This is a genomic window from Desulfobulbus rhabdoformis, from assembly GCF_016919065.1.
Taxonomy (GTDB): Bacteria; Desulfobacterota; Desulfobulbia; order Desulfobulbales; family Desulfobulbaceae; genus Desulfobulbus; species Desulfobulbus rhabdoformis.
In genome coordinates, this window is record NZ_JAFFQA010000010.1 from 1 (window position 1) to 57,671 (window position 57,671).

The 57,671-nt window shown below is 50.5% G+C and carries 49 protein-coding genes, 1 other RNA gene, 1 pseudogene and 1 riboswitch (1 of these 52 running past the window's edge); of the genes and pseudogenes, 23 read left to right on the plus strand and 28 right to left on the minus strand.

All coding sequences use genetic code 11. The annotated features are described in order from the left end of the window. From dnaX to JWJ90_RS07065, 7 genes are all read right to left on the minus strand, one after another. Positions 1-1,277: DNA polymerase III subunit gamma/tau (dnaX, locus tag JWJ90_RS07035; protein ID WP_205226498.1), on the minus strand; the 1,277-nt coding region annotated here is incomplete at its 3' end. 83 nt (positions 1,278-1,360) lie between these two features. Then, positions 1,361-1,458: signal recognition particle sRNA small type (gene ffs, locus JWJ90_RS07040), an RNA gene on the minus strand. A 279-nt stretch (positions 1,459-1,737) separates the two neighbouring features. Then, positions 1,738-2,730, minus strand: coding sequence for a methylmalonyl Co-A mutase-associated GTPase MeaB (gene meaB / locus JWJ90_RS07045; protein WP_205226499.1), 993 nt, complete (start codon positions 2,728-2,730; stop codon positions 1,738-1,740). 101 nt (positions 2,731-2,831) lie between these two features. Beyond that, the gene (gene scpA, locus JWJ90_RS07050; protein WP_205226500.1) at positions 2,832-4,979 is read right to left on the minus strand and encodes a methylmalonyl-CoA mutase; all 2,148 of its coding nucleotides are present in this window, start codon (positions 4,977-4,979) and stop codon (positions 2,832-2,834) included. Between the two features lie 160 nt (positions 4,980-5,139). Then, entirely contained in the window at positions 5,140-5,541 is a 402-nt protein-coding gene (gene mce / locus JWJ90_RS07055) for a methylmalonyl-CoA epimerase (protein WP_205226501.1), read from the minus strand. Between the two features lie 263 nt (positions 5,542-5,804). Further along, on the minus strand, positions 5,805-6,605 hold the full coding sequence (locus tag JWJ90_RS07060) for a CoA-transferase subunit beta (protein ID WP_205226502.1): 801 nt from the start codon (positions 6,603-6,605) through the stop codon (positions 5,805-5,807). Positions 6,606-6,659: 54 nt separating this feature from the next. Next, entirely contained in the window at positions 6,660-7,676 is a 1,017-nt protein-coding gene (locus tag JWJ90_RS07065) for a CoA transferase subunit A (RefSeq protein ID WP_205226503.1), read from the minus strand. A gap of 858 nt (positions 7,677-8,534) precedes the next feature. Here JWJ90_RS07065 and JWJ90_RS07070 point away from each other — a divergent pair. Beyond that, positions 8,535-9,161 carry a cob(I)yrinic acid a,c-diamide adenosyltransferase gene (locus JWJ90_RS07070; RefSeq protein ID WP_205226504.1) on the plus strand — a complete coding sequence of 209 codons (627 nt, stop codon included), beginning with the start codon at positions 8,535-8,537 and terminating at the stop codon, positions 9,159-9,161. Positions 9,162-9,166: 5 nt separating this feature from the next. Further along, positions 9,167-9,829: a ferredoxin--NADP reductase gene (locus tag JWJ90_RS07075; protein WP_205226505.1), complete on the plus strand. Its 663-nt coding sequence runs from the start codon at positions 9,167-9,169 to the stop codon at positions 9,827-9,829. 124 nt (positions 9,830-9,953) lie between these two features. On the opposite strand, the gene JWJ90_RS07080 is transcribed toward JWJ90_RS07075, so the two are convergent. Then, on the minus strand, positions 9,954-11,330 hold the full coding sequence (locus tag JWJ90_RS07080) for an NAD(P)-dependent oxidoreductase (protein WP_205226506.1): 1,377 nt from the start codon (positions 11,328-11,330) through the stop codon (positions 9,954-9,956). A gap of 435 nt (positions 11,331-11,765) precedes the next feature. Here JWJ90_RS07080 and JWJ90_RS07085 point away from each other — a divergent pair, with 435 nt between their 5' ends. From JWJ90_RS07085 to ppsR, 3 genes are read left to right on the plus strand one after another with little or no spacing between them, the layout of a single operon-like run. After that, entirely contained in the window at positions 11,766-12,809 is a 1,044-nt protein-coding gene (locus tag JWJ90_RS07085; RefSeq protein ID WP_275889080.1) for an NAD(P)/FAD-dependent oxidoreductase, read from the plus strand. A gap of 41 nt (positions 12,810-12,850) precedes the next feature. Beyond that, positions 12,851-13,111 carry a hypothetical protein gene (locus JWJ90_RS07090; protein WP_205226508.1) on the plus strand — a complete coding sequence of 87 codons (261 nt, stop codon included), beginning with the start codon at positions 12,851-12,853 and terminating at the stop codon, positions 13,109-13,111. Between the two features lie 12 nt (positions 13,112-13,123). Next, the gene (ppsR, locus tag JWJ90_RS07095) at positions 13,124-13,987 is read left to right on the plus strand and encodes a pyruvate, phosphate dikinase/phosphoenolpyruvate synthase regulator (RefSeq protein WP_205226509.1); all 864 of its coding nucleotides are present in this window, start codon (positions 13,124-13,126) and stop codon (positions 13,985-13,987) included. A 65-nt stretch (positions 13,988-14,052) separates the two neighbouring features. Here the strand turns inward: ppsR and JWJ90_RS07100 are convergent, their stop codons facing one another. From JWJ90_RS07100 to JWJ90_RS07110, 3 genes are all read right to left on the minus strand, one after another. After that, a complete protein-coding gene (locus JWJ90_RS07100) occupies positions 14,053-14,748 on the minus strand; it encodes a polysaccharide deacetylase family protein (RefSeq protein ID WP_205226510.1) in 696 nt (231 codons plus the stop codon). Between the two features lie 151 nt (positions 14,749-14,899). Continuing rightward, positions 14,900-15,067 (minus strand): hypothetical protein, encoded by a 168-nt coding sequence (locus JWJ90_RS07105; RefSeq protein ID WP_205226511.1) that lies wholly within the window; start codon positions 15,065-15,067, stop codon positions 14,900-14,902. A 164-nt stretch (positions 15,068-15,231) separates the two neighbouring features. Continuing rightward, positions 15,232-15,699 (minus strand): CYTH domain-containing protein, encoded by a 468-nt coding sequence (locus JWJ90_RS07110; RefSeq protein WP_205226512.1) that lies wholly within the window; start codon positions 15,697-15,699, stop codon positions 15,232-15,234. Between the two features lie 587 nt (positions 15,700-16,286). On the opposite strand from JWJ90_RS07110, the gene JWJ90_RS07115 reads away from it, so the two are divergent. The 6 genes from JWJ90_RS07115 to JWJ90_RS07140 all read left to right on the plus strand — a co-directional run bounded on the left by JWJ90_RS07115 (position 16,287) and on the right by JWJ90_RS07140 (position 21,592). After that, positions 16,287-16,886 (plus strand): hypothetical protein, encoded by a 600-nt coding sequence (locus JWJ90_RS07115; RefSeq protein ID WP_205226513.1) that lies wholly within the window; start codon positions 16,287-16,289, stop codon positions 16,884-16,886. A gap of 223 nt (positions 16,887-17,109) precedes the next feature. Next, positions 17,110-17,292 carry a hypothetical protein gene (locus tag JWJ90_RS07120; protein ID WP_205226607.1) on the plus strand — a complete coding sequence of 61 codons (183 nt, stop codon included), beginning with the start codon at positions 17,110-17,112 and terminating at the stop codon, positions 17,290-17,292. Continuing rightward, entirely contained in the window at positions 17,289-18,743 is a 1,455-nt protein-coding gene (gene mpl, locus JWJ90_RS07125; RefSeq protein WP_240194806.1) for a UDP-N-acetylmuramate:L-alanyl-gamma-D-glutamyl-meso-diaminopimelate ligase, read from the plus strand. Before JWJ90_RS07120 ends, mpl begins: the two co-directional genes overlap by 4 nt. A 27-nt stretch (positions 18,744-18,770) precedes the next feature. Then, on the plus strand, positions 18,771-19,907 hold the full coding sequence (locus JWJ90_RS07130) for a Re/Si-specific NAD(P)(+) transhydrogenase subunit alpha (protein ID WP_205226514.1): 1,137 nt from the start codon (positions 18,771-18,773) through the stop codon (positions 19,905-19,907). Between the two features lie 9 nt (positions 19,908-19,916). Beyond that, a complete protein-coding gene (locus JWJ90_RS07135) occupies positions 19,917-20,210 on the plus strand; it encodes an NAD(P) transhydrogenase subunit alpha part 2 (protein ID WP_205226515.1) in 294 nt (97 codons plus the stop codon). Then, positions 20,207-21,592 (plus strand): NAD(P)(+) transhydrogenase (Re/Si-specific) subunit beta, encoded by a 1,386-nt coding sequence (locus JWJ90_RS07140; protein ID WP_205226516.1) that lies wholly within the window; start codon positions 20,207-20,209, stop codon positions 21,590-21,592. The genes JWJ90_RS07135 and JWJ90_RS07140 overlap by 4 nt, the downstream gene beginning before the upstream one ends. 311 nt (positions 21,593-21,903) lie before the next feature. Here the strand turns inward: JWJ90_RS07140 and ribB are convergent, their stop codons facing one another. Beyond that, positions 21,904-22,566, minus strand: coding sequence for a 3,4-dihydroxy-2-butanone-4-phosphate synthase (gene ribB / locus JWJ90_RS07145; protein WP_205226517.1), 663 nt, complete (start codon positions 22,564-22,566; stop codon positions 21,904-21,906). Between the two features lie 169 nt (positions 22,567-22,735). Continuing rightward, positions 22,736-22,908: riboswitch (FMN riboswitch) on the minus strand. 684 nt (positions 22,909-23,592) lie between these two features. Here ribB and JWJ90_RS07150 point away from each other — a divergent pair. Next, positions 23,593-24,723 carry a D-alanyl-D-alanine carboxypeptidase family protein gene (locus JWJ90_RS07150; RefSeq protein WP_205226518.1) on the plus strand — a complete coding sequence of 377 codons (1,131 nt, stop codon included), beginning with the start codon at positions 23,593-23,595 and terminating at the stop codon, positions 24,721-24,723. 598 nt (positions 24,724-25,321) lie between these two features. Continuing rightward, the gene (locus JWJ90_RS07155; protein WP_205226519.1) at positions 25,322-25,567 is read left to right on the plus strand and encodes a hypothetical protein; all 246 of its coding nucleotides are present in this window, start codon (positions 25,322-25,324) and stop codon (positions 25,565-25,567) included. A gap of 123 nt (positions 25,568-25,690) precedes the next feature. On the opposite strand, the gene JWJ90_RS07160 is transcribed toward JWJ90_RS07155, so the two are convergent. From JWJ90_RS07160 to JWJ90_RS07190, 7 genes are all read right to left on the minus strand, one after another. After that, positions 25,691-26,260 (minus strand): flavodoxin family protein, encoded by a 570-nt coding sequence (locus JWJ90_RS07160; protein ID WP_205226520.1) that lies wholly within the window; start codon positions 26,258-26,260, stop codon positions 25,691-25,693. Between the two features lie 125 nt (positions 26,261-26,385). Then, a complete protein-coding gene (locus JWJ90_RS07165) occupies positions 26,386-27,135 on the minus strand; it encodes a hypothetical protein (RefSeq protein ID WP_205226521.1) in 750 nt (249 codons plus the stop codon). Between the two features lies 1 nt (position 27,136). After that, entirely contained in the window at positions 27,137-27,796 is a 660-nt protein-coding gene (locus JWJ90_RS07170; protein WP_205226522.1) for a potassium channel family protein, read from the minus strand. Positions 27,797-27,805: 9 nt separating this feature from the next. Beyond that, positions 27,806-29,803 carry a potassium transporter TrkG gene (locus JWJ90_RS07175; RefSeq protein ID WP_205226523.1) on the minus strand — a complete coding sequence of 666 codons (1,998 nt, stop codon included), beginning with the start codon at positions 29,801-29,803 and terminating at the stop codon, positions 27,806-27,808. Positions 29,804-30,147: 344 nt separating this feature from the next. Continuing rightward, on the minus strand, positions 30,148-30,621 hold the full coding sequence (locus JWJ90_RS07180) for a hypothetical protein (protein WP_205226524.1): 474 nt from the start codon (positions 30,619-30,621) through the stop codon (positions 30,148-30,150). Positions 30,622-30,970: 349 nt separating this feature from the next. After that, positions 30,971-32,125, minus strand: coding sequence for a YibE/F family protein (locus JWJ90_RS07185; protein WP_205226525.1), 1,155 nt, complete (start codon positions 32,123-32,125; stop codon positions 30,971-30,973). Positions 32,126-32,263: 138 nt separating this feature from the next. Continuing rightward, the gene (locus tag JWJ90_RS07190) at positions 32,264-33,838 is read right to left on the minus strand and encodes an alkaline phosphatase (protein WP_205226526.1); all 1,575 of its coding nucleotides are present in this window, start codon (positions 33,836-33,838) and stop codon (positions 32,264-32,266) included. A 228-nt stretch (positions 33,839-34,066) separates the two neighbouring features. On the opposite strand from JWJ90_RS07190, the gene JWJ90_RS07195 reads away from it, so the two are divergent. From JWJ90_RS07195 to JWJ90_RS07205, 3 genes are read left to right on the plus strand one after another with little or no spacing between them, the layout of a single operon-like run. Continuing rightward, complete coding sequence (locus JWJ90_RS07195; RefSeq protein ID WP_205226527.1) at positions 34,067-34,432, plus strand: ArsR/SmtB family transcription factor; 366 nt, start codon at positions 34,067-34,069, stop codon at positions 34,430-34,432. A gap of 26 nt (positions 34,433-34,458) precedes the next feature. Continuing rightward, entirely contained in the window at positions 34,459-35,535 is a 1,077-nt protein-coding gene (locus JWJ90_RS07200) for an SO_0444 family Cu/Zn efflux transporter (RefSeq protein WP_205226528.1), read from the plus strand. Between the two features lie 48 nt (positions 35,536-35,583). Then, complete coding sequence (locus JWJ90_RS07205; protein WP_205226529.1) at positions 35,584-36,246, plus strand: Crp/Fnr family transcriptional regulator; 663 nt, start codon at positions 35,584-35,586, stop codon at positions 36,244-36,246. A gap of 27 nt (positions 36,247-36,273) precedes the next feature. Here the strand turns inward: JWJ90_RS07205 and pbpC are convergent, their stop codons facing one another. From pbpC to queD, 5 genes are all read right to left on the minus strand, one after another. Then, positions 36,274-38,619: a penicillin-binding protein 1C gene (gene pbpC, locus JWJ90_RS07210; protein WP_205226530.1), complete on the minus strand. Its 2,346-nt coding sequence runs from the start codon at positions 38,617-38,619 to the stop codon at positions 36,274-36,276. Between the two features lie 7 nt (positions 38,620-38,626). Further along, positions 38,627-44,317 (minus strand): alpha-2-macroglobulin family protein, encoded by a 5,691-nt coding sequence (locus JWJ90_RS07215; protein WP_205226531.1) that lies wholly within the window; start codon positions 44,315-44,317, stop codon positions 38,627-38,629. A gap of 276 nt (positions 44,318-44,593) precedes the next feature. Next, entirely contained in the window at positions 44,594-45,871 is a 1,278-nt protein-coding gene (gene tviB / locus JWJ90_RS07220) for a Vi polysaccharide biosynthesis UDP-N-acetylglucosamine C-6 dehydrogenase TviB (RefSeq protein ID WP_205226532.1), read from the minus strand. Between the two features lie 181 nt (positions 45,872-46,052). Then, positions 46,053-46,724: a radical SAM protein gene (locus tag JWJ90_RS07225; RefSeq protein WP_205226533.1), complete on the minus strand. Its 672-nt coding sequence runs from the start codon at positions 46,722-46,724 to the stop codon at positions 46,053-46,055. Beyond that, entirely contained in the window at positions 46,714-47,082 is a 369-nt protein-coding gene (gene queD, locus JWJ90_RS07230; RefSeq protein ID WP_205226534.1) for a 6-carboxytetrahydropterin synthase QueD, read from the minus strand. Before queD ends, JWJ90_RS07225 begins: the two co-directional genes overlap by 11 nt. A gap of 225 nt (positions 47,083-47,307) precedes the next feature. Here queD and JWJ90_RS07235 point away from each other — a divergent pair, with 225 nt between their 5' ends. The 6 genes from JWJ90_RS07235 to modC all read left to right on the plus strand — a co-directional run bounded on the left by JWJ90_RS07235 (position 47,308) and on the right by modC (position 53,342). Then, on the plus strand, positions 47,308-48,075 hold the full coding sequence (locus tag JWJ90_RS07235; protein ID WP_205226535.1) for a tRNA1(Val) (adenine(37)-N6)-methyltransferase: 768 nt from the start codon (positions 47,308-47,310) through the stop codon (positions 48,073-48,075). Further along, entirely contained in the window at positions 48,060-49,589 is a 1,530-nt protein-coding gene (locus JWJ90_RS07240; RefSeq protein ID WP_205226536.1) for a YifB family Mg chelatase-like AAA ATPase, read from the plus strand. Before JWJ90_RS07235 ends, JWJ90_RS07240 begins: the two co-directional genes overlap by 16 nt. A gap of 307 nt (positions 49,590-49,896) precedes the next feature. Further along, positions 49,897-50,706: a TOBE domain-containing protein gene (locus JWJ90_RS07245; protein WP_205226537.1), complete on the plus strand. Its 810-nt coding sequence runs from the start codon at positions 49,897-49,899 to the stop codon at positions 50,704-50,706. Positions 50,707-50,790: 84 nt separating this feature from the next. Continuing rightward, positions 50,791-51,549, plus strand: a complete 759-nt coding sequence (gene modA, locus JWJ90_RS07250) for a molybdate ABC transporter substrate-binding protein (protein WP_205226538.1) — start codon at positions 50,791-50,793, stop codon at positions 51,547-51,549. A gap of 54 nt (positions 51,550-51,603) precedes the next feature. Continuing rightward, the gene (gene modB / locus JWJ90_RS07255; protein ID WP_205226539.1) at positions 51,604-52,284 is read left to right on the plus strand and encodes a molybdate ABC transporter permease subunit; all 681 of its coding nucleotides are present in this window, start codon (positions 51,604-51,606) and stop codon (positions 52,282-52,284) included. 2 nt (positions 52,285-52,286) lie between these two features. Next, positions 52,287-53,342: a molybdenum ABC transporter ATP-binding protein gene (gene modC / locus JWJ90_RS07260; protein ID WP_205226540.1), complete on the plus strand. Its 1,056-nt coding sequence runs from the start codon at positions 52,287-52,289 to the stop codon at positions 53,340-53,342. 79 nt (positions 53,343-53,421) lie between these two features. Here modC and JWJ90_RS07265 read toward each other — a convergent pair. Continuing rightward, positions 53,422-53,642: pseudogene (locus JWJ90_RS07265) on the minus strand (transposase); the annotation flags it as partial. On the opposite strand from JWJ90_RS07265, the gene JWJ90_RS07270 reads away from it, so the two are divergent. Further along, complete coding sequence (locus JWJ90_RS07270) at positions 53,614-53,874, plus strand: hypothetical protein (protein ID WP_205226541.1); 261 nt, start codon at positions 53,614-53,616, stop codon at positions 53,872-53,874. The pseudogene JWJ90_RS07265 and the gene JWJ90_RS07270 overlap by 29 nt on opposite strands. 810 nt (positions 53,875-54,684) lie before the next feature. On the opposite strand, the gene JWJ90_RS07275 is transcribed toward JWJ90_RS07270, so the two are convergent. The 3 genes from JWJ90_RS07275 to JWJ90_RS07285 form a co-directional block, all read right to left on the minus strand. After that, positions 54,685-55,071 (minus strand): hypothetical protein, encoded by a 387-nt coding sequence (locus JWJ90_RS07275; RefSeq protein WP_205226542.1) that lies wholly within the window; start codon positions 55,069-55,071, stop codon positions 54,685-54,687. A 4-nt stretch (positions 55,072-55,075) separates the two neighbouring features. Further along, positions 55,076-56,419 carry an RHS repeat-associated core domain-containing protein gene (locus JWJ90_RS23715; protein WP_338032299.1) on the minus strand — a complete coding sequence of 448 codons (1,344 nt, stop codon included), beginning with the start codon at positions 56,417-56,419 and terminating at the stop codon, positions 55,076-55,078. A 201-nt stretch (positions 56,420-56,620) separates the two neighbouring features. Further along, positions 56,621-57,671: the 3' portion of a tetratricopeptide repeat protein gene (locus tag JWJ90_RS07285; RefSeq protein WP_205226544.1), read on the minus strand. The gene runs 1,787 nt beyond the window's last position; the window shows 1,051 of its 2,838 coding nt (coding positions 1,788-2,838); the start codon falls outside the window, past its right edge; its stop codon occupies positions 56,621-56,623.

Below are 57,671 nucleotides of genomic sequence, written 5' to 3' on the forward strand. Positions count from 1 at the left end.
GGGTGGGGGGGGCGCTCCCTGTGTGAAGAGGAAGGCACCCTTTGAACCTCTGTTTCTGTAAGTTCCGCGATACGATCTTGGTTTGCCTCTGCCGTTGTTGTCGTTTGTTGCAGAAGGACAAGATCTTCAAGTGGCTGACCGTCTAAAAGCTGATCAAAGCGGCTGATAAGATTGGAAACAGGCACCACATTGGTGAACTGAACCGCGCGAATAAAGCTTAATTCAAGAGCCAAGCGAGGCTGCTGAGAATACCCTACTTTTTCAACACCTTCCAGAAGAAGGTTGAACATGGCAGAGATACTTTCCAAAGAAAAATCATCGGCAGTTGCACGGAGATGAGAGAGATCCTCTTCAGGCAGCTCAATCATGGAGCCGGGGTCAGGGGCTATCTTGCAGACAACTAGATTACGAAACCATTGCAAGAGATCGTTACAGAATCTTTTGATATCCGTACCATGGAGATACATCTCTTCGAGCAGTCGATAGATTGTCGCCAGGTCCCCCTGTAAGAGGGCTGTACCCAGATGAGCAACCAGTTGATGGTTGACAAGGCCCAGGACTTCAACAACCTCATCAGCTTTTACCTCGTTGCCGCAATAGGAAAAAATTTGATCGAGCAGGCTTAATCCATCACGAACGCTGCCGCTGGCCTCTCGTACGATCATGTCGACAGCGGCCTGCTCCATGCTCACACCCTCAAGCTCAGCCAGATGCTGAAAATGGTCGGCCAACTCCTGGTGGCTGAGGCGTTTGAGTTCATAGCGCTGGCAGCGGGAGAGAATAGTTACCGGAACCTTGTGGAGTTCGGTGGTGGCGAACATGAAGTAGACATGATCCGGCGGTTCCTCCAGGGTCTTTAACAGGGCGTTAAAGGCCTCGGTGGTGAGCATGTGGACCTCATCAATGATGATAATCTTGTAGCGGGAGTTGGTGGGCATGAAGCGAATTTTTTCCTTCAGCTCACGGATTTCCTGAATACCACGGTTGGAGGCGCCATCCACTTCCTGCAGGTCAATGCTGGAGCCATCGGCGATTTCAAGGCAGGAACGGCACTGATTGCATGGTTCCACAGCCGGTCCCTGTTCGCAGTTGAGCGCCTTGGCCATGATGCGGGCCAGCGTTGTTTTACCGGTGCCGCGGATTCCGCTAAAAATAAGGGCGTGGGCAACCCGGCCCTGAGCCAAAGCGTTTTGCAGGGTGCGAACCACGGGCTTTTGGCCAACAACGTCGGCAAAAGTTTGTGGACGAGATTTTCTGGCGAGAACAAGATAAGACACAGCAGCTCTAGGCAGTCGGTTCTCAGGTTGGGGTTGAAGCGAGGTAGAATAGGCTTATGCCACTTGAGGTACCCTTAAAAAAGGATAGCCGGGCAACCCCATGCACATAAAGAGTGTCACTACCGCTGCTTCCTCCCGGACCTGACGGGGTTCGTGATTCTTTATTGCACAGGACCCGGCTATCACACTGGAGATCATGTGGCTGTTCTATTGAGCTCTGGGGCGCCCGAGGCGCCAAGGATTGTTGTGTTGAGCCCAAGTTGGTCCGGCGTTTATACTCTTGTTTTGTGCAGGCGTCAAGGATTTTGATGCAATCTTTTGCCTGGAATGCAGCCAGGGGGGCCTTACGCAGAAACCAATAAAAATCCCCTTATCCTCACAAAGAGCGCTTGAGGAGAAAGGGGACAGAGGTCGTATAAGCAAAAAAAATGTATGGATTTGGCAGTGGGTGGAGAAACCTCTAAAAAAGGAGATCTTTTTTACCCAGAACCGCAACCAGGTCATCGGCGGCGCGAGTGGGGGCGATTTTCCCTTGCTCGACACCCGCTTTAATCCCCGGCAGCAACTTTTGTGTCTCTTCGTGATTGTAAAACCAGCGCTCAAGCCCTTCATTGACCAGAAACCACATCCAGCTCATGGCCTGATCCTGACGTTTTTTCTGCAGCTCGCCTGAGTTGGTCATGATGTCTTTATGTTTCATGATGGTTTCCCAGACCTCCTCAAGACCGCGGTGCTCTAATGCGCTGCAGGTCATGACCGGCGGCATCCAGTTGGGCGAGGAGGGGGTAACCAGGTGCAGTGCTGTTTCATACTGTTTTTTGGCAAGTCTAGCCCGGGTGACATTATCGCCGTCTGCCTTGTTGACCACAATGGCATCTGCTACTTCAAGAACACCTTTTTTGATGCCCTGCAGTTCATCGCCAGCGCCTGAAATCTGGAGTACCAGAAAGAAGTCGCACATGGAGGCAACGGTGGTCTCTGATTGACCAACACCTACGGTTTCGATGATGATAACATCAAAACCAGCCGCCTCACAGACAAGCATGGTTTCCCTGGTTTTTCGGGCAACACCACCCAGAGACCCACCGGAAGGTGAAGGGCGAATAAAGGCCATGTCGTTAACGGCAAGTTGCTCCATGCGGGTTTTGTCACCAAGAATGGACCCGCCACTTCTGGTGCTCGAAGGATCGATTGCGAGAACAGCAACCCGAAACCCCAGTTTTGTCAACATGGTACCAAAGCTCTCGATGAAGGTACTTTTGCCAGCACCCGGAACACCGGTAATACCAAGACGAACGGCCTTGCCAGTGCGGGGAAGAAGCTCATTGATCACCCGTCTGGCGATGTCCTGATGGGTGGCCAGGGTGGATTCAATGAGGGTGATTGTGCGTGAGAGCATAAGGCGATTGTTGTCCAGAACGCCTTGAATGTAATAACTGGGATCTTTTTGCATATTCGGCCTTTCGTAGAGGTTTTGGAGGGTGAAAACAGCAAACGGACGGATTTTAGCCCGTCCGTTTGCATGTTTACCAATATGCTTTTAGCAGTCGTTACTTACTTGCAGTATTTTTCCTCAAGCATATCCAGGACTTTGCCTGCAGACTCGGTGATCGGGGTACCAGGTCCGTAAATACCCTTGCAACCAGCGTCATAAAGGTAGTCATAGTCGCTTGGCGGAATAACACCACCGGCAACAACCATGATCTCACCGGCACCCTGAGCTTTGAGTTTTTCGATCAACTCAGGAACAAGGGCTTTATGACCAGCGGCCAGAGAGGAGGCGCCAACGATGTGAACGTCATTCTCGATAGCCATCTTGGCGGCTTCGTCCGGAGTCTGGAACATCGGGCTGATGTCGACATCAAAACCGAGATCCGCGTAGGAAGAAGCAACAACCTTGATACCACGGTCATGACCGTCCTGACCCATTTTGGTAACCAGGATACGCGGACGACGACCGGTTTTTGCCAGGAAGTCGTCGGTGCGTTTGCGCAGTGCATCGATAACCTGAGCGCTGTCAGCACTGGCTTCTGAATACTCAGAAGAGTAGGCACCGGATACGCACTGGGTTGTGGCGACGAAACGTCCAAATACTTTTTCCATAGCGTCAGAAATCTCTCCAACAGTTGCTCTGGCTTTGGCTGCATCGATAGCGGCGGCAAGGAGGTTTTCTTTACCACCGGCAGCCTTGGTGATGGCTTCGAGGCAGGCCTGACATTTGGCCTCGTCACGGTTGGCTTTGGTCTCTTTGATACGTTCGATCTGCTCAAGGCGAACAGAATCCGGTACCTCGAGTACCTCGAAGTCAAGTTTCTCATCTTTGAGGCGATACTTATTCACACCAACGATAACGTCTTTACCCTGGTCGATACGGGCCTGACGACGAGCAGCAGACTCTTCGATGCGCAGTTTTGGCATACCGGAAGCGATAGCCTTGGCCATACCGCCAAGATCCTCGATCTCGTCCATGATCTTCTCGGCACCTTTCACGATCTCGTTGGTGAGCCATTCGATGTAGTAAGAGCCACCCAACGGATCGGCAACCTTACAGACCTGAGACTCTTCCTGGATGATGATCTGGGTGTTACGGGCGATACGTGCGGAGAATTCAGTCGGCAGACAAACAGCCTCGTCAAAGGAGTTGGTATGCAGGGACTGGGTTCCACCAAGAACGGCGGACATGGCCTCGATGGTGGTCCGGATAACGTTATTGTACGGATCCTGCTCAGTCAGTGACCAACCTGAGGTCTGACAATGGGTACGCAGCATGGTGGATTTCGGATTCTTCGGATTGAACTGCTGCATCTGTTTGTACCAGAGGTAACGTGCAGCACGCAGCATAGCGATATCCATGAAGAAGTTCATGCCGATACCGAAGAAGAAGGACAGGCGCGGAGCAAAGGTGTCCACATCCATACCAGAGGCGATAGCAGCGCGAACATACTCAATACCATCTGCCAGGGTGAATGCTGTCTGGAGCACAGAATCGGCACCGGCTTCCATGATGTGGTAACCGGAGATAGAGATGGTGTTGTATTTGGGCATGTTCTGCGAAGAGAACGCCATAATGTCGGAGATAATCCGCATGGAAGGCTCAGGCGGATAGATATAGGTGTTACGAGTCAGGTACTCTTTGAGGATGTCATTCTGGATGGTACCGTTAAGCTGCTCCTGTTTTACACCAGACTCTTCGGCAGCGGCTATCCACATGGCCAGAATCGGGATAACAGCACCGTTCATGGTCATGGAAACGGACATTTTGTCCAAAGGAATACCGTCAAAGAGGATTTTCATATCCTCGATGGAGTCGATGGCAACACCAGCTTTACCGATATCACCGGAAACACGGGGGTTGTCAGAGTCGTAACCGCGATGGGTGGAGAGGGAGAAGGCAACGGAGAGACCTTTCTGGCCAGCTGCCAGGTTTTTGCGATAGAATTCGTTGGAAGCTTTCGCAGTGGAGAAACCAGCATACTGGCGGATGGTCCAGGGGCGTCCGGCATACATGGTGGCCATCGGACCACGGGTATACGGGGCCATACCGGGAAATGCACTCAGGGACTCGAGGCCTTTCAGGTCTTCTTCGGTGTACAGCGGTTTTACAGCAATGCCTTCGGGAGATTGCCAGGTGATGTCGTCCGGGCTTTTTCCCTTCATCTGCTTGGTGGCGACTTCAACCCATTGATCATATCCAGTTGCCATGTCACTTACTCCTTGTGGTTAGCTTGGGGTTCATCCCCAGTTTAAATAAAACAAACTGGTCCGACAATCACTCCGCTCAAGGAGTACATTGTCGGCACCAGTGTTTTTCTCCCATTGAGTACTTCGTTGCCGCGAATTGCTCAATGCGTTGGAACTTTATTTAGCGCTCTGAGATCTCGACGAGAACGCCGCCAGTGGCTTTGGGATGCAAGAAGGCAATTTTTGCTCCACCAGCACCCATGCGCGGGGTTTTGTCGATCAGAGCAACACCTTTTTCCTGCAGCTCGGCCAGCGCTTCTTCGATGTTTTCTACGCGAAAAGCAACATGCTGGAAGCCAGGACCTTTTTTCTCGATGAATTTAGCGATAGGCCCATCAGGTGCGGTGGAGACAAGCAGTTCAACCTCACTTTCGCCAACGGGCAGGAAGGCTGTGGTAACTTTCTGCTCTTCAACAGTCTCCGTGCCTTCGAGTTTGAGTCCCATAACATCTGACCAGAATTTTTTACCCTCGTCCAAGTTCGGTACAGCAATACCCAAGTGATCAATTTTGAGAACTTTCATGCTGTCAGCTCCTTTCCGTTACATGTGTCGGATGTGATTATGTTTGATATAGCAGTGGGACAGGTTTGCCGGTAGTTCCGGAAATCCAGTAAATAAGTATGCTCGAAGTATACTTGCGAACATTAACTTTTTTCTATATTTTCAAAGATTCAGCACAAATATTTCAGTAAATTCTGTGGGGGTGCGGTGGGAGGCACCGGCATTGCAAAATTTCTGAAAACGACAGTGCCGCTTTATGCGGCACTGTCGATGGCAGGTGTACTTTACTTGGCAACCCGTTTAACGAAAACGCCGTTGGGATCGATCTCCTCACGGATGAGTCGAATTTCCTCTACGGTTGGTGCCGGGAACTCAGAAACGTCAGGAGATACCAGCAGCTCAAATCCTGTTGCCTCCTGGATAGACTCAACGGTCTCGCCAGGATAGGTGTGGATCAGACGCATTCTGTTGGAACCTTCCTCAAAGTCACAGATACCCTTAGTGGTGATGACGCGGTAGGGACCCTTGCCCTGCATACCGGCTTTCTGGCGTGCACCGGGAGATCCATCAAGATGACCGGGGCTTGTCATGTAGGAGACCTGCTGATTGAATTTCTTTTTGTCGTGGGGGACAATCAGAATGGTCCGTTCACAGGAGGCAGCCATGTCAGAGGCGCCACCAGAGCCAGGCAGGCGTACTTTCGGGGTTTGGTAGCCGTCCGGATAGTCACCCATCATGGTCGAGTTGAGGTTGCCGTACATATCAACCTCTGCGCCGCCAATAAAGCCAAAATCAGCAAAACCGCGCTGGGTCAGCTCAAAGGCCGCATTCAGGCCTTTTACGTAGGAGGCCCCGGTAAAGGTACGGGAGTCACCTACGGAAACAGGCAGACCGTGGCGCAGAGGAGGGCCAACAGCACCAGCCTCAAAGACAGGGATGAGGCCAGGGGCGTGGGTACGGTTGGCAAGTAGGGCGGCCACCATGGGCAAACCGGTACCAACAAAAACAATTTTATTGTCTTCCAGTATTTTTGAACCCGCCACAACGATAATTTCTTGGGCGGTATAGTCCGTTGAAGCTGTCATATCGACTCCTTATCTTAAGGTTATGAGAATTTCGTGCTGGATCTGAGGCTTAAGTTAGGCCAGGCGCTCGCAGTTCTGCATTTCTAGAGCTTTCACTGCCAGCAGGTCCTTAACGCCGACTTTCTGCAAAAATCCTTCGAAGTTCTCAACACCGTAGATATACTCGTCAAAGTATGCTTTAAGGGCATCCGTAGGTCCACCTTTGACGATGGGGGCGATGAGACCCAGGAAGTTACGGATGTGATCGCCATCAAACCAGTAATGGCGACGGCAGGCTCCTGGATAGGCGCCGTAGGGGACCTCGACAACCGCGTCAACGGCTGCAAAGGGGATCATGACATCTTTGGGGTTGGAGCAGAGAAGCTCATGAGAGACGAGCTGCTCGCAGGTGACGATAGTGTGGGCGGAAGCCATGGCGATTTCCGCGCAGGTGCAGTCCGTACCACGAATGATGCAGTTACCGAATTTGTCTGCGGCCTGAACGTGGAGAACGGATACGTTGGGGTTAGATGCCGGGATAACACCGATTTTACGACCGGTGAAGGGGCAGTCTATAATTTTGGTGCGGCTGGTGTCTTTGATGTCACCGCCAAGGGGGCTACGAGTGGGGATAAAGGGCAGCCCCATGGAGCCAGCTTTAAAGCGGGCTGACATGTTGTAGTTTGACCAGTCTTCGATATCTATCAAGCCTCGCTCGGCAAGATAGCGCCAGCCGGGAGCCAGGCCAAAGCCCTCATGGGCCCAGTAGGCAAGCTCAATGCGTTTGATGTTGCATTTTTCAGGATTGAGGATCATGGCTGCGCCGAGATATTCGGGAGCCATACCTGCAGATTGAAAAGAAAGGGTGAGGTCTTTAAATCCCTGCCGAATCATCTCGTGGCAGGTGGCAATGGGCTGGCGCACGTCGACGAATCCACCGATGCCAACATTATCGCCATCGTTGATGAATTTGGAGACAGCGTCTTTCAGGGACATGCGTTTGTCGCGCATGGACTTGTCTTTATTGACAAGTGCTTCCCTCGCTTCATCGGGTGATAAACCAGTCCAGAACATATTCGCGTTGTTTTCCAATGTGTTACCTCTTCCTGTCTATCAAGCGTTTTTGTTGCCCGGCTACCAGAAATAGGCCAGCCAGGATCCCCCTATACAAAAAAAAGACCGGAAAACAGTAGGTTAAATACTACTCTTTCGCCGGCCTTTCTTCTGACTCGATCGAACACGATGCACTGCAACTCTTGAAAATCTTACTGTCATATATGAGCCAATTTTCCTCAAATGGTCCTCCCGGGTTATCCGGGTGAATACAGATGATCTGCACATCTACGGGCGCTATGCCCGTCTTTCTTGACTGCACGGGAAAAACGAGTCTCTTTCGCAACTGGTACGACAAGCTATGGAAAGGACTAAAAGCTACTTCTGTACTACCTCACAACTTTGAACACCTGCCCGGACAAACTGGCAGTCTCTACGTAAAAAATCGGCTTCCTGGGAATCCGATTCATCATCAAAAAATAAAAAGCCGGTAACCAGCTAAAACTAAATAACTTACGGTGTGGTTTTCCTATTTAAGATTGGGCGATTTGTCAACAGCAAAAAAAAAATCTAATCAAATAATGAACGGCAGTTCACTTACAATGTCTGAAAAAATAACCATTTAGCTAGTGTTCGTTTTAATGCTCTTTTTTTCGCTTGCTCAATTTGCACAGAGCGATAATTTTTTGTCGCCTCGCATTATTTGTTAACTCTTTTAAATACTGATAAAAAATTGTTTTGAGTTAGGAGGATAGGAGCTTGTGACAAACGGAATTTTAGTGTACAACTCCATACTTGGTGGCCCCTTATGCACAAATTTGAAATGTTTTTGCACAATATCGTTTCTTGGTAAAAACAGGAGAGTTTTGGATCATCGCCCCTGAGCTGTTTTCTTCCTTGGCACTTGAGCAGGGATTTCATCCCTATCGACAATACATTCAAAGGAGTGATCGGATGAAGGTATACACTGGTGGTGGAGATAAAGGCAAAACAAGCCTCTTTTCCGGGGAACGTGTTCCCAAACATCATATACGGATCGAGGCCTACGGCGACCTTGATGAACTGAATTCCGTACTTGGTGCGATTGTCGCAAATTTACCGCCAAACGAAGACGCGATCGCCCAGGATCTGGAAAATATTCAGGCCAACCTTTTTCTCGCTGGTGCATGGTTGGCAACGACTCCAGACTCCTCTGCAACCAGTTACCTGACGACTCTTCCTGAAAATGTTGCAAAAGATCTTGAACAGCGCATTGACGCTTTATCTGAAGTCCTCCCTCTGTTAAAAGAATTTATTCTTCCTGGTGGTGCGCCTGTTGCTGCATGGGCGCATCTTGCCCGAACCGTCTGCCGTCGTTGCGAGCGACGCCTCACCCAGTTAATGGAGACCTCAAAGCAATCGGATGTTTCCGAGCTTGCGGTCATTCAAGTTTACCTTAACCGTCTGTCCGATTATTTGTTTGTAGTGGCACGGTACCTGAATCAGGTGCTGGGCACCCCTGATAAAACTTGGAAGAAGAACTGATAATTATGGTTGTAGCAGAACATTCGGTTACCATTTTGGGGCGAAAATGGCTGAATGAGGAAGTCTTCGAGTTGGAGTGCACCCGACCCGAAGGTTTTGAGTTCGTTGCAGGTCAGCATGTGACCATGCGCTATCAGGAGGATGAACGAGAGTACACCATTCTCTCACCTCCATCAGCTGATTCGCTGCTTTTTCTTATCAAACGTATTGACCAGGGGAGGCTTAGTTCTATACTGGCCACTCTGGACATAGGCGGAGAACTTTCTATCAGTAAGGCTATGGGGTATCTGATTTATCGTCCCACCGACAGACCTATTTATTTTGTCGGAACTGGTGTGGGCATTGCCCCCTTTGTTTCCATGGCCAGGGCAGGGGTGAAAAATTTCACCTTGCTTCATGGAGCGCGGGAAATCGCTGGACTGTTTTTTCGTCAGGATCTGATGTTGGCGGCGACCCGTTATATTCCGTGTGTTTCCGGTAAACTCAGTCCAGAGACCAATGTTATAGATTTGCACCCAGGCTACGTAACCGATTACATTGATCGGTATGTGAAGCCGGGAGCCTATGATTTTTACCTCTGTGGTTCCCGGCCGATGATCCACGATATGACTCATCTGCTGGATCAACATTTCCCCGAAACCAGGATCTATAGCGAGGCCTTTAATTAAGCTTGAATACGTGGCGGCAGCGATTGTTGGCCAATGTATCCTCTCAAATAAGCATAGGTTTATCTTCACAGTATAAAAAACGCCCGCCTGCGAGAGTCTCTTGCAGGCGGGTATGAAAAGAGGCTTAGATGAGCCCCTGCATGTACCTGTGCATGGATTCCGCTGCATCCAGTCCCTGGCAGACCGCTTTGGCAACGGTTTGCGGGCCAAGAACGGTATCACCCCCTGCAAAAATCCAGTCTACACTGGTCTGCAGGGTCACGGGATCAACCACATAGGTGCCACGGGGGGTGATCTCCACGGGTACGGTTGCATCGTGGACCGGTATGACCTTCTGGCCCACCGCGCCGATGAGAGCGTCTGCCTCTATAATAAATTCTGAACCAGGTTGGGGACGCGGGACGCATCGTCCTGTTATATCCACCTCGCCCAGTTCCATGCGAATACACTCCACACCGGTCAGTTGCCCGTTTTGGGAAATAATGCGTGTCGGGGTGGTGAGGAATTGTAGGTCAACGCCCTCTTCTTCCACATGATGGACTTCCATTTTGGACGCTGGCATTTCATCGCGAGTGCGACGATACAGAATAGAGACATTTTTCCATCCAGAACGAAGCGCCACCCTGGCTACATCGATAGCCACATTGCCGCCCCCAACAACAAGCACCCTATCACCAAGAGCAATTTCATGACCTGTCAGCACTTTGACCAGGTAATCTACTCCCGACATCACCCCTTTTGTCGAGTTTTCGCCATCTAATCCGAGCCGTTTTGATTTATAGGCACCGATACCGAGAAAAACAGAGCTGTAGCCCTGTTCACGCAGTTCGGATAGGGTCAGGTCCTGGCCAACGGTAATACCTGTTTTGACGTTGACACCGCATTGTTGCAAGGCGTAGAGTTCTGCCCCGATAATGTTGCGCGGCAGCCGATAGTTGGGAATCCCCACACTGAGCATGCCGCCAAACACAGGGAGGGATTCAAAAATAGTGCAATTGTACCCTCGGTGGGAGAGCGCATGGGCCACGGTAATACCAGCAGGGCCTGAGCCTATAATCGCGACTTTGAGGCCATTTTTTGGGGCACAACGCGGCGAGAGGTTTTTACCATTTATAATCATCCAGTCGGCAAGAAAACGTTCAAGCAGGCCAATGGCCACAGGCGCATCCTTTTTCGCTCGAATACAGGCCCCCTCGCACTGAAATTCATGGGGGCAGACGCGTGAGCAGATCGAGGGCATGGAACTTGTCTCTCGAATAGTCCAGTAGGCCTCCTCAAATTTACGTTCCCGCATAAGGGCAATAAAACGCGGTATATCATTGCCAATGGGGCAGCCCATGATACAGGGTGGTTTGCGGCATTGCAGGCAGCGGTTTGCCTCAACAAGAGCTGTCTGTTCGTCAAAACCTTTGGAGACTTCATCGAAATTATCAAGACGCTCCTCGGCATCCAGCTCCCGAGGCAATTGCCGGGGAATGGCCAGTTGTTCCCTGATGTGCATAGACAGGCTCCAATGTTAGAGAGTGTCCATCCAGAAATGGTCTTTTGGGAGCCAGGGCTTACCTGAACTTGAACAAAAGACCTCATTTCTGAATGGATACCAGAGAAGATCTCTGCTTTAAAAAGGGGCAAACGATTTTTCTTACTCAAGAGAATTGCCCCTGACGTTATCTTATTTTATATGAGAAGTATTCTCTTTTTGTAACAAGTCTTGTTCGGCCTGGCAACACCCAAGCCGCTGTTTTTCACGGCTGACCGATGTCCTTGCATTTTTTTTACTGAGCCTGTAAGTCCAACTGCTTACAGGTGAGCTGAATTCACAATAGCTACTGTGACCCCAAAAAGACTTTTTGCTCGTGTTCTCGTCTCCTCTACCTTTAAACATTCATGATGCGAAATAAAAAAATGGTGCTGTCTCGCTATAATCGCTTACTCAATGCAGGTGCATATGGAGCAGACTGACATACTGGTTGTCGGTGCCGGGCCAGGTGGCCTTGCCTGCGCCACAGCGCTGGCCCGGCAGGGAAAAAAAGTGATCTTGCTGGAGCGCAAATCAACTCTTGGGCCCAAGGTCTGTGCGGGCGGCATCACCTGGCATGGTTTGATTAAGCTGGTCCCCAGACAGCTGATCGAGGGGGCCTTTCCAGCTCAAATTATTCGTTCAGGTCGACAGAGTATTCGTCTTGAAGAGAAAAACCCTATAGTTGCTACGGTATCCAGGGCAGAACTCGGACAATGGATGGCCGGACAGGCCAGGGAGGCTGGTGTACGTATCCTTCCCCACACGAAGTTCAAGGGAGCGGGGGAGGGGCGTGCTCTACTGGAATCCAAGAGAGGGGAGCAAACGATCGGTTACCGCTATTTAGTGGGAGCCGATGGTTCAAACAGTCGGGTGCGACGCACTCTTGGGCTTCCCGTAGAGCGCATTGGCCTGGGGCTCAATGCTATGGTTCCCCGTGTGTATCCGGAAATGGAATGGCACCTCTGTCCCAGGTTGTTTGGCTCTGGCTACGGCTGGATTTTTCCCCATGCGCATCAGACCTCAGTAGGAGCGTATGCCGATGCGCGTCTTTTTTCCGGGGGAGAGTTGAAGAGGCGTTTACTTCGCTGGTGTACTGAAAATCGTATCGTGCTGCCGGAAAACGAAATTCGCGCAGGGTTGGTGAATTACGATTTTCGTGGTGTCCGTTTTGGCTCGACGTTTCTTGTCGGAGATGCCGCTGGTCTAGCCTCCGGTCTGACTGGTGAGGGGATTTATCCGGCACTGGTCTCTGGACAGGCTGTAGCAAAATTGATTCTAGACCCGGAGTATCCCGGGCAGGAGTTGAGACAATTAGCGCGGAATCATTGCAAGCATAGTACCATGGTTGGGTTTGCAACGCGTTATCTCGGTATTGGGAGCGTGCTCATGGAAATCTTGCTCCTTATGCTTCGCTTTCGTCTCCTGGATTTCCATGCCCTGGAGATGTCCGATATTTAACTACATTCCAACTTGTTGCGATATCTTGGATAATAATATTTATGAACAAATCACAAAAACGCCTTGTGGCAAATCTGATATTCGTCGCTGTCTGCGGATTTATTCTCTATTTTCTTCTCTCTGCCCCGCCGGAAACTACCGCACCCTTGCCCCATGATGCTGATCATGAGCCTTTTATGAAGATGCACAAAAAGGAGGCGGAAAAATTTTGTGAGAGCTGTCATGCGCCTGATAAACAGGCCCCCCTGCCGGAAACCCATCCCCCGAAATACCGCTGTCTGTTTTGTCATAAACGCATCTGAAAGGAGAGAGCCGTGGCTAAAGTTACTCAGGATGTTTATTACGTTTCCGGTTCCACCGCGATCCTCGCCGAAGACATGGGCAAAGCCCTGTTGGCTCAGTTTGATAATATTCGTTTCCGTGAGGAAAAGATTCCCTTCATCCATACACCTGAAGATGCAGAAAAAGCATTGGAGCACATTCTCAATCAGGCAGAAGGAAAACCACCTCTGGTGTTTTGTACCATCATGGATCAGGAGACAAGGGATGTGTTCGATTGCCCTCAGGTTCGTTTTTTCGATATCTTCCTCAATACGCTGGAATTGCTTGAGCAGGCGTTGGAAAAGCGTGCTCTGCGCGAACCTGGGTACTCCCGTCACTTCACCCTTTCCCGTATGAATAAGCGGGTCGATGCCATTCATTTCTCACTGGAACATGATGACGGAACCAGGCAGGCAGAATATGACGAGGCCGAGATAATACTCATAGGCGTCTCCCGTTCGGGTAAAACGCCGGTCAGTATTTATCTTGCTACGCATATGGAGTTAAAGGCTGCCAACTTTCCGCTCACCGATGACCATCTCTCGCGGCATGAACTCCCCGGTGAAATTGCGCGCAATCGCAAACGTGCCATCGGCCTGACCTGTTCTCCCCAGTATTTGCACACAATTCGCGAAAAGAGATATGCCGGTTCTTCTTATGCAAGCCTTGCGACATGTACGAGGGAGTTGCAACAGGCCAAGCAGCTCTATATGCGGCATAACCTCAAAGTTATTAATGTCGAGGGGCGTTCTATTGAAGAGATCTCAGTGCAGGCAATCCAGGCGCTTGGGTTACACAAAAACAACCCTCCCCGGCCCCGTGTTCGCGGGCGCCTACTCAAGCCGATCAAAGGTTGAAAAAATATTGAGCAGACCAGAGTTTAATCTGTCGCGCAACTCTCTGGTTTTTTTATAGAGCATAATCAAGGGCAGCTTGACTGCACATGAGAGGAGTTGGGGAGTGCAAAGAGGTCAACGACATCCTTCCAGGAGGAAGCGGCATCTTCACTGATCATACGGATTTTCCTTTCAAAGTCCTCCCACATCGAGGATGTGGTCATCTCATAGGAGTGGCCCCAAAAGTAAAAAACGCCGGAAGCTTTGGCCTGTTCGTAGCATTGGTGAAAATCGGGATCAAGAAAATGGCAGGTGGGATGAAAAGCCATGGGATCTTCGGGGGGAAACGGCTGAGACGTCATTTGGGTGGTTCTGGCGTAGATGTGTCCGGCCTGGCGTACTTGCTGCCTGAGCTGAGAGGTGTGTGAGCCGAAAGGGTAGGCAAATCCTTCTATGGGCTGGCCAAAAAGTTGTTGCAGTCTGTCACGCCCTTCATGGATCTCATAAAAAAGATCCGAGGACCGGAGATGTTCAAGGTGTGGATGGGAGAAGCTGTGGTTGGCAATGCAAAAACCGGCATAAACATCCTGCAATTCAGAGATCCCAAATCGTTGCACCTGGGTGTTGTGATACGTCCATCCGGCATGACGAAATTTTTGGTGCAGCCCTATGTTGAGGTTAAAGGTTGCTTTAGCGCCATATCGTTGCAGTATTTCTATGAGCGGCCCGTCCGTCGTTACCCCATCATCCCAGCACTGAACAACCTGCAGAGAGTGCTGCATCACGTCTCCAATATCATCTATGTTTGGTGTATCATTGCACCGATGGCATAATTTTGCCCCCATGAGGCGCAAAATTATGCGATGATTCCTCGCGGATTTGAGCTTTACCTGATGAACCCGAAATCATTTATCGGTGCGACAGTTTCATTCTTCAATCAGGTATGTCCACATCGGGATGGTTGCAATGGGAGCAGCGAAGTGTCTGGTCCAGTTCTTCAAAGGCAACGCGCCATTCTTCTTTTTCGATCTGTTCTGCAAACTCAGGCTGGCATTCGTCACAGAGCCAGCGGTCACCTTCCGGAGTTACCCAAAGTTTCATAATAACCTCTCTTGGATGAGTAAAATTGATTTTGTTTTTTGACCTATTCCCACGCTAAGTGCAATGGGCAAAAGGCAAAATTTAGCAGCCTTGAGTGTTTATCGGATTACGCTTAAATCCCTGAGCATTCACCGGTTCATAGGGTGTTGACCAGGATTCACGAGTTAGCCCCACTGGCTGTAGGGGTTGGTGCAGAGTGCGGCATTATAGTAACGCTTGTCACCACTGACCTCTTTGCCAATCCAGTCAGGTTTGCTAAAGGGCTGCTCTTCGTACTGCAACTCCACTTCCGCCATGACCAGCCCCTGATTAACCCCAAGAAATTCATCAACCTCCCAGCTGAATCCTTCAAACCTGATCGTGTAACGGATTTTTTCAATCTGCGGCTGCGGGCAGAGTTCATCCAGCATGGCTTTGGCCTCTTCAAGAGGGATTACATATTCGTACTCGCTGCGTCCGATTCCCTGAGTAGCCCCTTTTATGGTAAGATACCCTGTTGTTCCGGCAATGCGAACTCGAACAGTGCAGTTTTTGTCTGCATGCAGGTACCCTTGTCGATAATGGACCCCGGGTACAAGATCTCGCCAGGCATCGTTTTTGAGAAGAAATTTGCGTTCAATTTCTTTGGCCATGAAAATCTCCTGTTTATCAGTCAAGTTGGATGGGAAGTGCCTCAACTTCGGGCAATCCTAGAATAAGAGCTTTTTCTTTCACCAGAATCCGTGAGCATTCATCAGTGCGGCGGGTGCAACTGAACAACACATGAATTTGTAAAAATACGTTGTCTTATTAAAAAGATGCGTTGTTCAGTGACCACACGCCGTCACGGATTCGGGGGGTAATCTCCCGGAGTCTGTCGCTCACCTGAGCTTGATTGAAAAATCTAATAGTTCAAGACTCTTTACCTTTTGGTAGAGGATTGGTTTATTACATTATGTATCATCTTAAAAGAACATAAAAAGTATATCATAAACGTGCTGAAATGTATGGTGTCGAACCTTAGGTTCTTTGCTTGACACTCCCACCACCACTTGGTATCACAGTTCTCAATTTGTCCGGTGGCAACAATCCACCGTTTTTGTACCAAAACCGCGTTAACGATCCCCGGATAGGCTCTAATAATGGGCTAATGGGACATACTCTATGCTTTAGTAGACGATTGTTTTCATTTGGTTTGATCTTTTTTGTCCAGCGACAACGCTGTAAATTATCGGAGACCATGCTCAGAATATCACAGAGATTGTTGCTTTTTTTCGTGCTTGCTCTTTTTCTACCGGCCTCGCATGTGTCGGCTGAAGATAATGTACTCAGCACCATTGCAGAAGCAACCAGGCAGTATAACGCCGGAGATTACACTGGAGCAGCTTCCAACCTGGATTACGCGGCTCAGCTCGTGCGTCAGCAAAAGAGCGAACGTATGAAATCGTTGCTGCCAGAACCCCTTGAGGGTTGGGAAGGCAAAGAGGCCAATGCCCAGGCCTTGGGTGCAGCCATTTTAGGGGGGGGCATCACAGTCAGCCGCGACTACAGACGTGAAAATTCAAGGATCAGTGTTGAAATTGTCTCAGATTCTCCTGTGCTTCAATCGGTCTTGATGATGATCAATAACCCCATGTTCGCAGGAGCAGGCGGTGGCAAACTTGAAACCCTCAAAGAACAGCGGGCCATTGTCAAGTATGATGGTGGCAAGGAAAGCGGAGAGATGTATGTGGTTGTCGACTCGCGATTTGTTGTTACTATTAAAGGAAAAAACGTCACCCGGGAAGACATGATGGCCTATGGAGAGGCCATCGATTATGCCTCTCTGGAACAACATTAATAACCTGTACGCTTCCTCGCTTGTTTCAGAATACTGCGACTGCGGCACAGGTTTTGATTCGATTGTGTTTTTTTATAAAAAGTAATGAAAAAACCAAAACCTCCCGGGGAGTGCTGACGAGGTTTTTTCCGTGTGAGCGTGGTTTTCCCCTGCTACACCTGGTAAAGAATTGGCCTTCTTCCTGTGGCAGGGGTTTTTTTATGACCAGAGCAACGAGGTAATCATGGCAGCAGATGACAAAAATCGGCAACCGATGCGTCAGGGAGTCAGCGACGAGGCTATTTTTAAGGTGGCCAAAGAAATTGTAGTCAAATTTATCGAGGTGGGGCGTTTAACACCGGCTTCTTTTGATACCACCTTTGAACGAGTGTACCGTTCAATAGAAAAGACGGTACGGCAGCAATGATGGAAGCCAACCTTGATTCGGCTCGTAATATCGCGCCGGAGTCACTCCGACACATTCACCTTATCGGAATTTGCGGTACGGGCATGGCAGCCATGGCAGCCATGCTGCAGCAACAAGGGTTTGTGGTTACGGGCTCAGATGAAAACATCTATCCCCCCATGTCTGACTATTTGGCCGAGCTGGGGATTGAGGTCATGGCGGGGTACAAAGCTGAAAATCTAAATGCACAGCCCGACTTGGTTATTGTCGGGAACGTGGTGCGTCGCACTAACCCGGAAGCTGTTGAGCTTGGACGTCTTGGACTTTCTTATCTCTCCATGCCCCAAGCTTTAGGCCATTTTTTTCTGCAGCAGAAGAAATCCCTGGTTGTCGCTGGAACCCATGGGAAAACAACAACCTCGTCTCTTTTGGCAACCACCCTACACCGGATGGGCGTTACTCCCGGCTTCATGATCGGCGGTCTGGTTGAGGCCTTTGGGCGCAACGCCCATGTCAGCGATACTGAGTACTTTGTTGTCGAGGGCGATGAGTATGACACCGCCTTTTTTAACAAAGTTTCTAAATTCCAGCATTATCAGCCCTTCGCATCTATTCTTACTTCGGTGGAATTCGATCACGCCGATATTTTCGTTGATCTTGAGGCGATAAAAGCCTCCTTTGCTGAATTCATAGGCCGCATCCCTCCAGGTGGTGCATTGGTTGCCCATACTGAGGATCCTGTGGTGGCTGAGCTGGCTGCCAACAATGCTGTTTGTCCTGTGATCAGCTATGGAACAAACGAGAGTTGCCAATGGTTTTTAACCGATTTGCAGGTTAAGGGGTTGTCAAGTTCCTTTCGTGTCCATTATCAGGGCAAAGAGATAGGGACCTGCCAGCTACCCATGCCCGGCCTGCATAACTGCCTTAATGGGCTGGCCGTTATTGCGCTCCTCCACCGGTTAGGGTTCACCTTTGAGGATATTGTTCAAGGGCTGTCTTCGTTTGAAGGAGTAAAGCGCCGCCAGCAGATTCGTGGCGTGGTCGGCGGGGTCACAGTGATTGATGACTTTGCCCATCACCCAACAGCCGTCAGAGAGACGCTCAACGCTCTCAGGCTGGCTTGGCCGAACAATCGATTGTTGGTGGTTTTTGAACCCCGGACCAACTCGAGCAGAAGGGCTGTCTTTCAGTCAACCTATACGACCGCCTTCTCGGCTGCTGATAAGGTACTGATACGCAAACACGTTCCCCTGGATACCGTACCTCTAAGTGAGCAGTTTTCATCACCGCAACTCGCTGCCGACCTGCAGACTCGAGGTACAGAGGCCTACTGCTTCGACGATACGGAGGCCATTCTAACCTTCCTTGAAAAAACATGTCGATCCGGCGATATCGTGGTTATTCTTTCAAACGGTGGATTTGATGGTATCCATGAACGGTTGTTGACTATTTTAGGGAAGCTCAATGACTAACCTTTTATTTTTCCAAGGAGTCTGTTGATGAACATTGCCGTGATGAAAGAAATCCATCCCGGAGAAACCCGGGTGCCAGTGGTTCCTGCCACAGTTGATCGTCTATGCAAACTCGGCGCCAAGGTTGTCGTTGAAACTGGAATGGGGGTGAGCTGTCGGTTTGACGATGCCGCCTATGAGGCTGTGGGGGCAAGCATTGGCAATGATCGCAATGCCATGCTCGGCCAGGCCGATATTGTCCTCAGACTCCGTAAACCTCCCCTGGAGGAAATCAGCCTCATGCGTCGTGGGACGATGCATGTCAGTTATCTCGACCCTTTTCGCGAGAAAGAACTGGTGGACGCCATGGTTGCGCAGGAAATCAGTGGGGTGAGCCTGGAGATGATTCCACGGACTACCCTGGCCCAGAAGATGGATGTGCTCAGTTCCCAGGCGAACCTGGCCGGGTATGTTTCCGTACTGCTTGGCTGTGAGCATCTCAACAAGATTCTGCCGATGATGACCACCCCGGCCGGAACGATCAAACCGGCTCGAGTGTTCATCATTGGGGTTGGTGTTGCCGGTCTGCAGGCCATTGCCACTGCCCGCAGGTTAGGGGCCCGGGTCGAGGCCTTTGACACCCGGCCAGTGGTCGAAGAGCAGGTAAAATCTCTTGGTGCCAAGTTTGTCAAGGTGGATCTGGGGCAGACAGGACAAACAAAGGATGGGTACGCGACCCAACTCACCCCCGAGCAGATGGAGTTGCAGAAACAGGGGATGGCCAAGGCATGCAGTCAGGCAGATATCGTCATTACCACAGCCCAGCTCTTTGGTCGTCCTGCCCCGCGTATTGTCGATGGCCCGATGATTGCCCAGATGCAACCGGGATCGGTGATTGTTGATATGGCGGTTGAAACCGGTGGTAATGTCGAGGGTTCCGTGCTTGATCAGGTTGTTGAAATCGATGGCGTCAAAGTGGTGGGGATGGGCAATTTACCCGGTCAGGTGGCCCTGACTGCAAGCGAAATGTACTCCGCGAATCTTGGAAACTTTGTCGGCCATTTTTGGGATAAAGAGGAACAGAAATTTCAGCTCAACCTGGAAGATGAAATTATCCGTGGTGCACTGGTCACCCATGATGGTGATCTGTTCAGTGAAATGTACAAAAGTATTATCAATAAGTGAGGGGATGCGATGACTGCTGTTTATCTGACCTTTATCTTTGTCTTGGCTATTTTTCTTGGCTTTGAGCTGATCTCCAAGGTGCCGTCCACCCTGCATACCCCCCTGATGTCGGGATCAAATGCAATCTCCGGTATCACCCTGATCGGTGCGCTGGCCTCCATGCAGACCTCGCACCACGGGGTGACTGTTTTATTAGGTACCCTGGCCGTGATTCTGGCCACGATCAACGTTGTGGGTGGCTACCTGGTCACCGACCGCATGCTGGCCATGTTCAAGAAGAAGGATCAGGGAGGCGCACAATGAGTTCGGTTGGAATTAACTTTGTCTATGTGGTTTCAGCCGCATTGTTCATCTTTGGTCTGAAAATGCTCAGCTCCCCGGCCACGGCACGGCGGGGCAATATGATTTCAGCCTTGGGCATGTTGATCGCCGTGGTCGTGACCCTGCTTTCCCAGGGCATGGATTATCGCTGGATTTTAATTGGTGTACTTATTGGTTCTGCCATTGGTGCTACCGGCGCCTCTATGGTGAAAATGACCTCAATGCCTGAAATGGTCGCGCTGTTTAACGGTTTCGGTGGTATTTCCAGCTTGCTGTTGGCCTGGAGCGAGTATCATCAGCACCCGGAAATGGCGACCGGGATTGCGATCATCGCCACAATTTCCGTGTTTATCGGTGGTGTCACCTTTACCGGCTCTATGGTCGCCTTTTCCAAGCTCTCGGGACGCATCTCCCAAAAAGCCATTGTTTTTAATGGGCAGCACCTGATTAATGCGGCAATACTGGCTGTCGTTGTTTTGAGTGGCGCCTTATTTTGCTTGATTCCCGGTTCTACCAGCGGTTATCTGCTTTTTATCCTGATTGTGCTGGTGGCCCTTGGCTTTGGTATCACTTCGACCATTCCCATTGGTGGAGCTGATATGCCGGTTGTTATCTCGTTGCTCAACAGCTATTCTGGTCTGGCGGCCTGCGCAGCCGGGTTTGTTGTCTCCAATAATATTCTCATTGTGGCCGGTGCCCTGGTCGGAGCCAGCGGTATCATTCTGACCAAGATAATGTGCAAGGCCATGAATCGCTCTCTGGCCAATGTGCTCTTCTCCGGTTTTGGAACCACCACTGCCAAAGGCTCAAGTGAGGATGGCCCTCAGGGCGAGGTGAAACCGGCCAGTGCTGAGGATGTGTATTACATCCTTGAGGCGGCTGATACTGTGGCCTTTGTTCCGGGATATGGCCTGGCCGTTGCCCAGGCGCAGCATGTAGTCAAGGAGTTAGGGGATTTACTGGAGGAAAATGGCTCAGAGGTTGTCTATGCCATCCATCCTGTCGCCGGTCGCATGCCCGGGCACATGAATGTTCTGCTGGCTGAGGCCAATGTGCCCTATGACCAGCTGGTGGAGATGGATGAGATCAACCCGCGCATGGAGACCATTGATGTCTGTGTGGTCATTGGCGCCAATGACGTTGTCAACCCGGCTGCAGCCTTTGAGGAGTCGAGCCCTATTTACGGTATGCCTATTATTGAAACCTTCCGGGCCAAAACGGTTATCGTGCTGAAACGCTCGATGAATACCGGTTTTGCAGGTATTGAAAACGCGCTTTTTTACCGCGAAAATACCCGCATGTTCTTTGGCGATGCCAAGGCCTCGATTCAGGCATTAGTCTCTGAGTTCAAGGGGAGTAACTAACTTCTTTTTCGAGCAGTCCATATAAAAAAAACCCCATGGAACGACATTCCATGGGGCTTTTTTTTTATACCTGAATCCGTGAGCATTCATAAGTGCGCCAGTTTCGTTGTTTGTGACATGCCGATTAAAGTAAACTTTATCGGTATGTTACAGGCAATGAAGGTGGTGTGCTAATGGATGCCCCAAAGGGTGGCGGGGGCAACTGAACAATACATGAATTTGTAAAAATACGTCGTCTTATTAAAAAGATGCGTTGTTCAGTGACCACCCGCCGTCACGGATTCGGGTATATGGATTGCTGAGTGTTCGGATCAGGCAGCGGCGAGCTTAGTTTGCCGGTAAGCAGCCAGGTCTTCTATAGAAAGCACCATCATCTCATGTGATTCAGCAAAGGCGACCACCTCGGGCAACCTTGCCATGGTGCCATCGATATTGGTCAGTTCACAGAGTACGCCTGCGGGGTCAAGGCCAGCCAGTTGCATCAGGTCAACCGTTCCCTCGGTATGTCCACGTCGGGTCAGTACTCCACCGGGTTGCGCCCGCAGAGGAAAGACATGGCCAGGGTGAGAGAGATCCGAGGGGGTTGCATTTTTTGCCGTTGCCGCTTTGATGGTTGTCACCCGGTCCTGTGCCGAGACACCGGTGGTCACGCCCTTGCGTGCCTCGATGGAGATGGTAAAGGCGGTGCCGTTTTTACTGGTATTGTTGTCAACCATCATCGGTAGCTCCAGGGCACGTACCTGCTCGTCATTTAAGCAGAGGCAGACAATGCCGGAACCTTCACGGATCATCAGCGCCATCTGTTCACTGGTGAGGTGCTGGGTAGAGTAAATGAGATCGCCTTCGTTTTCACGGTCTTCATCGTCAACAAGGAGTATCCCTTTTCCGGCTTGTAGCTCGGATAATGCACGTTCTACGCGCTGGGTAGCATTGCCAAAACGGGATAAAAGAGAAACATCAAGGGTCTGATTCATGGTTGCCTCCTGAAAATCAGTGACCAGAATCAGGGCATACGGGAACAACCGGCCCCATGCCGGTTTAGGTGGTGGAAAGTGAAATACACAAAGAAAACTTAGGGAAAGTCTCACTGCCCTTAAAGACAGACAACCTCTCCAAGTCTCTTGATCTGATTTCTATTGTCTACCGTATTCTCTCCCATCCGGACTGTCACCGTCGGCTCCGGCCTCACACCGGATCTGCTGGACCCTGGTTCTGTACTGCATTATAGAACCAAGCGCTCGCGGGCTTATCCCCACTGTTTGTTCGAGTGAAGACATACCGCCGGTAGGGAATTTCACCCTGCCCTGAGAAGTGGCGACACAATAGCGCAATCAGGTGAGGAGAACAAGAGGGGAAAGATGGATTTTATAATAATTTTTGGAGGGTACCACAGTGTTCATTGCCGTTATTCCCTCCAGATTATCTTTTTTATTGGAACCTGAGCAAGGATCTTGTATGTCATCTTGACAAGATGAAACTGAAATGGAAACTTGAAGGATGGTTTTGTGATTAAATAACGTTTATTCAGTTAGATGGAGTGATCGTGTTGTGCCGCGAAACATAAGCTCACGGTAAAGTATGAACAGCCCCCTGAAGAAATATTTGACATGATATTTAATTATCAGTAATTGTTTAGGAAAGTCGATACCATCTTCCGGACGAAAGGAAGCGATCATTTTGAGGAGGTGCAAGAGGTTAACGCTCCATGAGCGGAAGGCTGGCGGTCTGCACCACTCATCACAACATTGTTTCAAGTAGTTTTTCCGAAAAAACATATGGATGTTTTGAATAATTATATTTTTCAACCAAGGTCAGAGAAGCGTCAGACTTCGCGAGATTGGATGAAAAAGCAATTATTCAAGACGCCCAAATGCTTTTAGGGAGAGGCTGTTGAGCAATTCTTCTGTCACGGAATCGAGTGACAGTCAAGATCCCCTTAATCTTTCTTGCACGCCACCGGATTTTTTTCTAAACCATTCACAAACGAGGCGCACTCCACTATGAAACGTTCTCTCTGCTGCTGTTTCCTTGTCCTCCTGTTTGTCATTCCGACCTCAGCAAAAGCTCTTAAAACAATCTCTAAGGATCCATATATCTCTGCCTTGGTCATAGATGCCGCCACAGGGAAGGTACTCTATGAGGAGAATGCAGACGCTCGAGTCTATCCGGCCAGTATGCTTAAATTGATGGATCTTTATATTATTCTGGAGCGGATCCAGAAAGGCACGCTTCTCCCCCATGAGATGGTGCAGGTCACGACAGAGAGTTATAAAACAGGAGGATCCCAGGTGTATCTGGATCCGCGGGAAGAGTTTTCAGTAGAGGAATTGACCTATGCCCTTATGATTCAATCGGCGAATGATGCGGCTGTTGCCCTGGCTACCCATATTGCCGGTTCAAAAGATCGATTTGCCGATCTAATGAATCAGAAAGCCAAGGAGTTGGGCATGAAAAATACAACCTTTCATTCTGTGCATGGGCTGCCTCCCGGTCGTAACCAAGCCCCGGATGTGACAACCGCACGTGATATGGCAAAATTATGCCTGGCTCTGGTGCATAACCCGGAAACATTCAAATATACCGGGACTCGTATGCGGGGATTTCGCAACGATACCTTCAACATGGTCAACCATAACAAACTCCTGACTCGATATAGTGGCTGTGATGGTCTGAAAACAGGGTACTACCATGCCGCTGGTTTCTCCATTGCCGCAACCGCCAAAAAGAACGGAGTACGCATTGTTACTCTGGTCATGGGAAGTGAAAATCGGAAGGTTCGTGACCAGAAAGCCATGGAGTTGCTCTCCATGGGGTTTGGTCTGGTCAAGCCGAAAGCAAACACCGCTGAAAGTAGTGCGGTTGTTGTTGCACCTACAGTTCCGCCAGCCGCTACCATCCAGCCGACCTTTGCTACACAGTCGCCAGGTGTTCAGGAAGAACCTTCAGCTAAAGAGCCTGAAGCCGTTGGGGGGGAGAAAGAAAAAAAAGAGGAAAAATCGAGTAATTGGCGTATGTTTTTTATAGGCTTTGGAGCTGGTTGTCTTTTTGTTCTCGGGTTTTTTATGATTGTGGGAGCCATGACCAGACGGCGACCCACACGGCTGAAGCCCAAATACAATGTTCGTAATTAAGGGTGTCTTGAATAATTAGATTTTTCAATCAAGGCCAAGGATTGCGCAAAATTTTACCGCAGGCATATATGTGATATTCCGAGGATAAAATTTTAAGCGTGACGCCGGGATTGGAAGAAAAAGCAATTATTCAAGATTCTCTTAAAAAAGACAAATTTATTTTGCTCCTATATGCCTTTAAAATAAGAAAAAAATGTAATTCATGGGATGTATTTCACTGAAGATACATAGTTTTTCTCTGTTTTTTGCGAAGGGAATCCTTGATTATTCTTTAAGATGAACTACAATTAAAAGGAATGAATCTCAAATAGGCTCATGTAAGGAGTGGTCATGCAGATCCCAACGGGAACATCGGCAGTTCAAAATTACGGATCAGTGCTGCATGCAGCCCAGCAGCAGCCACATCTTGCGGCTGACCTAATAAGTAAAACAGTACAAAGTCTTGCGCAGGCCCCATCTTTACGGAGCCCAACTGAGGTTGTCGTACAAGCGAGTGATGGCGTATCAGGAACACAGATTAACATAAAAGCCTAGCTGGCTTAGGTGTTGTCTTAGGTGGTTCTATCAGAAGAAGTTACACGGAAACAGGGAGAAACGCATGAATATTAACGGCGCGAGTAGTCAATCGGCTTACAACAGCACCATTTTCCCGCAACCTGTGCAAAAAACAGGTGGACAGACCATCGGGCAGCAACCGCAACCGGTTCAGCAGGTCCAACAAGCTCAGCAGGTCGAGCAGGGAACAAATCAAGGCAAAGAGACAGGTATGCTTAGTCAGAGTGCGGAGGCCCCCGATACTACCCAGGGGAATACTGTGCAACAAGGTATTGATACCTATGCCTGAATAAGTTTATTCCATTGAAAGAAAGCACAAAGGCCGCATTTGGTAATGCGGCCTTTGTCGTCTTCTATGTCTTCTATGGATACGATTTATAGTAATTACAACAGGATATGCTATGGATTTATTTCATTTTTGACAAATCTCCACGCCTAGCTGCTGCGCCTGTTTGAGCGAGTAGGCACGCTTGAGTATATCACCTTTGGCATCAACCCCTTTGACCAGCAGTTCTCCATTGTAGCTAAATTCCATGGCATCAAAGCCATAGCGGACAGTGAGTTTGGCCCCTTCAAAAATTTTCCCACCATCGGTTGCGGCCACACTGATAAAGTACCCCCGTCGCCGTTCCCGCTCCGGTTTAATTGCACCCAGAAGATATTTTCGACTCCACAGGGCCTGGCAGCGATCAATAAAAATTTTTGTCTGGGCAGTGACTCCATAAAAGTAGATGGGGGAGCCTATGACAATGCGGCTGGCTCTATCGATTTTTTCATAGAGGGCAACCATGTCATCCTCAAAGATACACTGGCCGTTTTTTTCACATTGCCCGCAGCCAATACATGGGTGAATTGTTTGTTGGGCAAGATGGATATGCTCAGCCCTGAAGCCCGCCTGATGAATTCCCTGTGCAACCTGCTCAAGTAACAAATCGGTATTGCCACCTTGACGAGGACTCCCGTTCAATAAAAGAATGTTCATAACGCTCCGGTTTCTGACAATATAGTCTCTTCTGTATGTGGGCAAAGAAAGGTTTGTTGGATTTCAACTGAATCTGTGATGGCGGATGGTCACCAAACAGAGGCCCTTGCGAAATGTTCACGGATTCAGGTTGATTTATCTGTCTGGTTATTGGTTGCAACGTTGACTGCGCTTTCCTGGATGCCGTCAGGCAAAGGAGGGAAGGGGGGCGTGTATTCCGAGGCTCTTTTTTCATCAAGCAACGCATTGAGGTTGGCATAAATGGTTGCCACATCCTGCGCGAGGTGTACTCCGGAGCAGCGGCGTAGTGTCTCCCCGTTGCGGTTGGCCTGAAGTACGGTATGAATTTCTTCAAGGGGAGCGACGACACGTTGACTCAGGTTGCGAATAAAAATAACACCGACTAAAAAGGCGGACAGCGCCATAAAGGTTACTCCCCAGCCTCCTGTTGTCCCAAGCTGCTGGGCATGACGGTCGGCTGCAAACATGGCTTTGCGATTGATTTGGGCAAGATCGATTATTGCCTTGATGCTGGTTATTCTGGCGTTCCTGTCACCTTGATAGAGTTTGTTTTCCTGAAAGGCAAGTTGTTGTAAAGGTTTGGGCTCCTGGTTTTCAGTGATGTTGGCTTGAGCGTCTTCAAAGGAGGCGCGAAAAGACTGTATTTCCTTCGGGGTAAATGGTCTTTTGGTACTGACCATGGAAAGAGTGGTGAGCATCTCTTCACATGCTTGCAGGCTTCGTTCATTGCGATCGAGTATTACCTCGATAGCAGGAGACATACGTGCAAAGATGGCAATGGTTCCAACAGCCATCAAAACATTCAAGCCAACAAGGACCCAGGCACCAACACGAACTGCGTGTGAAAGCCGCATTTCATGCCCCCTGCGTGAGTTTTGTAATGGCCTCTTCGTTTGAGACCACGATGAGCCGGTCATCAGCCTGCAGGGGGGATTCTGGGTTGGGCTGAAAAACTCTGCTCGGGCTGCCGCGCCGAATAGCCACGACCATGACGCCAAAGCGTTTGGGGAGTGCAAGTTCAATAAGAGATTTTCCGACCAGACTGGGCTGTACTGTCAGTTCCGTGATGTGGAGATCTTCTCCCAGAGGCATGTCGGCTATGATATGGCGATTGATCAGTCGGCTTGCGAATCGTTGGCCGAATTCTTCCTCTGGATTGACCACTAAATGGGCTCCCACGAGCAAAAGGATACGCCGGTGCATGGCGTTGTTCGCTCGGCCAATTACCCAGGGGGCACCCATCTGGCGCAGGAGAGCGGTGCAGATGATGGATGCCTCCTTGGAATCATCTCCAATGGCACAGATGCAGGCATCACGCCGTGCTGGCTCCAGCCGGGCCAGTTCCCCCTCGTCTGTGGCGTCGACCAAGACAACCTGGGTCACAAAGGCCGAGGCTTCATCCACCAGCGCTTTGCGACGGTCAACGGCAAGAACTTCTGCCCCTTTTTCAGTCAATGTACGAGCAAGCGCCATCCCAAACTGGCCCAGCCCAATAATTAAAATTTGTTGTGGCATAAACCACTCCTACGAAAGAGGGATGTGAGCATCAGGGTAACGAGACTGACTTGATTGGTGCTCGCGGCTTAAGAGGGTAAACAGTGTCATTGGGCCGATACGGCCAATGAACATGGTGAGCATGATAATAATCTTACCAATACCATCAAGATGCGTTGTCGCCCCAAGAGAAAGCCCGGCCGTTCCCAAGGCTGAGGTCGCTTCAAAGATGAGTTGTGAAGCTGCCAGTTCCTGGGTCAGAGAGAGGGCCAGCACGACAAAAAGCCAGACAAAACCACCTGCAAAAAAAACAGTAATAGTCCGGTTGATAACAGCCTGAGTAATGGTGCGATTGCCTGCTGTGACCCGCTCATTGCCGGTAATTGTCGCCCAAAAAGTCAGTACCAGAATACCAACTGTTGTGGTTTTGATACCACCGGCTGTCCCCCCTGGGCTGCCACCAATAAACATGGACAGCAGCATGATAACCAGGGTCGGAGTACGTACCGTACTGAGATCAACCGAATTAAATCCGGCGGTACGTAGAGTAACGGATTGAAACCAACTGTTGCTGAGTTTATCAGAAAAATGCAGGCCAGCAAGGACATGATCCCATTCAAAAAAGAGAAAAGCAAAAAAGCCGCTGAGCAGTAAAACCAGTGTCGTCACCAGGGCAAGGCTGGGAGCAAGGCTTAAACGATTACCCCGGAGCCATTGAGGGAGAAGAAGGCAGGTTGAGGGGGCAAGCCCACCTGCAATAATCAGTACTGCAACGGTGTGTAAAATAAGTGGAGAGCTTTGGTACATCACCAGGTTATCACTGTTCAGGGCAAAACCTGCATTGCAAAAGGCTGATATCGAGGTGAACAGACCTTGCCAGAGCGCGGTAGACCAGTTGGATCCAGCAAGGAAAAATCCCAGTGCCAGAAGGAAGGCCCCCAAGAATTCCCCCCAGAAGGTAAATTTGAGAATTGTCACCAGAGAGTGAAACAATTCTTGGTGACTGGTTTCAGTCAACGAGGTTAAAATTCGTTCCTGATGCAGGCTCATCCGTTTTCCCAGGGCATGCAGTGCAACCGTGGTGATAGTCATGATCCCCAGTCCCCCCAGTTGAATCAGGAGCAGCAGGCAGCCCTGACCAAAGCCTGAAAAGTCAAATTGGGTATCGACAACTGTCAGCCCGGTCACGCAGACCGCACTGACAGCGGTAAAGGCTGCATCAAGCAGTGAGAGGGGATGGCGGTTAGCGGCCCAAGGTACCTGCAGAAGAAAGGTGCCAAACACACAAAGAGCAAAGAAGGTACTGATCAGTAACCGTGCAGGGTGACCAAGAAATGGATCCCACCAGTATTCCTGATGAGGGAGCTGTGTGTGTGCAATTTGAGCCAGGATAAGAAGGCTGAAAGCACTACTCAAAAGAGCCGCGAGGGCTGTCAGTGAACAAAATATTGAGAGAGCAAGCAATCCGAGGGCAAAAAATGGGAGCAATATCGGCCAGTGCTGATTGTTGAGTTTTTGTCGATCAAGCAACCAGAGGAGCAGTGGAATCTGTGCGAGCAGACCAGAGAAGCCAATCAACAGCTCTCCGCTAGTACGATTTTCCGGATTGATGAGGTAGGAAAGAGCTGCAACGATGCACAGCCCATACAGACTTGTTTTTGCCGCCCAATAACGTTGCGTGTTGTTTGAATTGTCTTGGCTGCGATTGGGTATGGAGGGAGAACAGATAAAGAAACCTGTTGCTATCAAGGTTATTCCTCCCAAAAGTCCGTTCATGGGAGTTGCGCTGAGATGATCCCAGCCAGCCAGTGCGGTAAAGCAGAGTGCCAAAAGACCTGAAATTCGGGAAAGCCGTGGCAGATTTACCCAGGTTATTCCCTGAAGAGTGAAAAACAAGGTGGCCAAGAGACTGAAAAAACGGAGTGGAGCCCATGCGTTTATGGGATCCAACCCGCCCAAGAGTAGGGGGGCTGGTGCCAGGACAAACCAGAAAAATTGCAGGTGGGAGGGGGCCGAAGTGTTGTCCATGGTTGGTTAGTCGAAGTTGGGGATAAATCCAGTAAAAGGAAAAAATATTCCCTGATGGTATACCAATCCCCCGCAGGGTGCACAAATTTCTAGAGCGTCTTACTCACGGAATAAATGAATGAGGAGGCAATTTATTTTTCCACGTGTTGCAGAAAAAAGCGGAAGGCAAAATACCGTTGCTCGATCTCTTATTCAAGATTTCTATGCGCAAACAGAGGATAGAGACGTGTGGGAATGGGAGATGATCTGGGTAACTATTATGTATTATTACTTTTTACTGTGTGGGGCGAGAGGAGAGAACCACCACAGTGTATACATGAACAAAGCATGGAGCCAGCGCTATGTCAGTCCTTTGAAGGGAGACGCTTTGCAAGTGAGATGACCTCGTGCTTTTTGGGGTAATAGACAATCATGGCTCCTGCAGAGAGGGCGGTGAGCATATACAGATCCTGGTAGCTTCTTCCAAGGACATACAGGACTAAGCCATAGACACCTATTGCCTCGGACATGCCCAGGGCAACCATCATGACAGAGAGGTAGCGGGCAACGGCTGGATGCTGATTTGACTGGTTGCTCCTTTTCCCCTGGGGAGCAGCCAGCAGATATCTGCGGATAAACCAGGTGAAAACCACAGTGAGCACCGCACACCCAAACAGAGCGATACGCAGCGTTCGGTAGCTCTCCTGGCTGAAGGTAATATGGGCATTTTGCAGCAGCAGAGGGACGATAAAGGCATAGATGATCAGCGAGCCAAAAAGGACAGACCATATCAGTTTGGTTATGGTCATGCCTCGTTGCAGTTCTTTATCGTTGATCATGTAAACCCCTTATCAAGAAAATGTTCTGGTCTTTCACTCGTAGCACCGAGCGATTGGCGGCATGTATCGAGTTCAAACCTTTCTCTGGTCCCGGAGAAGACCATGCTTTCCATCTAGAGGGTGTCTTGAATAATTAGATTTTTCAATCAAGGTCAGATAAGCGCAGACTTCGAGGATTGTGAAAAATTTTACCGCAGGCATATAGTTGATATCGGAGTCTTCGCTTACCTCCGAGGATAAAATTATGAGTATGACGAGGTAAGCGCCAGACACCGGGAGATTGGCAGAAAAAGCAATTATTCAAGATTCCCTAGAGAGTTGTAGCATGTTCATCGGCAATTGACAAATATCAGGCTTTGCTTTGTTTGCCTGAATCAAGAGTGGGGATCGGGTGGCCTTTCTTCCGATAAATAAATGCACTGATCACAACTGTGCAGGGAGCCACGACAATCACGCCAAAGCTGCCAACAAGAATATTAAGAACTTCGGCTGCAACAAAGGGCGCATTCAAAAGATTGGCCGGAGCAAGGCCTTTGGCAAGAAAGACCATGAACATGGTGATATGACTCCCAGAGTAGGCCAAAAGCAGGGTCGTGGTCATGGTACCGGTGACAGCTCGCCCAACCCGCAGACCAGAGCGCATGTGTTCTAAAAGACCTATTCCTGGTTGCTGCATCTTCAACTCATCCATAGTGGCGGCAATATCCATGGAAAGATCCATCACGGCACCAGAACAGGCAATAAAGACGGAGGAAATAAAAATATCCGTAAGATTGAGCTGATAAAACCCTGAATACAACAGCATCTCTGCAAAGGGGCGCACAGCTCCATGGAGACGAAAGGTGTGGGTGAACAGTGTCGCCAGGCCACAGGTCAGGAGTAAGCCAAGCATTGATCCGCAGAAGGTGGCAACACCGCGTCTTGTCAAGCCTCCCACGGAAAAACAGATGACTGCAGTGAGGATGGTGACAATGCCTATTCCCGTTGGAATGGGAGCATAGCCAATAAGCAACAGAGGGAAAAAGAGTTTCCATAAAACCAGAGCCGCAAAGACAAAGGAGAGGCCTGCCTTGAGGCCCGTTACTCCAGCGACAGCAAAGAGAAGTCCGGCAAAGAGCAAGACCAGATAGAGTTGCAGGTCCAGGCGGTAGGCACCACGAGCAACGGCATGTTGAGGCTTTCCCTGAGGAGCTGCATACTCGATGAGAATGGTTTCTCCAACTTCATAAAATTCATCCAGCTCCATCTTGCCCGTGAGCATATTGACCACCGAAGTTTCCTGTCCGGCATGTGGACCGGAAAGGAGTCGAACCTTGAGGCTTTGTTGGTTTGTTTTGACGATGAGATTGGTGCGAACACTGGAGTTATCAGCCTCTGTGACCAGAGCCTTACAGCGAATACCACTGGGGGCTGGGGGGATATGGGCAATGTCAATATAGAGAAGAATGGCACATAACAGTGCGATAACAAAAGAAAAGAGAAGTTCCCGGCGTACTTGGTTCATAAAGGTGACGTATTTGGATAGGCGGGCAGGTGAGCCCGTTTGGTTTTGAAGGTTGCCCTGGTTGAGATACGAAAAAACCCGTGACACCGCAAGGGGGCTCGGCATCACGGGGAGGTGAGAGAATAAAAGGGGGGAATGTCAGTTTTTGACGACTGGCAGCGTTTTATAGATGCCCATGGCAGTCGCAAGTTTTTGGGCGATATCAGTGTTATCGTAAAAACCTGCGAAATTTTTTGATCCTGCTCCAATGGCAAAAACCGGTACAGGTACACCAGTGTGAGAGTAGGAGGTCCAACCGATGGATGCCTGCTCGTTCAGAATGTGGGTAATGGTCACGATGATCGGCTCATAGTAAGAATAAAGCAGCTGATTCTCGTCATCACTGTTATCGTTTGAGCCACTCATTGATTTGTCAAAAGCATCCTCAAGCTTCTCTTTTTGGTAGTCGTTCAGGTCGCTGTAAACAAGGCCAAAGACACTTTTCATCAGAGCAAGCATTTCATGGCTGGAGGCAAGGTTATCGCTTTGAGTATAGTCATATCCCTCTTGGTGGGCGGCTTTGTAGGAAGCCCACTCATCAGAACCAAATGCCTGAAAACTTTTAGTTTGCCCCAATAGACGATCGTAATAGGCACTGTATCCAGTTGTTGCATGGCCAATGGTCAAACCACCTGTTTCGTGGTCTCCGGTCACCACGATTAAGGTCTCATAGGGATGTTTGTTATAAAAGTCCAAGGCTGTGCCGACTGCATCGTCAAAGTCAAGGGTGTCGCCAATAGCTGCCATGGCATCGTTGGCATGGCAGGCCCAGTCGATTTTTCCGCCTTCGACCATGAGAAAAAATCCGCCCTGCTTATATTTTTTCCACCGGTGAAGTCTTTTAAAGAATTTATGCCCCCTTTTCGGCCGGTCGGTTTGCACCAAAGTTTTGATGGCGACCTCCGTCATTTCCGCAAGAGACAGGTTGCTTTCCGGGCGGTCAATGGCATATGGCATAGCCGCGCTGTTCTGGAGATAGGGATTGATACAGACTACTTTGTCTACAGGGTTGTCCAACTGAGCCTCTATGGACTCTCGGTCTCTGAGCACGGTGTAGCCATTTTCCTCAAGTACTTCCCACACATCGTTATTGGTATCTCCATCCCTGTTGGGGGCGGTGGGGGAGGCCAGCCCGCCGCCTCCAAAAAACTCATAACCGGAGTTGGCTAGCTGGGTGGCAATGTTGTTCATGTAACCGCGATTGGCAATACTGGCATAGTAAGCCGCGGGGGTGGCGTGATCCAGAGAAACCGAAGAAATAACGCCGACACGTTTGCCCTGTTCATCGGCAAGCTGGGCGATGCTCTTGTAGCTTGTTGTTTGGGTGTCATCCATGCCTATGACTCCACTTTTCGTTTTCAGGCCACAGGCAAAAGCGGTTGCTGAAGAGGCACTATCAGTCATAAGTGCGTGGGCATCGTAAGTGGTTTGCATACCGAGAATTGGAAACTGGGTGAAATTGAGCCGGTTCCCTTTTTGGAGCAGGTCTGTGGCCTCAGTGGCGGAGCCACCGTTTTTGGTGGTCAGATAGGCCTCTGTCGCCTGGATCTGCGAGCTGGACATACCGTCGCCCAGAAAGAAAAATACGTACTTCGGTGTTGTTGAAAAGGCTGGTGTGGTTGACAGGGTGAGCAGGGCAAATGCCGCTATCCCATACAATTTTTTTCTATACATGTTCTCTCTCCTTTCTCTTGGATAATAAAAGGTACGCAGTGGTTCTGTACCCAAAAGCAGTGGGATATTGACGAGTTCATGTTAGGACTCTGTTTTGCGGCCAATAGAAAAAAGTCAGTTTTTCAGTAGGAAAGGTAAAGCTGCATGGAAAAGACTCGATTGGTGGCACTTTGTAGGATAATTGATAGGGCTTGCAAATTTGAATATCTGTTCATATATTAAAAAGTCATGAGCGGACAAGAAGAAAAAGAAGACCGTTGTGCGGTACGTTGTATTCACAGAGATCAGGTGGCCAGGGCTCGATCCAAGGCCCTTGCCAGCAGTGAATACGAAAAGCTGGCCGCATTGTTTAAGGCCATGGGCGATGGGAACAGGTTACGTATTCTCTGGGCTCTTGGTCAGGAAGAGATGTGTGTCTGTGATCTGGCTGCATTGCTTGGGAGTTCAGAGTCCGCCGTGAGCCACCAGCTGCGCCTCCTGCGTCAGTTGGCCCTGGTGAAAAATCGGCGGGAGGGGCAGGTTCTCTATTACCGGCTCAACGACGGCCATGTGCACAGCCTTATCCAGATTGGACTGGAGCACCTTCGAGAATAATTCGTTTCGATACGTTGTGGTGAAGTATGCAGTATCTGTTTGATTTTGCCAGCGCCTGCTGGCTCTTGTTAGAGGAATCATCTCTTTACATCCTGCTCGGCCTGCTTGTGGCCGGGCTTCTGAAAGTGTATCTTTCACCGGATTATGTGGTCAGGCATCTGGGCAAAGGGAAGATTAAATCAGTTTTCAAAGCTGCCCTTCTGGGCATTCCTATTCCCCTGTGTTCCTGCGGGGTGTTACCAGCCGCGGCACAGCTCAAGCGTCAAGGCGCCAGTAAAGGCGCAACCACCGCCTTTTTAATTTCTACCCCGGAGTCGGGTGCTGATTCCATTGCCATCTCCTGGGCGCTTCTTGATCCGCTCATGACCGCGGCTCGACCTCTGGCAGCCTTTGTCTCCGCCTTTGTAGCCGGTGTGCTTGAAAATACGGTGGGGGAACGCAGGCAGGCCCCTGTACCACCTTCACTGCAAATGGCCTCGGTTGAACCGCAGCCTTGTGGTGAGGCTCATTGTGGCTGCCACCAGCATGAGGCCGCTTCGAGTGAAAACACAATAATCAGTGGCCTTCGTTATGCCGTCAATGAAATATGGGGGGATCTGGCAGGCTGGTTTTTTATCGGTATCGGTATTGCCGCAGCCATTACCACGATTATTCCCGCCGATTTTGTCGGGCGGTATCTTGGAGGTGGCGTCGGTTCCATGCTGTTTATGCTTGTAGCGGGTGTGCCTATGTATATCTGTGCCACCGCCTCAACCCCCATTGCTGCGGCTCTGATTCTCAAGGGAGTGAGCCCTGGCGCAGCTCTGGTTTTTTTGCTCAGCGGACCGGCGACCAATATCGCTGCTCTGGCGGTATTGATCAAAATTCTCGGGAAGTGGGGGCTGACTATATATCTTGCCTCAATTGCCGTTATCAGTGTGCTTTGCGGTCTTCTTTTAGATACACTGTATGTGGGGCTCGGCCTCTCTGCCATGGCCACGGTGGGGACGGTCAACGAGGTTTTGCCCCACTGGCTGATGCAGGCCGCGACCCTTGTGCTGTTGCTGCTTTCCCTGCGACAATTTGGCCAAAGGTATCGGCAGCGATCATCTCTTCGCCAGTAGTACGGGCGACAACTCCCTTATGTTCCACAACGGTTCCACAACGACTACATGAAATTCCTCGAAGACAATCTTGTCGAATGGTTACAGCGCCCGGAGCTTGCTGAACTGCGTAACGCCTTTCTTGTTCAGTCCAAGCAGAAAAATGGTTTTATCTGTCATCCAGAAACCGAAGAGAGCGCTGTCTTCATTGTCAGCAAGGGGCGGGCACGTGTCTTCTTGGGCTATGAGGACAAGGAATTCAATCTGGCTATTCTGGCACCCGGTGATCTCTACTCCACCCATACCGGCGCCTATGTTCAGGCCATGGAACCAATGGAAATCCTGCTCATGGACACGCCCAGCTTTATGCGGCATATGATGCAGAATCTGGAGGTCACTTCGGTAATGATCAAGGTCCTGGGCAATGTACTCAAATCATCATTTAACATCATTGATGGCCTGGTATTCAAAGATGCCTCCTGCCGACTTCTGTCCCTGTTGCTTCATGAAGCCAAACGTCAACAACCGCAACCAGACGGAACCGTGGTGCTGCATATCAACCTCTCGGTCGAACAGATAGCCCGCATGGTCGGCAGTAGCCGGCAGACTATTTCCACCCAGCTCAATCGACTGATCCGTCAGGATCTTATTCAAAAACAGGGGCGTGGCTCTTTTGTGATCCCAGATCTCGCAGCCCTGGAGCGTTATTATGCCTCTGCTGATTGCATTTAGGGTGTCTTGAATAGTCATTGATCGTCATTACGGAACAAAGGTAACCTGGATGCTCCGTTCCGCACTCCTACCCGTATCATCGACTGCACTCAGCTGATAGGCACCAGCCTCTTTGGGCCGCCAATGCACAGGCTGCTGACGCGATGCGGAGCCCAGATATTTTGTATCGGCAAACCAGTAGAGACGGGCGCTTGATCCATCAACTGAGGCTGCAAGCTCAATGCTCTGTTCTGGTTTGGAGCGCTGCAATGTGTAGTTCCCATGGGGATGCGGAGAAATAATCCTTGGCGGATTTCCCGGGGTGGAGCCTCCTTGCTGACGGCAACGCTCCGGGAGCAGAGGAGGCTCTTGTCGGGGGAGCCCGGCCAGTCTGAAAAGGGACTCGATATCAGAGGGCCAGAAGGCGAAGACCTGTTGTTCATGGCTGTCGTCATAGGGGGGACAGACACCTTTTCCTGTTTGCTTGTCCACCATCACCGGACGGTGCAGGCTCGAGACATGGATGGGGGATGTACCGGGAATAAACCACGCCTCCACCGTGCGTGGACACCAACGGTTGGGAAGTTCTCCCGAGGCCTGGCAAACATCCACCTTGATCACTCCGGGGGGAACAGGGCGCTGGTGAATTTGAGAAGCATCCGTGGCCAGTTCCAGCGCGTCAGCTATCTGGAAAAAGAGCGGTGCCGCAGCTTCCCGCCCAACAAAGGCCGGATTGGCGCTGCCGTCAAAATTACCGATCCACACGGCCAACAGATAGTTTCCCACCATCCCCACGCTCCATGCATCATGAAAGCCCCAGGAGGTTCCGGTCTTCCAGGCGATGGGCCAGTGGGGGCGTGCGCCTTCGGGTACAGCCGGCGCGCCGTGTGTCGCGGGTCTGGGATTATGGAGCAGCATTTGCCTGACAATGAAGGACGCCTGCGGAGAGAGCAGAGGCTTTCCTTGCACCATGGGATCCTCTGTGGTGTAGCGCAACGAACGAAGACGGCCGTTGTTGGCTAAAATTCCATATAATTGAACCAGTTCAGCCATTGTCAACTCCCCGCCACCGAGGACGAGAGAGAGGCCGTAGTGGTGCTCAGAGCGCAATCCTGTGATCTGCGCTTCTCTGAGCAGGTCATAGAGGGTGGGGTGGGAGAGTTGGCTGGCAAGCCAGATTGCCGGGACATTGCGGCTGCGGATCAATGCACTCTGAGCGGATATCGGTCCGATAAACCTGCCGTCAAAATTTTCCGGTTGATAGCTGCCAAAACTGGAGGGCAGGTCTCGCAAAACGGTGTGTGAATGGATGAGCCCCTGATCAAGCGCGAGTCCATAAAGAAACGGCTTTAAGGTTGACCCCGGTGAGCGCTTGGCCAGGACACCGTTTACCTGCCCCTGGAGCGATTGATCAAAAAAATCGGCAGAACCGACCAGGGCCTTGACGTCCATGGTACGACCTTCCACCAGAAGCACGGCTCCATTGACGATCCCCCTGTCTTGGTTTGTTTCCACATATCGATGCACTATATGCTCCAGCAGATGCTGAAGGGCAGGGGCCAGCGTGGTGGTTATTATTTGCTCTGGAATTTTTTGCTGGTTTTGCAGAATCAGATCGCAGAGATGCGGAGCCTTAAAGGGGAGTTGCTGTCGTTTTTTGCCCGATACCTCGGTGGTGAGCAGTGGGGTGAGCAACGGAGCATCTTCCGGGTGCTGCTTGAGCCAGGTCTGGGTCAGCCGCTGTCGTGCCAGCTGCTGTTCCCGATCAAAGTCATAACGACCTGAGGGATTCTGGGGCATGACTGCCAGAGCCAGCCCCTCTGCTAGGCTCAATTGTTTTGCTGGCTTATCAAAATAGATGCGTGCGGCTGCACCAATACCCTGGATATTGGCACCCATGGGGGCAAGATTACAGTAAGCCTCGAGAAGATCGTGTTTACTGTAACGAACCTCCAACCAGATGGCATGGGCAATCTGTTGCAGTTTTCCGCCTATGGTGCGGGTGTTGAGACCATAGAGTTGCCTGGCCAACTGCATGGTCAGGGTTGACCCACCCTGACGGTGTTTTTGGATATAGGTGGACCAGGCCGCGCGCACAAGCGAGCTTGGATTAAATCCGGGATGAAAGAAAAAATACTGATCCTCTTTTAAGAGCAGCGCTGCCTTTGCCTGGGGAGCGATCTCTTCCAGTGGTGTCCAGAGACGGTACTGACCATCCCAGGCCAGGGTGATGCGCAAGGTTTCGCCATTCTCCGCGCAAATAAGATGCGAGAAGGGGATATCCCTTACCATGGGAGGTCCAGGCGGGAGGATGGCTATGAGCAGAGCAGTACAGCAAAAAAAACCGGCCACCACAAGGGACAGGCCGGTTCTATGCTTTAGAAAGCGATACATGCCGTTTTTACGGCGCAACAATGGTTATTTCACCAACCTTGCCCCTGCCCTGTATGCGTTGGTCGTACATTGCCTCAGCATAGGGGGAGGGCACTTGAAAAACCCCGATGTTGGTGGCGCGAATACGGTATTCGTAGGTTACCACCTTGGGGCCGAGCGAGCCGTAGAGGAGTATGCGGTCATCTCGAGTGTCGACAAAGGAGGGGGGCCAATGCTCTTCCCGCCTTGTTGCTTCACCTTCCTCTCTATTGCTTGCTCCTGTATGCTGCACCGGTTCAACCCCGCCGGGTAAAAGGTCGACTATGGCGATCTCGTTAAGCCCGTGCTCTGTGGTGGCACGCAGACGCAGCCGAGCATTGTATTCCTGCCCCTGAACAAAGCGCGTAACCGTATTCCCCTGGTCATCGAGATATTCCCTCCTGATTTCTATTCCTTGAGTACTTTCCGTTGTTGGAGGAACACGGTCAAAGCCCGACTCTGTCAGTTGGTAAAAAACAGAGGGCCCTGCCTTTGGTTGGCGTAGAACGATGGAGGCCCAATCAAGGGGGATATCTTCAGCGTCTTCTATCTTGGCCGACTCCTTTTGGGTTTTTGTAAGCAGGGTCGCCGACAGTTCATTGGTTCCCTTGGCCTGTTCCTGGGCATAGGTCCAAAAACCACGAATCAACAGGGCGGCTGCAAAAGAGTGATACTGGTTTGCGGATATTCTTCTTCCCAGTTCTTCGATGAGACCATCGGGTATGAGCCGGGTCAAACCATGACGGCTCAACAGGGTCAGCAGTTCGGCATCGTGGGTTAAACTATTTTCAAAACGCCCATAGGAGATGGATTCCGCAGAGGATGTTGTTGCCCACTGCACTTTGCCGAGGAGTTTTTCTCCAGCGGTTTTCTGCTGCATCAGCATCTGGCTTGCGCCGAGATAGGCGGCTACGAGATCGGTTTGCCAGGTTTTTTGATGATGTTTTTCCAGCTGTTCAATGGTCGCAGAAAGCTGGGCCGTGGAAACCCGGCCCAAACGAGTCAGCAGGTAGATGGCTCTGGCGCGGGTGCGCAGCTCATTGAGCCCTTCTGCTTTATTTTGGCTCACCCGCTCCAGGTAGCGAATGCTTTGATTCTGCAGATCCTGAGGCACTGCGAACCCATGATCAGCGGCCTCGATAAGAAAATCAGCGGCATAGACCGAAATATCAGGTTGGACAACCAGATTGCTGGCCCATTGACCAAAGCCGCCCGATCCATGACGACGTTGTCGCAGAAGACTGAATGCCTGGGCAAGCGGAGCAAAATCAGCTTGCGCCAGTTCCTCGGGTGTGGCGCTGATGAGTGCGGGCATGGTTTTTGAGAGAAGCTGCTCTGTGCATTCATGGGGATAGTGCTTCAAATAGTTACTCAACCCCTGAATCCAAACCAGGGGAGATCGACCATAATCCAGAATGACCTGGCCATATTCCTGCACGAGCTCACGCTTTGGCCTGAGGCTGAACCCTGCTTCCTGGAACGATCCAGCCCGAAGGGCAACCCTGTAGGGGGATGCAGGACGAATGGAAATCGCCTGGCGAATACGGGAGTCTCCCGCCACACTTCGGCCAATAAAGGTGAGGTCGGTTGAACCAAGTTGTGGGCGAGCCTCTAGTTCGAACTGGACCACCTGTTCCCTTGCCGGTGCTATGGTCAGTTCCTGCGGATTTTCTCCCAGGAGTTTAACTCCTTTGCCGGTTTCCAGGCTGAGATGAAGCGTACTGGTTTTTGCCACATTGGAAAAAGCGCCGATACTGACGGTGAAGCGGTCGCCCGGAGCAACAAAGGCTGGTACGTTGGGGGAAAGCACCCAGGGACCGCGCACTTCGGTGAAGGTCGAGGCCACCCCGACCCGTTCAGGGGTGACGGCGAGCGCAATGATGCGCAGCTTGCCATTAAAACCATCGGGTACCCGGTAATGGAACAAGCGTTTCCCAGGGGAAATGTCCACCAGCCCCGACCAGTACACAGCGGGCTTTTGCTGTTTGCGTTTAAAGGGATTGGTGCGAGCGCCTAGACTTTCTTCATCACCTCCACCGGGAGCAGAACTCCGTAGCAAGCGATTATATTCAGGTAAGACCAGATCAAGGATTTGCGCCGTGCGCACATCGAGGCGACGCTTGGCGAAAAAGTCATTGAGCGGATCAGGGGTCTTGTAGTGGGCCACCTGGAGAATGCCTTCGTCGACGGCAAAGACGACCGCCTTGGCTGCTTCGCTGCTCCCCAGATCAATGGCAAGCTCTTGTCCTGGTTCAATATTTGCCTGTGCTTTGAGCTGCAAGGGGAGCCTACGCGCTGCAAGAGAAAGACGAAAGGGCGCCACCCCATAGGAGAGCGGGCTCATGAATATTTCGTCTGAGTTGGGATTACGCAGAAACTGCACATTGATGTAGCCATTCCCTTCAAGTCCCTGCGGCAGGGTAATGGTCTGGACACTACTGGTCGTTTCTGTGGTAAACCAGGTGTGGGCGTAGACCTTATCGCGCTCCACCGTAATGAGGCCGGATCCGGTATATGGTGCACGAAGACTGATCTTGACCGTTTCTCCAGGCTTGTAGGTCGCCTTATCCAAGGTGATCTGCAGTTCTGCATTACGCTCAAGCGACCGGCTCAGATTACCGGCCCCGGCCACTGTCCAGCTGATGGTATTGAGCAGTGCTCCCTGAGCGTTGTGCAGTTCATAGCCAAAATCACCCGGCTCGATTGTTGGCAGCGAGATGGTCAGCCCGGAAGCGGGCAGGGAGATCTCCTGAGTTGATCGAACATATTTTTTCCTCCGGGATTCATATTGGAGGGCACCGCTCTCCTGCTTGACCAGAACCGATACATGGCGGTACTCGACCAGCGAAAGCTGTATTTTTTCTACGTTGGTCGGTTCCAGCTCCGGATTGAGTGCAAGCAGGGCACATTCACGCTTTCCGCCTCTGGTAATATAGGTCAGTGAGCCAAGTTCACGCACCCCGATCATGTAGGGCATGGTGCCAATCAGTGCATCAGCGGTGGCCAAGACATTGCGTCCACCCTTGGCTTCGAAGACACGGCTGGTCAAACGAAGCCTGTAGGCCGCAGCTGTGAAGCGATTAAGATCCGGTTCCAGTTGAACCTGTCCTTGAGCATCGGTGTACAGAGGAGGAAGTGTTTCCTGCACCCCAGCCTTCAGATTGCCTGCAAGGTGAAAACGGTATGCTGGGTATTGAGGAAATTTTGGGAAAAAGGGAGAGAGTTCCATGAGGCTCTGAACTCGTCGTCCCACAGCATTGGCGCCAAAAAGATGGCGGGCTGTAACACGGGGGATGACCTGTTCCGGGTGCACCCAGCCCTGAACTGGTTTTTCAGTCAGTGCCAGTTTGACCTTCATCCGCTCAGGTTCAAAAGCACGCACAAGAAAATCGGTGCTGTTGATGAAGCCTGCCCGTCGGTTGTTTTTTACCAGGTAAATACTGGCCGAGTACAGGCCCGCAGGCGAATTCGGGCCTGGGGTGAAGTCAATGGAATCCAGGCCGCTTGGGGTGGCGGTTCGCTTCTGGTTGAACACGACCACTCCCCGTGGGTCGGTTATTCTGATGGTCACAGGCAGAGCATCAAGGGATCGACTCCAGTCCGCAGCTCGGAGAATGTAACCGATATGAGCGGTCTCCCCGGGACGGTACAACCCCCGGTCGGTGAAGAGCGAGGCCGTGATCTGATTCGGGCTGCTCTGATTGCCCTTGCCTCCAACGTCAAAGCGAGAAAAATCCAATTGATGCTCTGCACGGTTCAGGGGCAGGAAGGACATATCTCTGTTTGCTTGCACCAGGACCATGATCGGCTCTTTTTCCCTCTGCAGGTTCCGTAGTTGCTCAAAACGAACATGTCCCTGCGCATCGGTGTATCCTTGGGCAACCTTCAGGCCGTTTCGACCAATGATCTGTACCTGAGCCTGAGCTACAGGAAATCCTGTACTCAGTGACTGGACAAAGACTTCCTGGCCTCCGTCTTGGGTCTTTTTGCTGATAATGCCAAGATCAGTCACGACGAGCAGTCGACGATCAATGGGGCGGGATCTGGAAACATAATCACTGTAGCTTTTTCTGGGAAATCGTGGGTCGTAGGGAGTGATCTTGAGCACAAAGACTCCCTGGCGCCCTCCATCTGTTCGCAGGTATTCTCCTATATTGACACTGTCGTAGATGGGTTTGTTCGGATCAGTCTCTGCAAAGACACGGGTATAGATTTCCCGTTCCACCAGTCGATCAAAACTTTCTCCGTAGATCTTGGGCTGGGCAAATCGACCGTAATTTTGATCGACCAGATGATGGAGCTGCCGTGGAAGAAGACGGGCAATTTCAACTTGGACTCCCGGAACCCCCTGGGCCAGGAATCCCACCTGCTTATCCCCGTGCAGGCTGAGCAGGGCACCATCCCCAAGAAGTTTGACAACCTGGGGGTACTTGCCCGTGCCCACAAGTGCGACCAGGGGCTGTTTCATCTGGTAGCCCCCCTCGGCTTCAATGGTGTCATCGATCTTGATGAGCAACTGCCTTTCCACCGGTACCTGAAGCGAAAAATTATGCAGGGTATTGGCTGGATGCTCAGAAGGAAGCAGTTGCAGGGAAAGAGACTGGTGGAGATCCTTCTCCTGCACCTGGCTCAGGTGGTAGGGGCGCTTCTTTGCCGGCAAGAGCCAGGCGTGGACATGACTGGCTGCAACCGCATCTGTGATGGGAAAGGAACTCTCAACACTAAGAACTTGTTGGGGTTCCCCCTGTTGGTTGTTGATGTATCGAAGCTTGATCCGACTGAAAGTGAGTTGATATCTGCCTGGGACGGTAACTTTTGTTTCTATAGGTTTTTCCAGCCCGGCTGGACTGTTTAGGGCACTGATTTTTGAGTCGAGTTGGAGAGCAATACTTGCATTTTCCAAGGGCAAAGCCAATGGCGCCGACTGAAGATGCAGCTTTAATCCATTTTTTGTGATGTTGAGCCCAATCTTTTGCTGGTGGGGATCGCGATAAGCAAGTCCCTTTCCCAGCTCAAGGCGGAGGTTTTGGGCAACAGTTGCCGGATTAACAGCGTGGGAGAAGCGGATGGTGGCAAAAAGTTTTTTTTCAGCAGGTTTCGTCGGGTTTTGCTGGATTTTCGCTGACTCGACGGTGGCTGAAAAAGGGGGAGTCTGAAAGTTGCTTGCATAGGCACCGAGCAGAACACCCGGAGTAAAGAGCGCATCTTTAGAAAAACTGAGTCGGAATGTCTGAGCAATGGGCCAATCCTGCGCCGGAATAAATGAAAGCGTCTGGTCATCTTCCCATTTCCAGCTACCTTTGAGGCTTGGCTCAAGACGTATTCCCTGGAGAACCTCTTTACCAATTATATCGATGGGCGCGACTGACTGACCAAAACGAACCCGGAGCGGATGTACCTTGACTGGAGAAGATGCATAATCAGTGAGTGCAGGAGATTCCAGAGCATACTCGACCGTCTGTGGCTGAGGACGTTGCGAATACCAGGTGTACCCATACCAGCCGGTCAAAGACCCTCCTGCCAGGATCAGGAGAAGACTGAAAGAGAGAGCAGGGTGGGCAGCAAGCCAACGTGACCAGGGGGGCGGTGTCCATGACAGTTGACCAACAAGAGGGGAGAGCAATGCGGCGATACCACGAAGAGCAGCTTTAAAGGGAGAGAGAATGGCATGTTTCTTCATGGTATCACCTTTAGGGAATCTTGAATAATTGCTTTTTCTGCCAATCTCCCGGAGTCTGGCGCTTACCTCGTCATACTCAAAATTTTATCCTCGGAATATCAACTATATGCCTGCGGTAAAATTTTTCACAATCCTTGACCTTGATTGAAAAATCTAATTATTCAAGACACCCTTTAGCTGTGAGCTATGGCAAAGAACGTGAAAGCATAGAGCTCATGATGGAGGGGGTCAGGTCGTGTTGTAGTGCGCTGCAAACACAAGAAAGACGGGCACTCGTCATAACGAACCATCTGCGAGGTTAGCTGGCAGGGCGTGTTTGACATCATAGATAACAGCGTTTTCACGGCAGAGATGACGGAGTTCTTGTTCTGTGAGTTGCATGAATTCATCATGACTGACCGCGAGGATTACCGCATCGTAGCGTTGTTGCGGGAGTTGTTGAATCATGGTCACCTGATAGGTGGTCGCCGCTTCTTCCTGATCCACCCAGGGATCGTAGACCTCAACCTGCGCACCAAAGGAGTCCAGTTCTTTGATGATATCGATTACGCGGGTATTGCGTAGGTCCGGGCAGTTTTCTTTAAAGGTCAGCCCCAAAACCAGGATGTGCGAATCTGCGACATGGATGCGGCGCTTGAGCATCAGCTTCACGGTCTCGGAGGCGATATAGCGGCCCATATCATCGTTGAGGCGGCGGCCTGCAAGAATCATCTCAGGGTGATAGCCCACTTCCTGAGCTTTATGGGTCAGGTAGTAGGGATCCACACCAATGCAGTGTCCGCCAACAAGGCCTGGGCGAAAGGGAAGAAAATTCCATTTGGTCCCGGCGGCCTTAAGTACCTCCAGGGTATCGATGCCAAGTTTATTAAAGATGAGCGCCAGCTCGTTGATGAGGGCAATGTTGACATCACGCTGGGTATTTTCAATGACCTTGGCAGCCTCAGCCACACGCATGGAACTGGCCTTAAAGGTCCCGGCGGTGATGACCAGGCCGTAGAGGGCGTTTACAAAATCAGCAACTTCAGGGGTGGAGCCTGAGGTTACCTTGACAATAGTGGGGAGCCGGTGCTGATGATCACCCGGGTTGATCCGCTCAGGACTGTACCCGGCGAAAAAATCTGTATTAAACCGCAGACCGGAATCACGTTCCAATATCGGGACACAGACTTCTTCTGTTGCTCCTGGATACACCGTGGACTCATAGATCACCACATCCCCCTGCTTGAGTACCTTTGCAACGGTTTCAGAGGCCTTGACAAGTGGGGTGAAATCAGGGCGCTTGTTCTCGTCTATGGGGGTGGGAACAGCAACGATAAAAACATTGCATCCCTTGAGGTCTTCGATAGTGCAGCTGTAGGTAAGGTTCCCCGCCTGGGCGAGTTCTTCTGAAGTCACTTCTCTTGTTACATCAATATGCTGATTCAGCTCCTCTATACGACGCGCTTTGAGATCAAACCCCAGTGTTGGTCGTTTTTTGCTGAACTCCACGGCCAGAGGCAGGCCAACATAGCCAAGACCAATGACTCCGATACAAACCTCTTCAAGATTGAGCATGAATATTCCTTCATTATGAGCAAGTAGACAGTAAATTGTTTAGTATCAAAGAAGTATAAAACGAATAACCCTTTGACAAAAGAAGAAAACGAAGAAAGTAACGTCCTGTTTGGGCAAACGTGCTCAAAGGATCTGGCAAAATGGGAGTGATATGATTTTGCGTGACAAGTGAGGAGGGGGGTCAGGCTCCACGCAGTTTTTCTGGCCAGAGCAGGGTGTGGAGTTGGAGCTGCAAACGGGCACCGAGTTGATGTTTCAGCAAGAGCTCGGCAAGCTCCTCGGGGGGAAACTTTGTAATGACGGGCGAGAAAAGAACCGGTACAAGCCTGTCAAGTTGGTGGGCGAGGACCTGTTCACGGGCAAAATGGAAATCATCCACCGAGCTCAAGACAAACTTTATCTCATCTCGAGCCCCTCGTTGCTGCCGTTCACAAAGCACCTGCAGGTTCTCGGCAAGATTGTGGGCAGCCATGCCCGAATCCGGGCATTTTACATCCATGATTATATGCACAGAGTCAGACACTCCACAGATAGGCAGACTGCCATTAGTTTCAAGCAAAATGGTCCGCTGCTGTTCAATAAGGCTGTGGAGCAAAGGGTAGATCCCCTGCTGGCGCAGGGGCTCGCCACCGGTGAATTCAACCATGACCCCTGGGTGCTGGTTGATCCAGTCCAGAATCTCCTCGCACTGCAAAATTTGGGCAGCTTCCTCGTAGGTGTAGCGGGCATCACAGTAGGAACAGCGCAGGTTGCATCCCGCCAGGCGGACAAAGAGGCAGGGTAATCCCGCCCAGGTCGACTCCCCCTGAAGAGAGTAAAAAAGCTCAGAAATTTGGAGCGGTTCACTTGCCATAATAAATTACACCACTGCTATCCGTTTCCCGAATTTCTACGCTGTAGAGTCCATACCGTTCGGTTTGCAGCTGGGGTGCAAGTGTGTCAAAGAGGTACATGGCGATATGCTCTGAAGAGGGATTAATTTTTTTAAAGGCTGGATGTTCATTAAGATCACGATGATCCAGTTCGTCCACCGCTCCATGAACAATCTTTTTCAAGTCTTTGAAATCAATCCCCATACCGAGGGAATCGAGCTCATGGGCGCGAACGGTCACCTTGACCTTCCAGTTGTGGCCATGCGGGTTTTCACAGTTACCAGGGTAGGCACGCAGATGATGGCCGCCGGAAAAATGTGTTTTTATGAAGACATCCATATATTGCTCCTTTACTTACAAAACATTGATATCCGTGCCCGCCTGTTGCCGTAAATCTGGCTTGCACCGTCAAGTAGACAAATGGTAAACAGAAATTGTGGCTTGTAAAGCACCTTCCGCACCTTTAAGCGCCGAAATAATAGAGGCAGGTGCTTGTCGGCTTTCATTTTACCCTGAATAATGCTCACGGATTCAGGTTTACTTATTATAGTGGAAAACCCTTCCTTGTCTGAGATCACCTCACCCCCGGATATGACCCATGATACCCTGTTTGCCGGAGAACTCCTCTGTTCTCAGCCTGCCCAGGGGTATCGCTTTTCTCTGGATGCTGTTTTAGCAGCCCAGTTTGTTCATCCCAGTCCGAGTCAACAGGTGCTTGATCTAGGGTGTGGCTGCGGTATTATAGGGCTTATTCTAGCGTACCGCCTTCCCGAGCTTGCTGTGCATGCTTTGGAGTTGCAACCCGAATTGGCCGACTGCGTCAGGGCCAACATCAGGGCAAATGGCTTTGACTCCCGTATGCAGCTCTACCAGGCCAGTGTCACCCGAATCCAAACAATACTCAGGCCGGAATCCTATGATCTGGTTGTCTGCAATCCGCCGTATGGCAGCCCTGGTGGCGGACGTATCAACAAGGATAACCAGGCGGCCACGGCCAGGCATGAACTCAGCGGTTCGCTGGATGATTTTATCAAAGGGGCTGCCTATGCGGTTAAAAATAGGGGCAAGGTCGTCTTTGTCTACCCGGCACGCCGAGGGGCTGGACTGCTTCAGAATTTGATGCAGCGGCGCTTGATGCCCAAAAGAATGCAGCCCATTTACTCCTATCCCGAGGCTGAGACAGCCCGGTTGCTTGTGGTAGAGGCGGTTAAGAATGGAGGCGAGCAGTTTGATCTGCTTGCTCCATTGTACATTTATACCCAAAAAAACGGAGAGTATACCAAGGCAATGAACAATCTCTACGAGGTGAATAGTTCGTGCTCGCCAAAGTGAACAGCTGCGCAGTCAGCGGTGTGGATGGATTACCCGTGCAAGTTGAGGTGGACCTGGCCCAGGGGCTCCCTTCATTTTCTACAGTCGGCCTGCCTGAAGGGGCTGTCCGGGAAGCCAAGGATCGGGTACGTGCTGCCATTAAAAACGGTGGCTACGAGTTTCCACAGCGGCGGATCACGGTTAATTTGGCACCAGCCGCAGTCAAAAAGGAAGGAACAGCGTACGACCTGCCCATCGCCCTAGGTATACTCACGGCAAATGGTCTGCTTCCTGAAAGTGAACTGGCAAAGACTGCGATCGTCGGTGAGTTGAGCCTTGATGGAAGTGTCAAGCCGGTCCCTGGTGTTTTACCAATGGTTATGGCGGCACTTGCCCATGGTGCAACCCGTTTCCTCGTCCCCCAGGCAAACCTGGAGGAGGCGGCTGTTGTTCAGGGCATAGCAACCTACGGTATCACGCACTTGCATCAGGCTGTGGATTTCCTGGCCGGTCGCAGCGTTCTGGAGCCCCGTACCCTTGAGCCAAACCAGCTATTTCATGATGAAGGAGCCTATGAGGTTGATTTTAGTGAAGTAAAAGGCCAGGATACAGTAAAACGGGCCATGGAAATAGCTGCTGCGGGTGGGCACAACCTCCTGCTCTGTGGTGTTCCCGGAACAGGTAAGACCATGATGGCGCGCCGCCTGCCCTCGATCATGCCCGATCTCAGCTTTGAAGAAGCCATTGAGACAACCAAAGTTTTTTCCATAGCCGGATTACTGCCCGAGCAAACCCCTCTCTTGGTGACCAGACCGTTTAGATCGCCCCATCATACGGTTTCCGATGCCGGGCTGATCGGTGGTGGACAGGTGCCACGCCCAGGAGAAGTCTCGTTGGCCCATAACGGTGTTCTTTTTCTTGATGAGCTTCCGGAGTTTAAAAAACATGTCCTGGAGGTGCTGCGTCAACCGCTCGAAGACGGCACCGTCACCATTGCCCGAGCAGCAACCACCTTGAGCTTTCCGGCTCGATTCACTTTGGTCGCTGCAATGAATCCTTGTCCTTGCGGCTATTTAGGGGATCAGGTCCGTCCCTGTAGCTGCACGCCGTTGCAGGTGCAACGCTACCGGAGTCGCATCTCCGGCCCTTTACTGGATCGTATTGATATGCATTTGGAAGTACCTGCTGTTCCGGTGCAGGATCTGCTTGGGCAGCCCCGTGGCGAATCCTCGCAGACTATACGCAGCCGGGTGAATCAGGCACGTATGCTCCAGCGGCAACGGTTTGCCCCTGTCACTCAGTTACATTGCAACGGCCAGATGCGAGCCAAGGAGGTAAAAACGTTTTGCCAACTTGATCGTGACTCAGCTAACCTGTTGCATACCTCCATCAGTCGTCTGGGGCTTTCCGCCCGAGCCTATCACCGCATTTTGAAAATAGCCCGCACCATTGCCGATCTTGATGACTCTGAACACATTCAATTTCCACACCTTGCTGAGGCCATTCAGTATAGACGCAGCCAGTTCGATCTATAACCTGCATTTGTGTGCACTCATCAGCATCCTTGATCAGGGGGTGGTATCATTTGTACCCGTTTGATAAAAATGTCGCCTCTTGTTTCATTTTTGTCGCTTTTCCTCTGTTTTTTTCGCAAGGGCTGTTTGGGAGGAAAATAATTTTTACAACCTGCAAGATCCTGTAGTTCAGCCTGTCTTTATCTCTGCCTGGCCGTGACTCTCTTCTTTTGGCATGCTTGCTGCTTTACAAAAATTGTTTTTTTTCGTATTTCGTTATCCGAAAAATGAATAACGGGTAAATGGTAACGAGGAAAAGGAATCACAAATGAGGAAGAAAAAGGTACCCGCGTCTCCAGAGGCAATGTTTTTGCAACACATGATCGGCGGCTCTGAAGAAAAAAATCCAGTGGTCGCCCTGCTCGAGGAAGTTGAATCCTGTGGATCGATCAACCAGGCAGCGAAGAGTGTGGGCATGAGCTACAAGGCCGCCTGGGAACGAATTGAGACCATCAATAATATCAGTCCGCAGCCGTTAATCACCCGTCAGGTCGGTGGAAGTGGTGGGGGAGGGACGGTTCTAACCGAAGCAGGGTATGAATTTTTAAAAAAATCCAACCTGCTGCAACGAGAATTCAACAGCTTCCTGAGTTTTTTCTACTATCACCCTGAAGAAGCCTTCACCACCTTGAAAACGCTGCGGAGAATTGAAATGAAAATCAGTGCGAGAAATGTCTGGCTCGGCACCGTTGCTCAGATTGAGCGTGGAGCTGTCAACAGCGTTGTCACTCTGAACCTGCGAGGAAAAGATCAGATAGTCTCAGTAATCACCGAAAATTCAGTGCTACGGCTTGGCCTTGAAATTGGTTCGGAGGCCCTGGCTATTGTCAAGGCACCTTCTGTTATGCTTTCCCCTGAGGTCGATCCAAAGAAAATATCAGCCCGTAACATTCTCAGCGGGACCATTTCGCGCATTGTCGCAGGAGTGGTCAACGATGAGGTGACCATAGATCTCAGTGGCGGCAATACCGTGACCTCAATCTTGACCTCAGAGAGTGTGCGTCGAATTGGGCTGAAAGAGGGGATGTCCATTAATGCCGTCATCAAGGCTTCAGACGTATTGTTGGCCGTCGCCTAAAGGGCGCGTACTTGACTTGAAAACGATGTAACCATGAAGTTGTTTCAAATTCCTTGAAACAGTTAACCTCAAGAGGAAAACACGATGAAATCACTTGCTAAAATTTGTACAGGCCTTCTGCTGGGCTTTGTCGTTCTCATTGCTTCTGCTCAGGCCGGTGAAACTGTGCGACTCTCCGTCGCAGCCAGTATGACCAATGTCATGAAAGACGTTATTGCCCTCTATGCTGCAAAGGGAACGGATACCGTTATTCCCAACTTTGGGCCATCTGGTGGGTTGGCCAAGCAGATTAACCAGGGGGCTCCAGCCGATGTGTATATATCGGCCAATCAGAAATGGATGAATTTTCTACGTGATCAGGAGATGATCGATGCTAAAAGCGAGGTGATCCTGGCAAATAATACCCTTGTTTTTGTTGGCACACCCAACCCCGCCGTGACCAAGATGGACGATATTTTGCAGCTGGAAAAGATCGCCATTGGTAGCCCTAAAAGTGTTCCTGCTGGTGAATACGCGGCCCAGGCCATGACAAAGGCAGGTATCTATGCAACCATGCAGGAAAAAAATAAATTGGCTCTGGCAAAGGATGTGCGTCAGGCGCTGGCGTACGCGGATCGTGGAGAAACCGCAGGGGCCTTTGTCTATAAGACAGATGCGCTGCTGGCTACCCAGGCCAGTATTCTTTTTGAGGTACCCCAGGAGCTGTATAAAACTGTAAGCTATCCCCTTGCCTTGACCAAAACCGGTGCAAACAATGCGGCGGCCAAGGCCTTTTATGAATTTCTCCGTTCTCCCGAAGCTGTTGCCGTACTGGAGAAGTACGGGTTTAGCCCGGCCAAGTAACTGCTCCCAAAAACTCGAGCGCTCTTTACAGAGCGCTTTTCTCCAGGTCGTTTTATGGCATTTTTACAACCCTCGGATCTTGATGCGATCCTTCTTTCGTTCAAGGTGGCCTGTTCGGCCACCTTGCTGGCAACACCGCTTGGCATAGGTATTTCGTATCTGCTTGTGCATACAAAAATTCCGGGAAAGACCCTGATTGAGGGAATCATCAATCTACCCCTGGTCTTGCCGCCTGTTGTTGTTGGTTACCTGCTTCTTCTTCTGTTTGGCCGCAAGGGATTCATCGGTTCCTGGCTCAGTCATCTGGATATTCAAATAATATTTACCCTGACCGGTGCGATTATTGCCTCGGCTGTGGTCGGTTTCCCACTGCTGGTTCGCTCAATTCGCCTCGGTATGGAGTCTGTTGATTCTTCGTATCGTGAAGCCGCCCGCACCCTCGGTGCCAGTGGCTGGGATGCTTTTTTTACCATTACCCTGCCGCTGTCTGGCAGAGCTGTCTTTGCTGGCATGACCCTGATGTTTGCCCGAAGTCTTGGAGAGTTTGGTGCCACCATTATTCTTGCCGGAAACATTCCCGGAGTGACACAGACTATTCCCCTGGCGATCTATGAATACACCAGTACCCCAGGTGGGGATAAAATGGCGCTTTCCCTGTGCCTGGTTTCCATCCTCCTCTCTTTTCTGGTGCTTCTCGCTAACTCCCTGGCCAATAAATCCATAAAAAGGAAGTAACAATGCAACTTGATATACATGTGGAGAAGCGCCAGGGGGAGTTTGATTTTCAGGCAAATTTTCACCTTGATGGCAACCGCATAGGTCTGTTTGGTCCTTCAGGCAGCGGGAAGTCCACCCTGATGCACTTGCTTGCTGGTCTGCGCAAACCCGATAGCGGCTCCATCTGTCTGAACGATACTGTGCTGTTTGATAGCGCTTCCAAAGTGAATCTGCCCCCGGATAAAAGACGGGTCGGAGTTGTCTTTCAGCATTCCCACCTCTTTCCGCATATGTCGGTGCGAAAGAACCTGTTTTATGGTTTGAAGAGAACTCCGGAACGCGAGCGACAGATAGATGCTGATGCGATTATCGAAGTCCTCAACTTGGAGCCCCTGCTTGATCGTGGGGTTAATCTGCTTTCCGGTGGTGAGCGCCAGAGGGTGGCACTCGGGAGAACCGTGCTTACCTGTCCTCGTCTTATCTTGATGGATGAGCCCTTAACCGGGTTGGATGAAGACCTGAAATTTCAAATCATTCCGTACCTGACCAGGGTTTTCAGCCAATTTAATATTCCTCTGGTCTTTATTTCCCATTCTCTGGTTGAGATGCGGCTTATGACCGAGCAGGTGCTTCTGGTTGAAGAAGGATGCGTGGAAAAAAGCATGACTTCTGAAGCGCTGGCGCAGAAGATTTGGGGGGCGTCAAGGCAAGGATATGCCAATCTGATTACTTTAGGAAGGCCCAGAGCCCATGGGGATCTTTGGGCCTATACCTGGGGCGAGCAGGAGCTAATCCTTACGGAGTGTGGTGAAAACGAAGAAAATGTCTTTGAACTCGACGCTCGGGAAATTCTTCTGTTTAAGCGCCATCCAGAGGCAACCTCTGCACGGAATTTACTGCCCTGTACGGTGCGTAAAATGTTCACCGTGGGCAATCGGGTGCGCCTGGAACTAGGCTCTGGTTCAGAAACACTGATTGCCCAGATTGTTCCTGAATCGGTCCGCGAGCTTGAAATCGAAGAGGGCAGGGAGGTCGTGGCGGTGATAAAGGCCTCGGCCTTCTCGCGTTTACTTTAGTGTGTCTTGAATAATTAGATTTTTCTGCCAATCTCGCGGAGTCTGGCGCTTACCTCGTCATGCTTAAAATTTTATTTGATTACCATCGAGCCTCAGCCGGCTTAAGCAAGCGCTGAGGAATCGGAGGGGGGGTAATGCTACCGATGCCAGTTGTTCTACCATGGCGGCTAACCGGAAACGTCGATTGAATCGGTAGCAAAATTCTGCCAAGTAACGTGGAAGATGCCTATCGCTCAGGGGGTGGTAGGTTCCTCGAAGAGCATTTTTGATATTGCCTAAGACAATATTGAGCCACCTGAAGGGGTGCCTTAAAGGTGTAAGCGCCTGCGGGCAGACGGAATTCGGTTACACCACTTTCGTTGGTGATCAGGACCTGAGGATGATGGGGATCGCTGTCGCTGATGGCGAGGACCTGGATGGTGTTGGCCAGGGCGGTCCCGCCTTGAAGGAGTGTGCCCCTCGGCATGCCTTCGGGGATGAGCACGCTAGAATCATCGTCGGTGAAGGTTTCGCTGAAATAGGGGCGGCCTAGATAGAGGGCTTGGACCGTATAGGGTTGCAGAGGCAGGTTCCATTGCAGAACAAAGGAGGCAAATTTTTGCTTGGCTCTTGTGGAGCTGCTCTAAGATCTTTCCCACACACGGACACGAAAGTAACGATCGCGTAACAATTGCTGCTCTGTCCTGCAAACAATGCTACTCACTGAGGAGCTGTATCTTGTGAGTCCAAATGGCCTGCCAATTACCTGAAGACGCAGACCGGATCGTTATCTTGCAAGATATATTGCAACATTTCGAGGTTCGTTGCTCTGACCATGGATGCCGTTTTTAAGACTTCAAAAAGATGTTAATGATTTTGACATTAAACAGTATGCGGAGCCCAATAGAGCAAGCATCTCTGAGGCCTCATGAACAGGGCAATGAACACTCATTGTCACTAGCCTCAGTAAAGATGCTCTCCCCACGCCTCCCACGGTTCATTGCGTGATACCAGGTATTCGGGTACTCTTTGCGCAGTGGTCTTACCATTCTGTGATGATATGGAATGGAGCTTAAAAGAGTCAAGCAACGACTTGACCCCTGTCTCCTCATTGCAGAGTCCCGTCGGTGTCGGTGGCGGCATTGAGGTCCAGGTTGGCGGAAGAGATATCTTGGTGCGGGCCTTATTTGCGTTCATCTCCAATAAACCGTTGCACCGGACGAAGCCGTAAAAAGGTCTTATTCCAGCGTGTTAGGCGTTTTGGTTTAACCAAAGATGAAAGCCCGAAACTTGAGTCAGAAAATAAATGCGCCCTTTTTTTCTGCAGCAGTTTACGTAAAAGAAAAAAATAAGATATGGATGATTACATATCCTTGAAATGATGTAACACTTCACCGGTATCCATGTCAATTATAGAACAAAATCCTCCACCCAGCATGCCACTACCTTCTAGAAAATTTTTAGGGTAAAAGTAAATTATCCAAAAATTACTCTTTAATATCCGCCTTACCTCGTCTTTGGATGACAGACGGGCAATAACCCATGATAATCTGATAGGTCCCCTGTCAAATCTATCGCTAACCTTCAGGATTTCAACATCTTGGCCTGTTATATCATACGAGTTGTCGACAGCTACCGAAGCAGCTATCTCAATTGCTTTTTGCTGATCGAAATTTTCAGATGCGTTAATCCCTGAGCAAGCACTGAGTAGCAAAGAAACAAATATAAACAAGATAGTTTTCGTTTTCATTTCATTAATACCTCAGAGTTTTATCCCCCACTCCAGGAGTGTGTTTTTTAATGATACCTTTATTTGTTCCAAGATAGATCGGAACACCTTGTATCCCTGATGTTATAGTGTCAAAAGGTGAAAAGTAAGGACTCATTCTGCCATCGCCAGGATGAGTGTGGTAAATCCCTTCTTTACTTGTATCCTCTGAAATGCAATTAAAGTCATCGGTGTTCATTCCAGATTTATCACCTTCAACAGGCGCTGCATATGAATACATCCCATCTGGTGTACCATAAACATATCCACCATATTCTCGGTCTGCCTTTTCAGATTTCGGCATTGAATAATCGATTGCATCAATAGCAGCAGCGTCTACTGTGCCAAATTTATCACCTGGAGCTAACCCCAGTCTATCGCTCCAATTGATCGGGTTTTGAACGACATACGAATATAGATTCATCCCTCCACCCAACCCTATAGGATCAGCAGATATATATCGTCCCGTTTCTGGATCATAAAATCTGTGCCAATTATAATGCAATCCACTCTCAGGATCAACCATCTGACCGGGGAAGCGGAAGCGGTGTCCGATCTGGTTGATGGCCTCGGTCACCTGGCCAAAGGGTTGGGTCTCTCCCTTCCAGATTACGGTTCCGGCCTCGTTGACGAGCAGTTGGGCTGTACCCAGGTGATCGTTCAGATAATAGAACACTTGGGGCGCGTCGGCAACCGGGGTTGCCGAGGTATTCAACATTCCGGCCAGTGATCCAGACAACAGGGCCAGCATTGGCCGGTATTGGGGTTGGGTCCCGTGCCAGAGAGGTGGATGGGGATCGTGGAGGCGACTGAGCATTCCTCCATAACCATCTATTATTTCCACCGGCGTGTCCCAAAAGGGGTAGATGCTGATATCCCCACTCCAAAACTGCTGGTCGTCGTAGGTGATTTGTAGGTGGTAATGGCCCTCGGGCAGGGTGAAGCGAACTTGGCCGTCGGCCCCGGTGATCAGCTCTTGGCGCATGGGTATCCCGTCGGTGGTGCAAAGCGTCACCACGGCCCCTTGTACCAGGCCATCAGGATCGGTTTCAGTGGCCAGATCGAAGTCACGTACGGTAACGATCATGCGGCCCAGTTCGATGATCAGGATGCCCTCGCCCTCAAATTCCTGACTGATGAACTCCTGGCCAAGCAGGGTGGTCACAGCGTAATAGGGCAGTTCTTCAGGCACCAGGAAATGGACCATGCCCTGATCGTCGCTGTCTGCGTAGAGGTCAGTGGCGTTGAGTCCCTCGCCTTCGTCCATGGAGTAGAGGTAACAGCGCAGCCCAGAGACCGGTTCTTCACCTTCTCCCAGATCCCTGAGCACGGTTACGACCATATCGCGATGGGGGATGGTCAGGCTGGCTGAGAGGACTGCTGGTGTTTCGATTGCTCGATCATAAAGTCATAGCCCAGGTAGTGGGCCTGGATCCTATAGGCTCCGGCTTGAACAGCAAAGGAGGCCACGCCGGAACTATCGGTTATGGTGCAGGCTTTACTTGTGGGTGCTTTTGTTGTTTGGAAAATGTCAAGATTTCATCTCTTTTAACAGGCCCGTGACAGCATCTCCCCAACTGGGATCTATGGATTTTGCTCGTAAAAGGTCATATTTGGCTTCGTTTTTCAGTCCTAATTCCTTATTGCAGTCTCCACGGTAGTAATACAGTTGGGCGCTGTTGTTATCTATTTGTAACCCTGATGTAAAATCAGATTTTGCTTTCAAATATTCTTTTAATTCATAATACACTAATCCTCTATCCAGGAAGAATGAAGCATCTGACGAATGCAACTCTATTGCCTTATTGAGGTGAGTGAGCGCATTTTTTCGATCGTTAAATTTCTCTTTATAGAGGCAACCGAGTTCGTAATGAGCCGAAAAATTATTCTGTTCAAGAGAGATTGCTGTAAGGAAATCATCCTTTGCTTGTTGGGGTTTATTTTGAGAAGCAAGCTGAATTCCCCGCGCCACATAGAATGGAGCTGTTTCTTGTTTGTGCCCTATAGTGCTTCCTGTCTTAGCCGAAACTACAGCAAGTAGCCGGGTGTACTCATCTTTTCCAGATTGAGCGTTCTCGAGTGCTTTCCGTAGATCCGTTTCAGCTTTGGTGTATTCTCCAAGTTGCATGTAGCAATGGGCTCGATCGGCAAGAATTGTATCCTTGTTCGGCGAAATTTCGAGCATACTGCTGTAATCTTCCGCTGCAAGTTCAAATTTTTCCTGTGAGCTATAAAGCGCAGCTCTGTAGAGGTAAATTTCAGGGCGTTTGGGATTGGCAGCTATTGCCCGGCCATAATACTCCAGTGCCTTCTCTGAATTTCTCTTCCACTGACTGTAAATTTGGCCAAGTTGAAAAAGGGCGTAATCATCTTGAGGATTCTGTTGCAACATCAAGAGAAACGCATGTTCAGCCTGGTCAAATCTCCCCATTCGTAGATCTTCTTCTGCAGTCCACCGCTGTTCCTCTTGCTCATTTACCAGAGGGACCGGAGGTGGCGGAGTGTGCCTTTGTAGGAATGAATCCAGTTCTGGTGAGGCAAAACCATACATCTTTGCCAATTGCATGTCCTTGATCGCCTCT

Bases quoted from the DNA above. Each gene is read 5' to 3' on its own strand.
- meaB (WP_205226499.1), bottom strand. From the start codon at position 2,730: ATGCAAAAAGATCCCAGTTATTACATTCAAGGCGTTCTGGACAACAAT.
- scpA (WP_205226500.1), bottom strand. From the start codon at position 4,979: ATGGCAACTGGATATGATCAATGGGTTGAAGTCGCCACCAAGCAGATG.
- mce (WP_205226501.1), bottom strand. From the start codon at position 5,541: ATGAAAGTTCTCAAAATTGATCACTTGGGTATTGCTGTACCGAACTTG.
- JWJ90_RS07060 (WP_205226502.1), bottom strand. From the start codon at position 6,605: ATGACAGCTTCAACGGACTATACCGCCCAAGAAATTATCGTTGTGGCG.
- JWJ90_RS07075 (WP_205226505.1), top strand. From the start codon at position 9,167: ATGGTTGTAGCAGAACATTCGGTTACCATTTTGGGGCGAAAATGGCTG.
- JWJ90_RS07080 (WP_205226506.1), bottom strand. From the start codon at position 11,330: ATGCACATCAGGGAACAACTGGCCATTCCCCGGCAATTGCCTCGGGAG.
- JWJ90_RS07085 (WP_275889080.1), top strand. From the start codon at position 11,766: ATGCAGGTGCATATGGAGCAGACTGACATACTGGTTGTCGGTGCCGGG.
- JWJ90_RS07090 (WP_205226508.1), top strand. From the start codon at position 12,851: ATGAACAAATCACAAAAACGCCTTGTGGCAAATCTGATATTCGTCGCT.
- JWJ90_RS07100 (WP_205226510.1), bottom strand. From the start codon at position 14,748: ATGCAGCACTCTCTGCAGGTTGTTCAGTGCTGGGATGATGGGGTAACG.
- JWJ90_RS07105 (WP_205226511.1), bottom strand. From the start codon at position 15,067: ATGAAACTTTGGGTAACTCCGGAAGGTGACCGCTGGCTCTGTGACGAA.
- JWJ90_RS07110 (WP_205226512.1), bottom strand. From the start codon at position 15,699: ATGGCCAAAGAAATTGAACGCAAATTTCTTCTCAAAAACGATGCCTGG.
- JWJ90_RS07115 (WP_205226513.1), top strand. From the start codon at position 16,287: ATGCTCAGAATATCACAGAGATTGTTGCTTTTTTTCGTGCTTGCTCTT.
- JWJ90_RS07120 (WP_205226607.1), top strand. From the start codon at position 17,110: ATGGCAGCAGATGACAAAAATCGGCAACCGATGCGTCAGGGAGTCAGC.
- mpl (WP_240194806.1), top strand. From the start codon at position 17,289: ATGATGGAAGCCAACCTTGATTCGGCTCGTAATATCGCGCCGGAGTCA.
- JWJ90_RS07130 (WP_205226514.1), top strand. From the start codon at position 18,771: ATGAACATTGCCGTGATGAAAGAAATCCATCCCGGAGAAACCCGGGTG.
- JWJ90_RS07135 (WP_205226515.1), top strand. From the start codon at position 19,917: ATGACTGCTGTTTATCTGACCTTTATCTTTGTCTTGGCTATTTTTCTT.
- JWJ90_RS07140 (WP_205226516.1), top strand. From the start codon at position 20,207: ATGAGTTCGGTTGGAATTAACTTTGTCTATGTGGTTTCAGCCGCATTG.
- ribB (WP_205226517.1), bottom strand. From the start codon at position 22,566: ATGAATCAGACCCTTGATGTTTCTCTTTTATCCCGTTTTGGCAATGCT.
- JWJ90_RS07150 (WP_205226518.1), top strand. From the start codon at position 23,593: ATGAAACGTTCTCTCTGCTGCTGTTTCCTTGTCCTCCTGTTTGTCATT.
- JWJ90_RS07155 (WP_205226519.1), top strand. From the start codon at position 25,322: ATGAATATTAACGGCGCGAGTAGTCAATCGGCTTACAACAGCACCATT.
- JWJ90_RS07160 (WP_205226520.1), bottom strand. From the start codon at position 26,260: ATGAACATTCTTTTATTGAACGGGAGTCCTCGTCAAGGTGGCAATACC.
- JWJ90_RS07165 (WP_205226521.1), bottom strand. From the start codon at position 27,135: ATGCGGCTTTCACACGCAGTTCGTGTTGGTGCCTGGGTCCTTGTTGGC.
- JWJ90_RS07170 (WP_205226522.1), bottom strand. From the start codon at position 27,796: ATGCCACAACAAATTTTAATTATTGGGCTGGGCCAGTTTGGGATGGCG.
- JWJ90_RS07175 (WP_205226523.1), bottom strand. From the start codon at position 29,803: ATGGACAACACTTCGGCCCCCTCCCACCTGCAATTTTTCTGGTTTGTC.
- JWJ90_RS07180 (WP_205226524.1), bottom strand. From the start codon at position 30,621: ATGATCAACGATAAAGAACTGCAACGAGGCATGACCATAACCAAACTG.
- JWJ90_RS07185 (WP_205226525.1), bottom strand. From the start codon at position 32,125: ATGAACCAAGTACGCCGGGAACTTCTCTTTTCTTTTGTTATCGCACTG.
- JWJ90_RS07190 (WP_205226526.1), bottom strand. From the start codon at position 33,838: ATGTATAGAAAAAAATTGTATGGGATAGCGGCATTTGCCCTGCTCACC.
- JWJ90_RS07195 (WP_205226527.1), top strand. From the start codon at position 34,067: ATGAGCGGACAAGAAGAAAAAGAAGACCGTTGTGCGGTACGTTGTATT.
- JWJ90_RS07200 (WP_205226528.1), top strand. From the start codon at position 34,459: ATGCAGTATCTGTTTGATTTTGCCAGCGCCTGCTGGCTCTTGTTAGAG.
- JWJ90_RS07205 (WP_205226529.1), top strand. From the start codon at position 35,584: ATGAAATTCCTCGAAGACAATCTTGTCGAATGGTTACAGCGCCCGGAG.
- pbpC (WP_205226530.1), bottom strand. From the start codon at position 38,619: ATGTATCGCTTTCTAAAGCATAGAACCGGCCTGTCCCTTGTGGTGGCC.
- JWJ90_RS07215 (WP_205226531.1), bottom strand. From the start codon at position 44,317: ATGAAGAAACATGCCATTCTCTCTCCCTTTAAAGCTGCTCTTCGTGGT.
- tviB (WP_205226532.1), bottom strand. From the start codon at position 45,871: ATGCTCAATCTTGAAGAGGTTTGTATCGGAGTCATTGGTCTTGGCTAT.
- JWJ90_RS07225 (WP_205226533.1), bottom strand. From the start codon at position 46,724: ATGGCAAGTGAACCGCTCCAAATTTCTGAGCTTTTTTACTCTCTTCAG.
- queD (WP_205226534.1), bottom strand. From the start codon at position 47,082: ATGGATGTCTTCATAAAAACACATTTTTCCGGCGGCCATCATCTGCGT.
- JWJ90_RS07245 (WP_205226537.1), top strand. From the start codon at position 49,897: ATGAGGAAGAAAAAGGTACCCGCGTCTCCAGAGGCAATGTTTTTGCAA.
- modA (WP_205226538.1), top strand. From the start codon at position 50,791: ATGAAATCACTTGCTAAAATTTGTACAGGCCTTCTGCTGGGCTTTGTC.
- modB (WP_205226539.1), top strand. From the start codon at position 51,604: ATGGCATTTTTACAACCCTCGGATCTTGATGCGATCCTTCTTTCGTTC.
- modC (WP_205226540.1), top strand. From the start codon at position 52,287: ATGCAACTTGATATACATGTGGAGAAGCGCCAGGGGGAGTTTGATTTT.
- JWJ90_RS07275 (WP_205226542.1), bottom strand. From the start codon at position 55,071: ATGAAAACGAAAACTATCTTGTTTATATTTGTTTCTTTGCTACTCAGT.